Origin of the sequence: Bacteroides sp. 1001136B_160425_E2, assembly GCF_015559655.1 — a bacterium.
GTDB lineage: Bacteria > Bacteroidota > Bacteroidia > Bacteroidales > Bacteroidaceae > Bacteroides > Bacteroides luhongzhouii.
This window is the reverse complement of record NZ_JADMQH010000017.1, coordinates 57672-115342: the sequence shown is the minus strand read 5'-3', so window position 1 is coordinate 115342 and position 57671 is coordinate 57672. Positions and strand designations below refer to the sequence as shown.

The 57671-nt window shown below is 41.4% G+C and carries 52 protein-coding genes, 6 tRNA genes and 2 pseudogenes (2 of these 60 cut by a window edge); 41 read left to right on the top strand and 19 right to left on the bottom strand.

From position 1 onward, the window contains the following. Positions 1–1554 carry the 3' portion of a YfhO family protein gene (locus tag I2I04_RS17525; RefSeq protein ID WP_195655506.1) on the top strand. It extends 975 nt beyond the left edge of the window, so the window shows 1554 of its 2529 coding nt (coding positions 976–2529); the start codon falls outside the window, past its left edge; it ends in the stop codon at positions 1552–1554. Positions 1555–1701: 147 nt separating this feature from the next. Here I2I04_RS17525 and I2I04_RS17520 read toward each other — a convergent pair whose 3' ends face one another. Further along, positions 1702–2298 (bottom strand): hypothetical protein, encoded by a 597-nt coding sequence (locus tag I2I04_RS17520; RefSeq protein WP_143259224.1) that lies wholly within the window; start codon positions 2296–2298, stop codon positions 1702–1704. A gap of 607 nt (positions 2299–2905) precedes the next feature. Between I2I04_RS17520 and I2I04_RS17515 the strand changes: the two genes are divergently transcribed. The 4 genes from I2I04_RS17515 (at position 2906) to I2I04_RS17500 (ending at position 7970) form a co-directional block, all read left to right on the top strand. Further along, positions 2906–4237 (top strand): TolC family protein, encoded by a 1332-nt coding sequence (locus tag I2I04_RS17515; protein ID WP_143259223.1) that lies wholly within the window; start codon positions 2906–2908, stop codon positions 4235–4237. A gap of 22 nt (positions 4238–4259) precedes the next feature. Then, positions 4260–5351 (top strand): HlyD family secretion protein, encoded by a 1092-nt coding sequence (locus I2I04_RS17510; RefSeq protein WP_143259222.1) that lies wholly within the window; start codon positions 4260–4262, stop codon positions 5349–5351. A 67-nt stretch (positions 5352–5418) separates the two neighbouring features. Continuing rightward, positions 5419–7056 (top strand): MFS transporter, encoded by a 1638-nt coding sequence (locus I2I04_RS17505; protein ID WP_195655505.1) that lies wholly within the window; start codon positions 5419–5421, stop codon positions 7054–7056. 38 nt (positions 7057–7094) lie between these two features. Beyond that, positions 7095–7970, top strand: coding sequence for a helix-turn-helix domain-containing protein (locus I2I04_RS17500; protein WP_195470764.1), 876 nt, complete (start codon positions 7095–7097; stop codon positions 7968–7970). Positions 7971–7974: 4 nt separating this feature from the next. On the opposite strand, the gene upp is transcribed toward I2I04_RS17500, so the two are convergent. After that, complete coding sequence (upp, locus tag I2I04_RS17495; protein ID WP_004296418.1) at positions 7975–8628, bottom strand: uracil phosphoribosyltransferase; 654 nt, start codon at positions 8626–8628, stop codon at positions 7975–7977. Positions 8629–8909: 281 nt separating this feature from the next. On the opposite strand from upp, the gene pckA reads away from it, so the two are divergent. After that, positions 8910–10517, top strand: a complete 1608-nt coding sequence (gene pckA / locus I2I04_RS17490) for a phosphoenolpyruvate carboxykinase (ATP) (protein ID WP_143259220.1) — start codon at positions 8910–8912, stop codon at positions 10515–10517. 88 nt (positions 10518–10605) lie between these two features. After that, positions 10606–10842 (top strand): annotated as a pseudogene (locus I2I04_RS17485) (chromate transporter); the annotation flags it as partial. Positions 10843–10945: 103 nt separating this feature from the next. On the opposite strand, the gene typA reads toward I2I04_RS17485, so the two are convergent. After that, positions 10946–12745, bottom strand: coding sequence for a translational GTPase TypA (typA, locus tag I2I04_RS17480; protein ID WP_143259219.1), 1800 nt, complete (start codon positions 12743–12745; stop codon positions 10946–10948). 155 nt (positions 12746–12900) lie between these two features. Here typA and rpsO point away from each other — a divergent pair, with 155 nt between their 5' ends. The 3 genes from rpsO (at position 12901) to I2I04_RS17465 (ending at position 15618) form a co-directional block, all read left to right on the top strand. Beyond that, a complete protein-coding gene (gene rpsO / locus I2I04_RS17475; protein ID WP_004296393.1) occupies positions 12901–13170 on the top strand; it encodes a 30S ribosomal protein S15 in 270 nt (89 codons plus the stop codon). Positions 13171–13356: 186 nt separating this feature from the next. Then, positions 13357–13932 (top strand): helix-turn-helix domain-containing protein, encoded by a 576-nt coding sequence (locus I2I04_RS17470; RefSeq protein WP_143259218.1) that lies wholly within the window; start codon positions 13357–13359, stop codon positions 13930–13932. A 36-nt stretch (positions 13933–13968) separates the two neighbouring features. Beyond that, positions 13969–15618, top strand: a complete 1650-nt coding sequence (locus I2I04_RS17465; protein ID WP_143259217.1) for an AMP-binding protein — start codon at positions 13969–13971, stop codon at positions 15616–15618. 147 nt (positions 15619–15765) lie between these two features. On the opposite strand, the gene I2I04_RS17460 is transcribed toward I2I04_RS17465, so the two are convergent. Next, positions 15766–16848, bottom strand: coding sequence for a mannose-1-phosphate guanylyltransferase (locus I2I04_RS17460; protein ID WP_143259216.1), 1083 nt, complete (start codon positions 16846–16848; stop codon positions 15766–15768). 164 nt (positions 16849–17012) lie between these two features. Here I2I04_RS17460 and I2I04_RS17455 point away from each other — a divergent pair. Next, positions 17013–17096 (top strand) — tRNA-Leu (locus tag I2I04_RS17455). A 195-nt stretch (positions 17097–17291) separates the two neighbouring features. Here the strand turns inward: I2I04_RS17455 and I2I04_RS17450 are convergent. Next, positions 17292–17438 carry a hypothetical protein gene (locus I2I04_RS17450; RefSeq protein ID WP_195655504.1) on the bottom strand — a complete coding sequence of 49 codons (147 nt, stop codon included), beginning with the start codon at positions 17436–17438 and terminating at the stop codon, positions 17292–17294. Positions 17439–18103: 665 nt separating this feature from the next. On the opposite strand from I2I04_RS17450, the gene I2I04_RS17445 reads away from it, so the two are divergent. From I2I04_RS17445 to I2I04_RS17425, 5 genes are all read left to right on the top strand, one after another. Further along, entirely contained in the window at positions 18104–18448 is a 345-nt protein-coding gene (locus I2I04_RS17445; protein WP_143259214.1) for a hypothetical protein, read from the top strand. 901 nt (positions 18449–19349) lie between these two features. Next, positions 19350–20033 (top strand): energy transducer TonB, encoded by a 684-nt coding sequence (locus tag I2I04_RS17440; RefSeq protein ID WP_008023080.1) that lies wholly within the window; start codon positions 19350–19352, stop codon positions 20031–20033. A 104-nt stretch (positions 20034–20137) separates the two neighbouring features. Then, positions 20138–20761 carry a hypothetical protein gene (locus I2I04_RS17435; protein ID WP_195655524.1) on the top strand — a complete coding sequence of 208 codons (624 nt, stop codon included), beginning with the start codon at positions 20138–20140 and terminating at the stop codon, positions 20759–20761. A 45-nt stretch (positions 20762–20806) separates the two neighbouring features. Then, entirely contained in the window at positions 20807–21370 is a 564-nt protein-coding gene (locus I2I04_RS17430; protein ID WP_143259211.1) for a cob(I)yrinic acid a,c-diamide adenosyltransferase, read from the top strand. A 73-nt stretch (positions 21371–21443) separates the two neighbouring features. Then, a complete protein-coding gene (locus tag I2I04_RS17425) occupies positions 21444–21665 on the top strand; it encodes a DUF2795 domain-containing protein (RefSeq protein ID WP_002558131.1) in 222 nt (73 codons plus the stop codon). A gap of 89 nt (positions 21666–21754) precedes the next feature. Here the strand turns inward: I2I04_RS17425 and I2I04_RS17420 are convergent, their stop codons facing one another. From I2I04_RS17420 to I2I04_RS17410, 3 genes are read right to left on the bottom strand one after another with little or no spacing between them, the layout of a single operon-like run. Then, the gene (locus I2I04_RS17420) at positions 21755–22942 is read right to left on the bottom strand and encodes a porin (RefSeq protein WP_195655503.1); all 1188 of its coding nucleotides are present in this window, start codon (positions 22940–22942) and stop codon (positions 21755–21757) included. A gap of 15 nt (positions 22943–22957) precedes the next feature. Beyond that, positions 22958–24016, bottom strand: coding sequence for an L-asparaginase 2 (gene ansB, locus I2I04_RS17415; protein WP_195655502.1), 1059 nt, complete (start codon positions 24014–24016; stop codon positions 22958–22960). A gap of 35 nt (positions 24017–24051) precedes the next feature. Next, positions 24052–25362, bottom strand: a complete 1311-nt coding sequence (locus I2I04_RS17410; RefSeq protein WP_195655501.1) for an anaerobic C4-dicarboxylate transporter family protein — start codon at positions 25360–25362, stop codon at positions 24052–24054. Positions 25363–25539: 177 nt separating this feature from the next. Here I2I04_RS17410 and I2I04_RS17405 point away from each other — a divergent pair, with 177 nt between their 5' ends. Both I2I04_RS17405 and I2I04_RS17400 read left to right on the top strand, forming a co-directional pair. Then, positions 25540–26973, top strand: a complete 1434-nt coding sequence (locus tag I2I04_RS17405; protein ID WP_143259200.1) for an aspartate ammonia-lyase — start codon at positions 25540–25542, stop codon at positions 26971–26973. Positions 26974–27194: 221 nt separating this feature from the next. Then, positions 27195–28568 carry an FAD-dependent oxidoreductase gene (locus tag I2I04_RS17400; protein WP_195655500.1) on the top strand — a complete coding sequence of 458 codons (1374 nt, stop codon included), beginning with the start codon at positions 27195–27197 and terminating at the stop codon, positions 28566–28568. A gap of 414 nt (positions 28569–28982) precedes the next feature. On the opposite strand, the gene arsB is transcribed toward I2I04_RS17400, so the two are convergent. The 7 genes from arsB to I2I04_RS17365 all read right to left on the bottom strand — a co-directional run bounded on the left by arsB (position 28983) and on the right by I2I04_RS17365 (position 33878). Then, on the bottom strand, positions 28983–30023 hold the full coding sequence (gene arsB / locus I2I04_RS17395) for an ACR3 family arsenite efflux transporter (RefSeq protein WP_195655499.1): 1041 nt from the start codon (positions 30021–30023) through the stop codon (positions 28983–28985). A gap of 13 nt (positions 30024–30036) precedes the next feature. Next, on the bottom strand, positions 30037–31752 hold the full coding sequence (gene arsA, locus I2I04_RS17390; protein ID WP_195655498.1) for an arsenical pump-driving ATPase: 1716 nt from the start codon (positions 31750–31752) through the stop codon (positions 30037–30039). A 4-nt stretch (positions 31753–31756) separates the two neighbouring features. Next, complete coding sequence (arsD, locus tag I2I04_RS17385; RefSeq protein WP_195470687.1) at positions 31757–32089, bottom strand: arsenite efflux transporter metallochaperone ArsD; 333 nt, start codon at positions 32087–32089, stop codon at positions 31757–31759. A gap of 18 nt (positions 32090–32107) precedes the next feature. Further along, positions 32108–32815, bottom strand: a complete 708-nt coding sequence (locus I2I04_RS17380; RefSeq protein ID WP_195655497.1) for an aromatic aminobenezylarsenical efflux permease ArsG family transporter — start codon at positions 32813–32815, stop codon at positions 32108–32110. Positions 32816–32822: 7 nt separating this feature from the next. Continuing rightward, complete coding sequence (locus tag I2I04_RS17375; protein ID WP_118219110.1) at positions 32823–33251, bottom strand: nitrophenyl compound nitroreductase subunit ArsF family protein; 429 nt, start codon at positions 33249–33251, stop codon at positions 32823–32825. 18 nt (positions 33252–33269) lie between these two features. Further along, positions 33270–33503: a thioredoxin family protein gene (locus I2I04_RS17370; RefSeq protein ID WP_008023059.1), complete on the bottom strand. Its 234-nt coding sequence runs from the start codon at positions 33501–33503 to the stop codon at positions 33270–33272. Positions 33504–33569: 66 nt separating this feature from the next. Next, positions 33570–33878, bottom strand: a complete 309-nt coding sequence (locus I2I04_RS17365) for an ArsR/SmtB family transcription factor (RefSeq protein ID WP_008023058.1) — start codon at positions 33876–33878, stop codon at positions 33570–33572. Between the two features lie 1036 nt (positions 33879–34914). Here I2I04_RS17365 and I2I04_RS17360 point away from each other — a divergent pair. From I2I04_RS17360 to I2I04_RS17340, 5 genes are all read left to right on the top strand, one after another. Beyond that, on the top strand, positions 34915–35346 hold the full coding sequence (locus I2I04_RS17360; protein WP_195470683.1) for a hypothetical protein: 432 nt from the start codon (positions 34915–34917) through the stop codon (positions 35344–35346). Between the two features lie 259 nt (positions 35347–35605). After that, positions 35606–36187 (top strand): porin family protein, encoded by a 582-nt coding sequence (locus I2I04_RS17355; protein WP_195655496.1) that lies wholly within the window; start codon positions 35606–35608, stop codon positions 36185–36187. 194 nt (positions 36188–36381) lie between these two features. Beyond that, positions 36382–38838 carry a primosomal protein N' gene (gene priA / locus I2I04_RS17350; protein WP_195655495.1) on the top strand — a complete coding sequence of 819 codons (2457 nt, stop codon included), beginning with the start codon at positions 36382–36384 and terminating at the stop codon, positions 38836–38838. A gap of 51 nt (positions 38839–38889) precedes the next feature. Then, a complete protein-coding gene (locus I2I04_RS17345; protein ID WP_195655494.1) occupies positions 38890–40686 on the top strand; it encodes a DUF4091 domain-containing protein in 1797 nt (598 codons plus the stop codon). A 42-nt stretch (positions 40687–40728) separates the two neighbouring features. Continuing rightward, the gene (locus I2I04_RS17340) at positions 40729–41199 is read left to right on the top strand and encodes a low molecular weight protein-tyrosine-phosphatase (protein ID WP_143259194.1); all 471 of its coding nucleotides are present in this window, start codon (positions 40729–40731) and stop codon (positions 41197–41199) included. Here I2I04_RS17340 and I2I04_RS17335 read toward each other — a convergent pair. Next, the gene (locus I2I04_RS17335; protein WP_195655493.1) at positions 41174–43246 is read right to left on the bottom strand and encodes an HD family phosphohydrolase; all 2073 of its coding nucleotides are present in this window, start codon (positions 43244–43246) and stop codon (positions 41174–41176) included. The two genes, I2I04_RS17340 and I2I04_RS17335, sit on opposite strands and share 26 nt — an antisense overlap. A gap of 94 nt (positions 43247–43340) precedes the next feature. Between I2I04_RS17335 and gltX the strand changes: the two genes are divergently transcribed. Further along, positions 43341–44858 (top strand): glutamate--tRNA ligase, encoded by a 1518-nt coding sequence (gltX, locus tag I2I04_RS17330; protein ID WP_195655492.1) that lies wholly within the window; start codon positions 43341–43343, stop codon positions 44856–44858. Positions 44859–44871: 13 nt separating this feature from the next. After that, positions 44872–46095, top strand: coding sequence for a 3-deoxy-D-manno-octulosonic acid transferase (locus I2I04_RS17325; protein ID WP_195470680.1), 1224 nt, complete (start codon positions 44872–44874; stop codon positions 46093–46095). A gap of 78 nt (positions 46096–46173) precedes the next feature. Here the strand turns inward: I2I04_RS17325 and I2I04_RS17320 are convergent. The 3 genes and pseudogenes from I2I04_RS17320 to I2I04_RS17310 all read right to left on the bottom strand — a co-directional run. Further along, positions 46174–46856, bottom strand: a pseudogene (locus I2I04_RS17320) (peroxiredoxin family protein); the annotation flags it as partial. 117 nt (positions 46857–46973) lie between these two features. Beyond that, positions 46974–47489 carry a gamma carbonic anhydrase family protein gene (locus I2I04_RS17315; RefSeq protein WP_195470679.1) on the bottom strand — a complete coding sequence of 172 codons (516 nt, stop codon included), beginning with the start codon at positions 47487–47489 and terminating at the stop codon, positions 46974–46976. A gap of 102 nt (positions 47490–47591) precedes the next feature. After that, positions 47592–49373 carry an aminopeptidase P family protein gene (locus I2I04_RS17310; protein WP_195655491.1) on the bottom strand — a complete coding sequence of 594 codons (1782 nt, stop codon included), beginning with the start codon at positions 49371–49373 and terminating at the stop codon, positions 47592–47594. Positions 49374–49560: 187 nt separating this feature from the next. Here I2I04_RS17310 and rpsU point away from each other — a divergent pair, with 187 nt between their 5' ends. The 16 genes from rpsU to rpoB form a co-directional block, all read left to right on the top strand. Next, a complete protein-coding gene (gene rpsU, locus I2I04_RS17305; RefSeq protein ID WP_002558090.1) occupies positions 49561–49752 on the top strand; it encodes a 30S ribosomal protein S21 in 192 nt (63 codons plus the stop codon). Positions 49753–49825: 73 nt separating this feature from the next. Beyond that, complete coding sequence (xerC, locus tag I2I04_RS17300; RefSeq protein ID WP_143259187.1) at positions 49826–50707, top strand: tyrosine recombinase XerC; 882 nt, start codon at positions 49826–49828, stop codon at positions 50705–50707. 16 nt (positions 50708–50723) lie between these two features. After that, positions 50724–51023: a ribosome hibernation-promoting factor, HPF/YfiA family gene (gene hpf, locus I2I04_RS17295; protein WP_117936364.1), complete on the top strand. Its 300-nt coding sequence runs from the start codon at positions 50724–50726 to the stop codon at positions 51021–51023. A gap of 97 nt (positions 51024–51120) precedes the next feature. Continuing rightward, positions 51121–51194 (top strand) — tRNA-Thr (locus tag I2I04_RS17290). Between the two features lie 85 nt (positions 51195–51279). Beyond that, positions 51280–51362: transfer RNA gene (locus I2I04_RS17285), tRNA-Tyr, on the top strand. 28 nt (positions 51363–51390) lie between these two features. Then, positions 51391–51463, top strand: a tRNA-Gly gene (locus I2I04_RS17280). A 10-nt stretch (positions 51464–51473) separates the two neighbouring features. Then, positions 51474–51545 (top strand) — tRNA-Thr (locus I2I04_RS17275). 51 nt (positions 51546–51596) lie between these two features. Then, on the top strand, positions 51597–52781 hold the full coding sequence (gene tuf / locus I2I04_RS17270) for an elongation factor Tu (protein WP_004307553.1): 1185 nt from the start codon (positions 51597–51599) through the stop codon (positions 52779–52781). Between the two features lie 53 nt (positions 52782–52834). Then, positions 52835–52907 (top strand) — tRNA-Trp (locus I2I04_RS17265). A gap of 14 nt (positions 52908–52921) precedes the next feature. Next, positions 52922–53113 carry a preprotein translocase subunit SecE gene (gene secE / locus I2I04_RS17260; RefSeq protein WP_004296363.1) on the top strand — a complete coding sequence of 64 codons (192 nt, stop codon included), beginning with the start codon at positions 52922–52924 and terminating at the stop codon, positions 53111–53113. 17 nt (positions 53114–53130) lie between these two features. Continuing rightward, complete coding sequence (nusG, locus tag I2I04_RS17255) at positions 53131–53673, top strand: transcription termination/antitermination protein NusG (RefSeq protein WP_004296362.1); 543 nt, start codon at positions 53131–53133, stop codon at positions 53671–53673. A gap of 61 nt (positions 53674–53734) precedes the next feature. Then, on the top strand, positions 53735–54178 hold the full coding sequence (rplK, locus tag I2I04_RS17250) for a 50S ribosomal protein L11 (RefSeq protein WP_004296361.1): 444 nt from the start codon (positions 53735–53737) through the stop codon (positions 54176–54178). A gap of 15 nt (positions 54179–54193) precedes the next feature. Beyond that, positions 54194–54892 carry a 50S ribosomal protein L1 gene (gene rplA / locus I2I04_RS17245; RefSeq protein ID WP_004310894.1) on the top strand — a complete coding sequence of 233 codons (699 nt, stop codon included), beginning with the start codon at positions 54194–54196 and terminating at the stop codon, positions 54890–54892. A 15-nt stretch (positions 54893–54907) separates the two neighbouring features. Next, a complete protein-coding gene (gene rplJ / locus I2I04_RS17240; protein WP_004310893.1) occupies positions 54908–55426 on the top strand; it encodes a 50S ribosomal protein L10 in 519 nt (172 codons plus the stop codon). Between the two features lie 47 nt (positions 55427–55473). Further along, the gene (gene rplL, locus I2I04_RS17235; protein WP_004296358.1) at positions 55474–55848 is read left to right on the top strand and encodes a 50S ribosomal protein L7/L12; all 375 of its coding nucleotides are present in this window, start codon (positions 55474–55476) and stop codon (positions 55846–55848) included. A 104-nt stretch (positions 55849–55952) separates the two neighbouring features. Then, positions 55953–57671, top strand: the 5' end (the start) of a protein-coding gene (gene rpoB, locus I2I04_RS17230; protein WP_143259186.1) for a DNA-directed RNA polymerase subunit beta. The gene runs 2094 nt beyond the window's last position; only the first 1719 of its 3813 coding nucleotides appear in the window; the start codon lies at positions 55953–55955; its stop codon lies beyond the right edge, outside the window.

Sequence of the window (57671 nt, the reverse complement as noted above, 5' to 3'; positions counted from 1 at the left end):
CGACAATACTTCGGTGAACAGCCATGGACTGCTGGACCGGTATATGTCGGGGCATTTGTAATGTTCCTGTTCGTATTAGGTTGTTTCATTGTGAAAGGTCCTCTCAAATGGGCATTGCTGGGAGCTACTATCTTTTCGATTCTGCTTTCATGGGGAAAGAATTTCATGGGACTGACAGACTTCTTTATCGATTACGTTCCGATGTACAACAAGTTCCGCGCTGTTTCTTCCATTTTGGTGATTGCTGAATTTACCATTCCTTTGCTGGCGATTTTTGCCTTGAAAGAGATTTTGAACAAGCCGGATACGTTGAAATTGAAAGAGAATCGCGTAGGCGTGATTGCTACTCTGGTATTGACTGCCGGTGTTGCGTTGATTCTGGCGGTTGCTCCGGGAGTCTCCTCCTCCAGCTTTGTTACAGCACAAGAAATAGCTACTTTGGAGCAAGTGCTTCCTGCCGAATCCCGTGTCCAACATCTTGCGCCGATTGTAGCCAATCTGACCGAAATGCGTAAAGCTATGGTTGCTTCAGATGCATGGCGCAGTTTCTTTATTATCGTGATTGGTTGCCTGTTTTTATTCTTATATCAACAGCGGAAGTTGAAAGCTTCTTTCACATTGGCTGGTATTGCGCTTTTATGTCTGATAGATATGTGGAGCGTCAATAAACGCTATTTGAATGACGAACAGTTTGTGCCGAAATCCAAGCAGACGGAAGCGTTTGTTAAAACACAGGCGGATGAGATGATCCTTCAGGATACTACTTTAAATTATCGTGTGTTGAACTTTATAGGCTTTCCCGGTAATACGTTTAATGAAAACAATACAGCATACTGGCATAAAAGTGTCGGTGGCTATCATGCAGCGAAGCTCCGTCGCTATCAGGAAATGATAGATCATCATATCATGCCCGAAATGCAGGAGACCTATCAGGCGGTGGCTACTGCCGGCGGACAGATGGACAGTGTAGACGCTTCCAAATTCCGTGTACTGAATATGCTGAATACAAAATACTTCATTTTCCCTGCCGGAGAGCAGGGGCAGGCTGTTCCTGTGGTAAATCCTTATGCATATGGTAATGCGTGGTTTGTTGATAAGGTGCAGTATGTAAATAATGCAAATGAAGAAATTGATGCTTTGAATGATATTCTTCCAACGGAAACAGCCGTAGTGGATGTGAAGTTTAAAGAACAATTGAAAGGTGTGACAGAAGGATATAAAGATTCTCTATCTACCATCCGATTGACTAGTTACGAGCCGAATCGTCTGGTTTATAAAGCTTCCACTCCTAAAGATGGAGTTGTTGTTTTCTCCGAAATATATTATCCGGGATGGCAGGCGACTATTGACGGTCAGCCCGTTGATATTGCCCGTGCAGATTATATCTTACGTGCGATAAATGTACCGGCAGGGGAACATACCATCGAAATGTGGTTTGATCCGCAAAGCATACAGGTTACAGAAAGTATTGCTTATGCAGCGCTGGCTTTGTTGCTGATCGGGGTTATGGTCCTTGCATGGATGCAGCGGAACAAGATAGCGAAGAAGTCTTGAATGAAATAGCATATAAACCTATTGTATATATCATAAGGTTATTAAATAAGGGCGGCTCTCTTCATCACGAAGAGAGCCGTTACTTTGCATTCACTAAAAAATTATGAAAAACAAACGCTGTTCATAGAAACATATAAAGTGTGATATTTATAGACTTTTCTGTTCAAAATCCGGGTTTTCGTCGGAATGAATCTCTTTATGCATTCTTCTTTGAGAAGCTTTTTTTCGCGCGGCACTTTGTTCGGCCTGCCATTTCTCATACTGCTCTTTTGTCAGAATCTTTTTTATTTTCTTCTCTTTGGCTTCTGCGGCTTTCTTTAGTGAGTCGGCAGAATTGGTATCTCTGCGCATCATCGGACCGCCTCCCATTCTGCCTGGGAAACCACTTTCTCCCATCATGGGTGGTTGACCTCCGCCCATTGGCGGACGTCCTCCCCGCATGCCAGGCCCTTCTCCCATTGGCGGACGTTGGTCACCCGAATTTTGCATAGCCTTGAAGAATGCTTTCTGCTCTTTCAAGTTTAACTTATATATTTTTTTATATTGTTTATCTGTCAGTTGAAGTGACTTGTTCATTTGGTCTGTCATCTGGGTTGCTACCTTTTCCGGATTCAGAACTTCGCGTGGAAGACGCTTTTCTTGTTGCCGCCTTTCTTGCGTTTTATTGGCTTCTTGTGCATTGGCAAAACCTGCGCAACACAGTAAGCAGGCTATCAATCCTATCAGTTTCATGTCTTTTCTCATCTTTCTTATGCTTTTATTGGTTTTAATACTTCAAAACTAGGCAGATATTGGAATAGATAAAAATAAAATCGACTAAGGACGGAGATTTGTCTATCAACAGCCTGACTTTTCTTCGTCCTATGGCTTTATATTATTATGCCTTAGAATGAATAGAAGCTGTATGTAGGGAGACAAGTCGTTTCGTATAGGGAAACTAATCGTTTCAAGGCTTGAAACAAGTGTTTCCCCAGTGAGAAACCTTAGTTTCCTAGGTGTGAAACTATAGTTTCATCACTAGAGAAACTATAGTTTCGCACTGAGGAAACTAAAGTGCCAAGCCATAGAAACTAAAGTGCCAAGCCATAGAAACTAAAGTTTCCAAGTATGAAACTGAAATAGCCTCTTGTTGGCGCTTCTTTCTGCGATGAGCATATCACAGGTTTTAGGTGGTGATAGGTGATAGATGCAGATGATAGATTAAAAGAGGATTTACGTTTTTATCTATGGGAGTGGTTGTTTATTGTTTCTTCATTGAAAAAGGAAAATATGAATATAAACAAATAGTTTGTGGATAGTCTTATTATGCTGTAAGCTACTAAATTTGTAGCCAATAATAGAGCATTATGTTATGAAAAGACTACTATTCATTTTTTCCTTTTTTTTCTTATTCGTGTTAAACGGGAACACACAGGAGGTAGAGATTCTGACATTAGAGGATTGTCTCCGTATTGGTATTGACAATAACTTGTCGTTAGAAGGGAAACGTAAAGAAATACAGAAAAGTAAATATGGCGTATCTGAAAACCGTTCGAAGCTGTTGCCGCAAATTAATGCGATGGCCGGTTATAATAACAATTTTGATCCTCCGGTGTCAGTCACAGACGGTTCATCTTACGGAGTTCCCTATAATATAACGAAAACATTGCAACATTCTGCTAATGCAGGGCTGGAAATGCAGATGCCGCTTTTCAATCAGACTCTTTATACTTCTATGTCCATAGCTAAAGTGATGGAAGAAATCAGTCGTCTGTCTTATGGAAAAGCCAGGGAAGATGTTATTCTTCAAATCAGTAAGATGTATTATCTCGGACAGGTCACAGCTGAACAAATCATGCTGATAAAAGCAAATATCACTCGTTTGGAAGAATTGAGAGATATTACACAGGCTTTCTTTGATAACGGAATGTCTATGGAAGTCGATCTGAAAAGAGTCAATATCAATTTGGAAAATCTGAAGGTGCAATATGATAATGCACAAGCCATGATGAAACAGCAATTGAATATGCTGAAATACATTATGGATTATCCGGCTGAAAAGGAAATCGCACTGACACCGGTAAATGCCGATAGCATTACTACGGTAGCCCTGACCGGCTTGTCGGAAAACATCTATGAACTTCAACTCTCACAATCGCAAGTGCAACTGGCGGAACGACAAAAGAAGATCATTACTAATGGATATATCCCTTCTCTTAGTCTGACAGGCAGTTGGCGATATGCTGCATATACGGATAAGGGTTATCATTGGTTCCACTCCGGTCCGTCCAATCAATGGTTTCGTTCCTATGGGGTGGGGCTAACCTTGCGTATTCCGATTTTCGACGGACTGGATAAAACCTATAAAATAAAAAAGGCGATGATTGATATAGAGAACAGAAGACTGGCATGGGAAGATGCCCGGAAGAATTTGCAAACTCAATATCTGAATGCTGTGAACGACCTGATGAACAATCAGCGTAACTTTAAGAAACAGAAGGATAACTACTTGCTTGCCGAAGATGTGTACGCAGTCACTTCCGACCGTTACCGGGAAGGCATCGCTTCCATGACGGAAGTGCTGCAAGATGAAATGCAGATGAGTGAAGCTCAAAACAATTATATCAGCGCACATTATAACTATCGGGTGACTAACCTGATGCTGCTTAAACTGACCGGACAAATAGAATCATTAGTCAAATAATACGCAAATAACAATCATAAATATGGAAACAATGGAAAATAACATTCCTTCCGCTACTCATCAGGAGAAAGCAAAAAAAATGAAGAAACTTCGTCGCTGGCAGATTGCTATCAGCCTTCTCGGAGTGGCTATTATTGTTTGGGGAGTGATTGAAGTGATCTGCCTTTTTTTGAATTATAGCCAGACGGAGACTAGTAACGATGCACAAATAGAACAATATGTGTCTCCTATCAATCTACGTGCCTCGGGTTACATTGACAAAATCTACTTTACAGAACATCAGGAGGTACATAAAGGAGATACTTTGCTGATACTGGATGATCGTGAATATAAAATCCGCGTAATGGAAGCTGAAGCTGCCTTGAAAGATGCGCAAGCCGGTGCGACAGTCATCAATGCAACACTCAATACCACGCAGACAACAGCATCTGTTTATGATGCGTCTATTGCCGAAATTGAAGTACGGTTGGCGAAACTGGAAAAAGACCGGAAACGGTATGAGAACCTCGTGAAACGAAATGCGGCTACTCCTATCCAACTTGAACAGATCGTCACTGATTATGAAGCTACGCATAAGAAACTGGAGGCTACGAAAAGGCAGAAAAAAGCAGCTCTTTCCGGTGTAGATGAAGTGTCCTACCGTCGCATGAATACCGAAGCGGCCATTCAAAGAGCAACAGCTGCACTTGAAATGGCCCGGTTGAATCTTTCTTATACGGTTGTAATAGCTCCTTGTAACGGAAAGCTCGGCCGCCGCTCATTAGAGGAAGGACAGTTTATTTCGGCAGGGCAGACCGTCACCTATATTCTTCCTGATACCCAGAAATGGATCGTTGCCAATTATAAGGAGACACAAATCGAGAATCTGCATATCGGACAGGAAGTATTTGTCACAGTAGATGCCATTAGCGATAAAGAGTTTAAAGGCAAAGTCACCTCTATATCAGGAGCTACCGGGTCTAAATATTCATTAGTGCCGACGGATAATTCGGCAGGTAACTTTGTGAAGATTCAGCAACGTATTCCCGTACGAATCGATTTCACCGATTTGTCGAAAGAAGATAACGAACGATTAGCCGCAGGCATGATGGTAGTAGTGAAAGCCAAACTCTAATCCCTCCGACCTTTCTGTCTATATACACTGCCTTATAATTTTTAATTTGTAATTTTTAATTAATCCGATGCCCTCTTATCCTAAAAATTATCCTTTCTATAGCTGGATGCCCAAGCCGTTGGGTATTATCATTCTGTTATTCTTCTTTCTGCCGATTCTTACGGTAGGCGGGGTTTATTCGGTGAATAGCACCGAAATGATGAGCGGGCTTGGCATTATATCCGAGCATATCCAGTTTGCCAATTTTGTAACTTCTATTGGTATGGCAGCCTTTGCGCCTTTCCTATATCAGTTGGTGTGTGTACGGCGGGAGAAGATGATGTGTATTGTCGGGTTTGCGTTCATGTATATATTCAGTTATATCTGTGCAAAGACAGACAGCGTTTTTCTGTTGGCGCTTTGTAGTCTTCTGACGGGTTTCTTGCGTATGGTACTGATGATGGTCAATCTGTTCACACTCATTTGGTATGCGGGTGGAATGGAAGCTACCCGCAATATAACTCCGGGCTTGGAGCCGAAAGATACTGCCGGTTGGAATAAATTGGACATTGAAAGATGTGTGAGTCAGCCGGCTGTTTATCTGTTTTTTATGATTCTGGGACAGTCAGGCACAGCATTGACGGCTTGGCTGTCCTTTGAATATGAGTGGAAATATGTGTATTACTTTATGATGGGGATTCTTTTGATCTCTATTTTGCTCCTGTTTATTACCATGCCGAATTATAAGTTTCCCGGAAGGTTTCCTATTAATTTCCGTAAGTTCGGCAATGTCACTGCATTTTGCATCTCGCTGACTTGTCTCACGTATGTGCTGGTTTATGGAAAAGTACTCGACTGGTATGATGACGAATCTATCCGTTGGGCGACAGCTGTAAGTATTCTTTTTGCGGGAGCTTTTCTTTATATGGACGTAACGCGCCGGTCGCCTTATGTTTTGCTGGATGCGTTCAAACTGCGTACTATACGTATGGGAGCATTACTTTACTTATTATTGATGGTGATAAACTCCAGTGCTATGTTTGTCAATGTGTTTGCAGGAGTGGGGATGCATCTTGATAATCTGCAGAATGCTTCATTAGGTAATTGGTGTATGGTAGGTTATGCTGTTGGTGCCGTGATTGCTATGGTGTTGGGAGGTAAAGGATTACATTTTAAGTATCTGTTTGCGATGGGATTCTTCTTCCTGTCTTTATCAGCTGTTTTCATGTATTTCGAGGTGCAGACAGCAGGAGTTTACGAGCGTCTGAAATATGCAGTTATCATCCGTGCCACAGGCATGATGATTCTGTATGCGTTGACGGCAGCTTATGCCAATCAACGTATGCCTTTTAAATATCTTTCCACTTGGATCTGTATTATGCTTACCGTACGTATGGTTGTGGGACCGAGTATTGGCGGAGCAATTTATACAAATGTTTTGCAGGAACGGCAGCAACACTATATCACCCGTTATGCGCAAAATGTGGACCTGCTTAATCCGGATGCTTCCACTTCCTTCCTCGGTACGGTACAGGGTATGAAATATCAGGGAAAGAGTGAGACGGAAGCCCGTAACATGGCTGCTATATCTACTAAAGGGCGTATTCAGGTGCAGGCCACGCTCTCTGCACTCAAAGAGATGGCGGGATGGACAATTTATGGTGGATTAATTTGTATGATATTTGTGCTTGTTGTTCCTTATCCTAAACGAGAATTGCTAACTTAGTGTCGTTTTTGATAATGATCTGTTAATATATTAGTATGATGGATGGCGGACAAAATCGTTTATTGCAGTTTGATCGCAATTTGTTAAGTGGGAAAAATATATGTAGTTCCGAAGGGATATTTGTAAATTTTCCACCCTCACTGAAGAAACCTTTTCAAATGAAAGGACTGGGGCTGATTATTTGCCACCAAGGTAATTTCCAGTTTTCGCTTAATCAGAAAAAGCATTCCGCTGAAGCGGGCGAAAGTTTGTTTATTCCCGAAGATGGCGAGTTTCAGGTTTTGCAAGAGTCGGAAGACATGAAGGTGCAGATTTTGATCTATCAGATAGAACCTATCCGGGATATTATGGGGAATCTGGTTGTTTCCATGTATATGTATTCTCGCCTTACTCCCGAAGAACCTTCTTGTGTATGGGCTACTGGTGAGGAAGAAGAGATAGTAAAGTATATGTCTTTATTGGACAATGTGTTACAGTCGGAAGAAAATTCATTTAAACTTTATGAGCAGAAATTACTTCTACTTGCATTGACGTACAGGATTTGTTCCATTTATAATCGCAAACTCGTTAATGGCGGGCGGGAAGTGGGAGGACGCAAAAACGAAGTCTTTATTCATCTGATCCAGTTGATCGAAAAATATTATATGCAGGAACGCAGCGTTGAGTTTTATGCGGATAAATTGTGTTTGTCTCCTAAATATCTTTCTGCCGTTTCTAAAAGTATCTGCGGATATACCGTGCAGGAACTTGTATTCAAAGCTATCATTCGTAAGAGTATTTCGTTACTTAAAAATACGCAGAAGGATATTCAGGAGATTTCAAATGCCTTCGGCTTCCCCAATGCCTCTTATTTCGGTACGTTCTTTAAGAAGCAGGTTGGGGTTTCACCGCAGCAATATCGGAAGAATCTTTAAACATTTATTCTTTTTCACCGTAGGCAAGATCGCCTGCATCGCCCAGTCCCGGAACAATGTAAGAATGTTCGTTGAGTTCGGGGTCGATGGCTGCGCACCAGATTGTTGTCTTGTCTTCAGGAAATACATTCTTTATATGATCGATAGCCTTTTGGCTGGCGATAATCGAAGCAACATGAATTTCGGCAGGGTGTCCTTTCGTCAGCATTGCCTGGTAACTAAGTTCCATACTACCCCCAGTTGCCAACATAGGGTCGGTGATAATCAGCGTTTTGTCATCAATGCGGGGAGAAGCGATATATTCTATGTGTATATCGAATTTTAGCGTATCTTTATATTTGCGATAAGCGGAAACAAACGCATTCTCCGCCCCGTCGAAATAACTAAGGAAACCTTGATGGAAAGGCAAACCTGCACGCAGAATAGTGCTGATTACTAGATTATTGTCCGGCGTACTGACCGGAGCGATTCCCAGTGGTGTCTGGATGTTCTTTACCGAGTATTTAAACTCTTTACTCATTTCATAAGCCATGATTTCTCCGATCCGTTCGATGTTACGGCGGAAACGCAGGCGGTCGTTCTGAACTTCTACATTTCTAATTTCGGATATGTACTGGTTTAGAATCGAATTAGTTTGGCCAAAATCAATTACTTTCATATTATTTTTTAATCAGATTTTAATCTCATTTTCACAGTATTGTCAGCATACTGGCTTGCAAAGTAAACGATAATCTTTCAAATTGCAATATTCAGTTTGCAGATATTGTTAGGAATTTATAAAAGAGTTTCAATTAGGGAAAAATTTCTCTAATACCTTCTTCCTTTCCAAAGAAAGTATTACTTTTGTAGCCGGATTTACAAGGGGGTATTCTAGGCTCCCCTATGTTAAGGTGAAAAGAGATAGAAAACAAAATACCAATTTTAATTAATTCAAAGAAAATGGCAAATTTAGATTTAAGCAAGTACGGCATCACAGGTGTGACCGAGATTTTGCACAATCCGTCTTATGATGTTTTGTTCGCTGAAGAAACAAAACCGAGTCTGGAAGGCTTTGAAAAAGGTCAAGTAACTGAATTAGGCGCTGTGAACGTGATGACAGGTATCTATACCGGTCGTTCTCCTAAAGATAAATTCTTCGTTAAGAATGAAGCTTCTGCTGATTCTGTATGGTGGACTTCTGAAGATTACAAAAACGACAACAAACCATGTACTGAAGAAGCTTGGGCTGATTTGAAAGCTAAAGCTGTAAAACAACTTTCCGGCAAACGTTTGTTCGTTGTTGATACTTTCTGTGGTGCTAACGAAGCTACTCGTATGAAAGTACGTTTCATCATGGAAGTAGCTTGGCAGGCTCACTTCGTAACTAACATGTTCATCCGCCCGACTGCTGAAGAACTTGCTAACTACGGAGAACCTGATTTCGTATGTTTCAACGCTTCTAAAGCAAAAGTTGACAACTACAAAGAACTGGGCTTGAACTCTGAAACTGCTACAGTATTCAACCTGAAGACTAAAGAACAAGTAATCCTGAATACTTGGTACGGTGGTGAAATGAAGAAAGGTATGTTCTCTATCATGAACTACATGAACCCGCTTCGTGGTATCGCTTCTATGCACTGCTCTGCTAACACGGATATGGAAGGAACTAGCTCGGCTATCTTCTTTGGTCTGTCCGGTACAGGTAAGACTACTTTGTCTACTGACCCGAAACGTAAGTTGATCGGTGACGACGAACACGGATGGGATAACGAAGGTGTATTCAACTACGAAGGTGGTTGCTACGCTAAGGTTATCAACCTGGATAAAGAAAGCGAACCGGATATCTACAATGCTATCACACGTGACGCTTTGCTTGAAAACGTAACAGTTGACGCTAACGGCAAGATCGATTTCACAGATAAGAGCGTGACTGAAAACACTCGCGTTTCTTATCCTATCTACCACATCGAAAATATCGTTAAACCGGTGTCTAAAGGTCCTCACGCTAAACAAGTTATCTTCTTGTCAGCTGATGCATTCGGTGTATTGCCTCCAGTATCTATCCTGAACCCTGAACAAGCTCAGTACTATTTCTTGTCTGGATTTACTGCTAAATTGGCTGGTACAGAACGTGGTATCACTGAACCGACTCCGACATTCTCTGCTTGCTTCGGTGCTGCTTTCTTGTCATTGCACCCAACTAAATATGCAGAAGAACTGGTTAAGAAGATGGAAATGACTGGTGCTAAAGCATACTTGGTTAACACTGGTTGGAATGGTTCCGGCAAACGTATCTCTATCAAAGATACTCGTGGTATCATCGACGCTATTCTTGATGGTTCTATTGACAAAGCTCCTACTAAGGTTATTCCTTTCTTCGACTTTGTTGTTCCTACAGAACTTCCGGGTGTTGATCCGAAGATCCTTGACCCACGCGACACTTACGAATGTGCTTGCAAATGGGAAGAAAAAGCAAAAGATTTGGCTGGACGTTTCATCAAGAACTTCGCTAAATTTACTGGTAACGAAGCTGGTAAAGCTTTGGTTGCAGCTGGTCCGAAACTCTAATTGGAGAATCAGATATAATATGGAAGGCGGTTCGATTTCGAACCGCCTTTTTTATTGCTATATTGTGTCTTTCTATGAAAAGGAATACTGTCTGTTTAGTTTTTTCCTATATTTGTCAAAACGAGACTATTTACTTTTAAAGGCGGCTACGTCCGGACTGCTTCCTATGTCGGTTGCTCTGATTGCTTCGGCTGCATTGCTTATGATGAATAGAGAATATTTTATGGACTATAAAAGTATTGGTATTTTTGCGGCAACCTTTTGGGTTACATGGAAATGGAATCTTCATCCTATCCTGTTGATTTGTCTGGCGGGTGTGGTAGGGTGCTGTTGTATTAGTAATGCGTGCCATATTTGCAGAAAAAATAGAATCCCGGTAAAACACAGCGTTTCACCGGGATTTCTACTATAATATAATGAAAGAATGGTTAGTTCTTGTTGGCACGTTTACGTTCGATTTCGTCCAAAATCACTTTACGCATACGCATTGCCTTTGGAGTAACTTCTACATATTCATCTTCCTTAATATATTCCAGCGCTTCTTCAAGTGAGAACTGGATAGGCGGAATCAGGCGTACCTTGTCATCCGAACCGGAAGCACGCATATTCGTCAATTTTTTCGATTTGGTTACGTTGATAACCAGGTCGTTGTCATGAGAGTGCTCGCCTACTACTTGTCCTGCATAAACTTCGTCCTGCGGGAAAATAAAGAACTTACCGCGATCCTGCAATTTGTCGATGGCATAAGCAAAAGCTGTTCCGCTTTCCATAGCAATCATAGAACCATTGGTACGGCGTTCTATTTCTCCTTTGTGTGGCTGATATTCTTTGAAACGGTGCGCCATAATGGCTTCGCCGGCAGAAGCTGTCAGTACGTTGGTACGCAAACCGATGATACCGCGTGAAGGCATATTGAATTCAAGATTGATGCGTTCGCCTGTATTTTCCATCTTTACCATTTCACCTTTACGGCGGGTAACCATATCAATAATCTTGCTGGAATATTCTTCCGGTACGTTGATGGTCAACTCTTCAATCGGTTCGCATTTCACACCGTCGATTTCTCTGAAGATAACCTGCGGCTGACCTACCTGCAATTCATATCCCTCGCGGCGCATTGTTTCAATTAACACAGAAAGGTGGAGTACGCCACGGCCGGAAACAATCCATTTACCGTCTTCTTCACTCTTTCTTACGCGGAGAGCCAGGTTCTTGTCGAGTTCCTTCATCAAACGATCGTGGATATGACGTGAAGTCACAAACTTACCATCCTTACCGAAGAAAGGAGAATCGTTGATAGCAAACAACATACTCATGGTCGGTTCGTCAATTGCGATTGGTGGCAATGCTTCCGGATTGTCGAAATCACACACTGTATCTCCAATCTCGAATCCGTCGATACCTACCAGTGCGCAGATGTCACCGGAAGAAACCTCATTTGTTTTCACGCGGCCTAAACCTTCGAAAACATGGAGTTCCTTAATTTTGCTCTTGAACATATCACCGTTACGTTTCGCAAGCGTTATATTCATACCTTCTTTTAATGTACCACGATGTACGCGACCTACGGCGATACGGCCGGTATATGAAGAATAATCCAAAGAAGTAATCAACATCTGGGGAGTACCTTCCAATTGTTGCGGTGCCGGAATGTTTTCGACGATACAATCCAGTAACGGAGTGATGCTGTCAGTTTGTTGCTGCCAGTCGGTACTCATCCAGTTGTTCTTGGCGGAACCGTAAATCACGGGGAAGTCCAGCTGATCTTCCGTTGCGTTCAAGCTGAACATCAAGTCGAAAACCATCTCGTAAACTTCTTCCGGGCGGCAATTAGGTTTATCTACCTTATTAACTACCACAATGGGCTTCAGACCAATTTCGAGCGCCTTTTGCAGTACGAAACGAGTCTGGGGCATCGGACCTTCGAAGGCATCTACCAACAGAATACAGCCATCGGCCATATTCAATACACGTTCTACCTCACCACCGAAGTCGCTGTGTCCCGGAGTATCAATAATATTAATTTTTGTACCGTTGTAATTGATGGATACGTTTTTGGAAAGAATCGTTATACCACGTTCGCGTTCCAAATCGTTGTTATCCAAGATAAGTTCACCACTATTTTGGTTGCTGCGGAATAAATTTCCGGCCAATAGCATCTTGTCAACCAGCGTTGTTTTCCCATGGTCAACATGGGCAATGATTGCAATGTTTCGAATATTTTGCATATAATACCTATTATTTGGCTGCAAAGGTACGAAAATAGGATTAGAAATATGCGTAATGATAGCAATTTTTTCTTGTAAATCGTTGTGTGATATAAAGATAATGCCTATCTTTGCACGCTCAAAAGAATAATTTATCAATTAAAATTCTAAGAATTATGTATTTAGACGCTGCTAAAAAGCAAGAAATCTTCGGAAAGTACGGAAAGTCTAACACTGACACCGGCTCAGCTGAGGCCCAAGTGGCATTGTTTTCCTACCGTATTTCTCACCTGACTGAGCACATGAAGCTCAACAGAAAAGATTATAGTACTGAAAGAGCGTTAACAATGTTGGTAGGTAAGCGTCGTCGTTTACTCGACTACCTGAAAGCAAGAGATATCGAAAGATATCGTGCTATTGTTAAAGAGCTCGGTTTGCGTAAGTAATCTACTTGTCGCGAAAAGATTTAAAGCCGTTCCTCATTATCGAGGAGCGGCTTTTTTTTAGTTTCTTCTTTTTCTTCCTGACAATCGTATTTTCTTCGGTTATAATTGTATTCATCTAAAGATTTTGCTATTTTTGCAGCTTAATTATTATAATTTATCACCTTTGATAACTAAAATGCTTTCAAAATGGATACAAGTAAGATTGTTGGCGAGAAAATTAAAGCCCTCCGCGAAGATAAATCAATAACCATAGAAGAGTTGGCGCAACGTTCAGGTTTGGCTATCGAACAGGTTGAACGTATTGAGAATAACATTGATATACCTTCTCTCGCACCGCTGATTAAGATTGCGCGTGTGTTGGGAGTACGTCTGGGTACTTTCCTTGATGATCAGGATGAAGTGGGACCGGTAGTATGCCGCAAGAAAGAAGCCAAGGATGCGATCAGTTTTTCCAATAATGCGATTCACTCTCGCAAACATATGGAATATCATTCGTTGTCCAAGTCGAAGGCGGACCGTCACATGGAACCGTTTATTATTGATGTGATGCCGACGGAAGATACTGACTTCGTGCTTTCTTCTCATGAAGGAGAGGAGTTTATCATGGTTATGGAAGGTGTCATGGAAATCAGCTATGGCAAGAACACCTATCTGCTGGAAGAAGGTGATAGTATTTATTATGATTCCATTGTTCCTCATCATGTACATGCTTATGAGGGACAGGCTGCAAAAATACTGGCAGTAATTTACACACCGATTTGATTGAAATAGTAGGAAACAAGATTTAAGTATAATTACATGCAATTATTTGATCGTACTTTGGGACAGTGGCTGGAGCACTGGGCTGAAGAGACTCCCGATAAGGAATATATTGTATATTCCGACCGTAATCTCCGTTTTACCTGGAGCCAGTTTAACCAGCGTGTAGATGATATGGCGAAAGGTCTGATCGCCATTGGTGTGGAACGAGGTACCCATGTGGGTATCTGGGCTGCTAATGTTCCTGATTGGTTGACATTATTGTATGCTTGCGCGAAAATTGGTGCAGTATATGTTACAGTAAATACGAATTATAAGCAATCGGAATTAGAGTATCTTTGTCAGAACTCGGATATGCATACGCTTTGTATAGTGAATGGAGAAAAGGATAGCGACTTTGTACAAATGACTTATACGATGCTTCCTGAATTGAAAACCTGTGAGCGCGGACATTTGAAGAGTGAACGTTTTCCATATATGCGCAATGTAGTGTATGTAGGTCAGGAAAAGCATCGTGGTATGTATAATACGGCGGAGATTCTGTTGTTGGGAAATAATGTGGAAGATGACCGTTTGAGCGAACTCAAAAGCAAGGTTGATTGTCATGATGTGGTAAATATGCAATATACGTCGGGCACTACCGGTTTTCCGAAAGGGGTGATGCTGACACATTATAATATTGCTAATAATGGATTCCTGACCGGTGAACACATGAAGTTCACGGCAGATGACAAGCTTTGTTGTTGTGTTCCGCTGTTCCATTGCTTTGGGGTAGTATTGGCTACCATGAACTGTTTGACTCATGGTTGCACACAAGTGATGGTGGAGCGTTTCGACCCGTTGGTTGTGCTGGCTTCTATTCATAAAGAACGTTGTACGGCTCTTTATGGTGTGCCGACTATGTTTATTGCCGAGTTGCATCATCCGATGTTCGATCTCTTTGATATGTCTTGTCTTCGTACAGGTATTATGGCGGGTTCGCTGTGTCCTATCGAACTGATGAAGCAGGTAGAAGAGAAGATGTATATGAAGGTGACCAGTGTATATGGATTGACAGAGGCAGCTCCGGGTATGACAGCTTCTCGTATTGATGATCCGTTTGATGTACGTTGTAATACGGTAGGACGTGATTTTGAATTTACGGAGGTGAAGGTGATTGATCCTGAAACAGGTGAAGAATGTCCGGTTGGTGTACAAGGTGAAATGTGTAACCGTGGTTATAATACCATGAAAGGATATTATAAGAATCCGGAAGCAACGGCGGAAGTACTTGATGAAAACAACTTTTTGCATTCCGGCGACTTGGGTATCAAGGATGAAGATGGAAATTACCGGATTACCGGACGTATCAAGGATATGATTATTCGTGGTGGTGAGAATATTTATCCGCGCGAAATAGAAGAGTTTCTTTATAAGCTTGATGGAGTAAAAGATGTTCAGGTGGCAGGTATTCCTTCTAAAAAGTATGGTGAGGCAGTCGGAGCATTTATTATTTTGCAGGAAGGAGTACAAATGCAGGAAGCCGATGTACGTGATTTCTGCAGAAATAAAATATCTCGTTATAAGATTCCGAAATATATCTTCTTTGTGAATGAATTCCCGATGACAGGTAGTGGAAAGATTCAGAAGTTTAAATTGAAAGATCTGGGACTGCAACTTTGCAAAGAGCAGGGAATAGAGATTATTTAGAAACTCATGATTATTTAAAGACACACAAAGTTTTTCGATTATAAACAGTGAACGGTGAACTCTCTGCAATTAATTATGCAGTTTGTTCACCGTTCGCTATTTGTATGATCTTATCCGGTTTTTGCTCCGGCGTCAGGTTGCGTATTATTAAATGAAATCATCACCCAGTTGCATTTGGGCATCGTTTACATATTTACGGATGGCATGTTCTTCATCTTTGCGGCAAATCAAAAGAACGTTCTCCGATTCAGCTATCAGAAATCCTTCCAGTCCATCGATAACGGCCAGTTTGCCTTTCGGAAGTACTACCATATTGTCTTTACTATTATATATAAGTGAATGGCACTTCAGAGTAACATTGCCTTCCGGGTCTCTTTCCGATAAATCATAAAGTGATCCCCAGGTTCCAAGATCGGACCAGCCAAAATCTCCTAACGATACATACACATTATCCGCTTTCTCCATAATGCCGAAGTCGATGGATACATTAGGACATGCTGGGAAGTTCTCTTCGATAAATGCTTTCTCCTTATCGGTGGCATAAATATCTTTTCCCGGTGCCAGTTTGGAAGCTAATTCAGGTAGTAAATCTTCACTTGCTTTGATAATTGTATTTACATTCCACATAAACAGGCCGGAATTCCAGTAAAATTCTCCACTCTCTACGAATACTTTAGCTAATTCCAGTTCCGGTTTTTCAGTGAATGTTTTTACTTTATAGAAGCTTCCTCCTGCGGGTTCGTCTATTTGTATATATCCGTACCCTGTTTCCGGGCGATTGGGTTTAATTCCTAATGTCAGTAACTTTTCTGAGCGTGAAACAAAATCAAGTCCTTTCTCAATAGCGGCAAGAAACTCATCTTCTTTTAAAATTAAATGGTCTGAAGGAGCGACTACGATATTGGCGTTCGGGTTCAGTGCTCGGATGTGGTAAGAGGCCCATGCTATACATGGAGCGGTATTTCGTCTTGCGGGCTCCAGCAGAATCTGTTCTTCGTTGACTTCGGGCAATTGTTCCTTCACTAAGTCCGCATACATTGCATTGGTAACGATAAGAATATTTTCTGTTGGGATAACCTTTTGGAACCGGTCAAAAGTCTGTTGCAAAAGTGAACGACCCGTTCCGAAGAAATCTAGAAATTGTTTGGGCAATGTTTTGCGGCTAAACGGCCAGAAGCGGCTTCCAATGCCGCCACCCATAATCACGCAATAATTATCCTGGTTTGTCATGATAGTGACTCTATTTTAAAGTTTCTGCTAATGTACGGTTTATTCTCTGAATAGAGAAGTGTTTAAGATATGTTTTATTATTTTTTTCTCCTTTTTTTTGCCAAACTATTGTAGAATCAAAATAATGTCGTATCTTTGCACCGCAATTGAGAAATCAAGTATGCGCCCAGATGGCGGAATCGGTAGACGCGCTGGTCTCAAACACCAGTGGATTCACTTCCATCCCGGTTCGACCCCGGGTCTGGGTACAAGGAAACCTTCATAGATAGCTGATTAAAAGCTTTTATGAAGGTTTTATTTGTTTTGGGCTGAAACATTACTGAAACTTTCATGGATCAACGTAAAAAAAAGGGCTCGATGCTGTCAACTAATATGAAATGGATGAAGTTGGGGAGAAGTTCACATGCTGTGGAAACTCCCTTGTTACATGATATTTTCTTTATTTAGGCACGTTTACTATTGAAATCTCCTTTAATAGTCAGATGTAAATGCTGCACACCTTGCATTTGAAAATATTGTTGCATTAGTTCAGGAAGAGAATTTACTTTGTTTTCATATTCCACTTTAATCTGTTGTGCTTGAGCTACCATACTTATTATGATGAGCAGCATTGCGATTATTGCCTTCTTATTTATATAAATTTCATTTTCTTTGTGCATTATATCTTACAAGGATAGAGAAAGTGTGCTCCGTAATCAAATGTGCCACGCTTTTTTCTATATCTTTAAACCTTTGATTCTGTGACAGATTCCTCAAAACTGTTAATTGTAAGATTTTCGTTTAGGTAGTATTATAGATGAAAGGAGAACATAACGAAATTTCTTCTGATTATCTGCTATAAAATAGTGACACTATCCGACATAAATAGTGATGATATATAATAATGATTCCGTCATTATTCTTATATGCTATCGCTGTTTTCTTGAATAACTTCTTATTAATGCGAATCAGCAGTTGAATCTGAGTCATTAGTAATTCTAATACATCCCTCACACTTTGCCCACATCTTTCTATGAAAGATAACGGGGAATCTAAAAAAATCAACCGTCTTTTTCTGATTTCCCACCACGTTTCCGAAATCTATCCTGAACAACCTATATTGGGTTCAAAACCGTGAGAAAAGGATGAATTCAACTACTGTTCACATTATTTATTAATAATGTGAAAAAGTCATATTTCATTTCAAGTTAGAATTAACTTTCACTTATTTGTGAGGTCTAACATTCATAACTAACTTAATATGAGAATTAAAATTATGAGAAAGCAAATTTTAAGTTTAGCAGTTGCGTTGTTGATTGGCTCAACTGTATGTATGGCTCAAAATCGTCAGAAAGGAAAAGCTGATAGAGAGAAACGTATAGAGCAGATGGTTACCGATCTTGGATTGAATGAAAAGCAGGCTAAAGATTTTAAAGCAGCAATGGAAGAAATGAGACCTGCAAAAAATAAATCGAATGAAAAACCTTCGAAAGAAGAAATGCAGAAGAAAAAGAAGGAAGTAAATGCTAAAATAAAAAGCATTCTGACTGATGAGCAATATAAGAAGTATCAGGATATGCGTAAGAAGGATAACGCTGATAAAAAGAAAAGAGCAAAATAAGTACTGTTAGTTTAAGCTAAACCTTTCATGCAGAGAACTATAAAAGATAATCTGTGATGAAGCTATATTTATTTTCTGTTCTTTCATAAATTGTTCATTTAATCTACATTACCGTTTTCGTTCTACTAAAGTTGAATATAGGTTTCATTTAAATGAGTCTATTTTTCAACTTAAGTGGAACGAAAATTTATTAGGCAATGGATAATGTGAAATTGTAAATAGAAGTTGCTTAAAACAAGATTCATAGAAAATGTCTATGAAATACAGGAGAAATTGATGCAGAACTTTTGGGGATGAGTGTAGCTGCAGGCATGGAACGTAGTAAAGTAGTGGCTTAAGCTAAAAGCGGCTTGATTTCATGGGAGACTGCGTTTGACTTATTGAAATGGATTGGGTGATGCTTATGATAAGGTTATAGAGTATTTTTCCGGTTTACATATCATCTCCCGAATAAAAGAGGGATTAAAAATTTTCTGGACTTATATTTCAGAGAATGTAGCTAAAATCTTCAGACCGGTGGTGAGTAAAGAGAATCCTGTTATTATAGGTGCATAAATGTAATTCTGACAAAATTGATCCGGCTGTGCTTCGTACAGGAAGAATAGATAAGTTGATCTATGTTCCTTTACCAGATGTTTTCCTAAGTTCAACATTTGAAGATATGAAAGAATATCGTAAGGCAATCCGTCCGAACCATGTGGACTCCGAACGAATTATTCATAAATTTTATTCAAAAGAAGAGAAAAGAATAAAATAAACAAGAGACGTCGTAACAACCTATCCATAAAAAGATTATATTTATTGCAGCAAGAGAGCACTTTAAGTAATGCTTAAGAGGAAAAACGAAAAGTAGTATATATACTATATATTTTCTATTATTAATTACTTAAACACATTTTTTATGGAAGCCAAGAAATCAAAAAAGGCTGCAATTGAGAATCAACGGGGTTCTTGGTTGTTGATGGGTTTGGTTGTTGCGCTAGCCTTCATGTTCGTTTCGTTCGAATGGACACAACATGATGTCAGAGTTGCGGCACTATCACCAGATGATGAATCCATCTTTGTAACAGAGCTAGTTCCGATCACATTCCCTGAAGAGAAACTGGAACCGCCTCCTCCTCCCGAAACTAAGGTAACAGAATTGTTCGAAATAGTGGAAAACAATATGGAGGTGACGGATAACGTTTCTACAGTGTCAGAGGATATGAATGCAGTTCATGACGTTATTTGGATACCACCAGTGGTAGAAACAGAAACGGTAGTTGAAGACATTATTCACGTAAGTGTTGAAGTCATGCCGGAGTTTCCTGGAGGTACAGCTGCTTTAATGAAATATTTAGGTAGCAATATCAAATATCCGACGATTTCGCAAGAAACAGGCTCACAAGGAAAAGTCATTGTTCAGTTTGTAGTAGATAGAGACGGAACGATTTCTAATCCTGAAGTGGTACGAGGGGTTGATCCTTATTTGGATAAAGAAGCTATCCGCGTGATAAGTTCTATGCCGAAATGGACTCCCGGAGTGCAAAATGGTAAGAAAGTTCGAGTGAAATATACTGTACCTGTGTCATTCAGACTGCAGTAGTAACTTGGAATAAATGAATAAGGGTTGGTTCCTGCAAAGAACCAACCCTTTTTCAATAAAAAAATATATCTTTGCGAAGAGAATAAAAAATGAACGATTATTTTATGAATCTTCTACTCTGTATAAAAAGACCTTTTATCTGGCTTTCCCGCTTCCGTCATCGTTGCGGATATGGTGTCCATTCCCCATTTGCTTTCAGTCTGATTACCGATGTGATTTATGAAAAGATGCCATATTATGCTTATTCTTCCTTGAAAGAGGAACAAAAAAAGATGATGAGAGAGCGTGGGTGGACCAAAGGTTCTCAAAAGGTAAACCGTTTTTTGTTCCGGTTGGTAAATAGAGTGCAGCCTGATACGATTATTGAGGTTGGGCGTCCTACCGCGACAGCCCTGTATCTGCAGTCCGCTAAACCATCAGCTTCCTATCTCTTTGCTTCCGACTTGTCGGAACTGTTTCTGGATGCGGATACTTCAGTCGATTTTCTGTATCTGAACGATTACCGTAATCCGGACTTACTGGAAGAGGTCTTTCGGATTTGCGTATGCCGTACTACCCTTAAAAGTGTATTTGTTATTCATGGAATCTGCTATTCCAAAGAGATGAAAGCGCTTTGGAAAAAGTGGCAGGCTGACGAAAGGGTTGGCATAACCTTCGACCTGTATGACGTCGGTTTACTATTTTTTGATAAAACGAAGATAAAACAGCAGTATATCATCAACTTCTAAGAACCTTTGTACGTTTACCTTATAATAATAGTAAAAAAGAAAATTATGAAAAAGAGCCTTGTATATACAAAGACCGGAGACAAAGGAACTACCAGTCTTGTCGGCGGAAGTCGTGTTCCAAAGACTCATATCCGTCTGGAAGCTTACGGAACGGTGGATGAATTAAATTCTCACCTGGGATGGCTGCACACATATCTGCAAGAGGAGTCCGACCGAAATTTTATCTTGGGTATTCAGCATAAGTTATTCGCCATCGGTTCACACCTGGCCACTGACCTGGAGAAAACACAACTGAAACCGGCCAGTATCATTACCTCCGAACACGTGGAAAGTATCGAGAGGGAGATTGATAAGCTGGACGAGCAATTGCCCGAACTTTGTGCTTTCATCATTCCCGGCGGAAGTCGTGGAGCAGCCGTTTGCCATGTTTGTCGTACTATTTGCCGGAGAGCTGAAAGACGCATTCTGGCTTTGTCCGAAACTTGTACAATATCTCCCGAAGTATTAGCATTTGTCAACAGATTATCAGATTATTTGTTTGTATTATCCCGAAAAATTAATTTTGATGAACAAAATAATGAAATATTTTGGGATAATAGTTGGAAATGATAGATTTTATTATACTTTTGCCGAAAAATAGAAAACGAGACAAATTTAGTATTCATTTAAAATACTCAAGATTATGTATTGGACATTGGAACTAGCATCAAAACTTGAAGATGCTCCCTGGCCGGCAACCAAGGATGAATTGATTGATTATGCCATGCGTTCGGGTGCTCCTCTTGAAGTTATTGAGAACCTCCAAGAGATGGAAGATGAGGGCGAAATCTATGAGAGTATCGAAGATATTTGGCCGGATTATCCTAGTAAGGAGGATTTCTTCTTTAATGAGGAAGAGTATTGATTTAAAAAGACCGAACATATAAGAATACCCGATAACCTTTGCAAGAAGGCTATCGGGTATTTTTGTGATATAATGATGATGTTGTTTTTTTAGAATACAGGCATCTGCCAGATGAATCCTACGGAAATCCGGTTGGTACTGTAATTCTCCTGCCCCAGCACTTTGGCGCGGGAGGTGAAATCATACGAACGTCCTACATACGTCACAAAGAAATGCAGGTTGGTTTCCATCGGATAATATTCGATACCGGTCAGATATCCCCAGGAAGTACGGTAATTCCCTTTCTCTATTCCTTCGGATGCCTTGCTCACGGAAGCCGTCTCATACATACCCTTTACAAAAACATTCCATTTCGGCAGAAAGCGATAATTGCATTTGGCTACCACGGAAAGGTAATTTGCGTCGAAGGCATTGTGTCCGCCCGGACGGCCTACGATACTGGTAATAATACCTTTGCGGTCAATATCCTCTTTTGAATACATGAAATCGACGAAAGCATTCCATTTACCGAGATTCAACTCGTTACCTAAAGCATAATAATACATATTGTGACTTTTGGCCTCGTTCATGACAGAAGCCGACCAACGGGTCTTGAATACGTTATTGAAATTACCATTCCAGTTCAAAGTATAAACCAGCGGCATTTTGCCGGATTTCAGATCGGGAAGATCTCCTTCGGCATCTTCCGTGATTCCGTAAGTGCTGTCGAACGAACTGTTGCGGCTGTTCAGTATTTGCAGGTTAAGTTGCTGTTCGGGAGTAATGTTATAACCTACATTCAGTCCGGTCATAAAGTTACTCATATAGTCGATCATATCGCTGTACTGATAGATGTCGATCGGGTTGAGGTCGAACTCGATACCACCGTATGCGGCACATTGCTTTCCTGCGAAGAGGCTGAACTGGTCATTCAGTTTGATGCCGATTCCGGCATAGTCGATGGAAGTCGGCAGATTATCAATCATGCCGTTTGCGTCGTTCGAGCGGTTGAGGCGCTGGCGATAGCGGTAAGAAAGCCAGTTGTTGATATTTCCTTTGGCTTCGATACGGAGCTGGTGCATATTGAAGTCACCCTCCTGAAAACCATTTTGGAAATGAGCGTCAAAGCTTCCTTGCATATTCAGATAAAGATTGAACTTATCTGTCTTCTTTTTCACGTCCGTCAGTTCTTCAAACAGGGGAGTGTTCGGGTTGAATTTATCCTTCTTTTCCGTTTTTTGAGCATATACTCCCTGTATGCTGCCCGCCAGGAGCAACATAAATATCCATTTTTTCATAAGCAAGTCAGGCTTTTAGTATTCGTTAAAATATTGCTGAATTTGTTTCCAGTCAGTCGTTTTGGTTAGTGCAAGCATTAACAAAACACGTGATTTCTGCGGATTCAGTTCCTGTGAAGCCACAAATTGATACTTAGCGTCGTCTACCTCTGCATCCAGAGTGGTAGGACCTGTCGGGACACGGGAAGAACGAACTACAAGAATTCCTTTTTGGCGAGCGTCTGTCAGTACCGGGAAGATATTCTGATGGATATTTCCATTTCCTACTCCTGCGTGGATAATACCTTTATAGCCGTTGTTGAGCATGGGAGCTACCATATCTGCTTCAATGTTAGAATAGCTGTATACGATACCTACTTTAGGAAGTGCGTTCAGATGAGTAACGTCGAAAACGGATTGGGTGGTATGTTTTTTAAGGGTTACCTGGTTATAGAATACTTTTCCGTTCAACACATAACCCAGTGCGCCGGAGTTGGGAGCTTGGAAAGTTTGCACGTCGACCGTGTTCATTTTAACTGTACTCTGTGCTCCCAGGATCAGTCCGTTCATGGCAACCAGTACACCTTTGTCTTTGGATTCTTTTGCGGCGGCGGTAACTACGGCGTTGTAGAGATTCAACGGGCCGTCGGCACTTAGAGCAGTAGACGGACGCATGGCACCTACCAGTACCACCGGTTTATCACTTTTAACGGTCAGGTTCAAGAAGTAGGCAGTTTCTTCCATTGTATCGGTTCCGTGAGTAATCACGATGCCGTCAATGTCCGGGCGTTTCAATAGTTCATTTATTTTTTTGGCAAGTGTCAGCCAAACTTGGTCGTTCATGTCCTGCGAACCGATTTTGACAATCTGTTCTCCGGTCACGTTGGCGATGTCCTTAATTTCGGGTACAGCATCGAGCAGTGCGCCGATAGCAACTTGTCCTGCTGTGTAGCTGGTTCCGGTAGCTGAACTTCCTGTGCCTGCAATCGTTCCTCCGGTGGCAAGGATATGAATGTTCGGTTTTGCGGCAAATGCCATTGTTACAGAAAATAGTAGTGTGACTACTACCAGTCCAAAGCTTTTGAATTGTTTCATAACTGAATGATGTTTAGGTTAATAATATATGTATATTAAAATATTTGTATAAAGAGCAATCCCAGGGCAATGGCAACAATCGTCGATATCAGGCCGGGCATCATGAACGAATGATTCAACACGTATCTACCGATTTTTGTTGTCCCGGTACGGTCGAAATTAATGGCGGCCACTACGGTAGGATAATTCGGAATAAAGAAATATCCGTTCACTGCCGGGAACAAGGCTATCAGCATATAAGGAGAAATTCCCAACGCAATACCCAGAGGTACGAGTGCCCGAACGGTGGCAGCTTGGCTGTACAGCAGAATAGACATCACAAACAGCGCGACACCAAACAGCCACGGCATTTGTTGTACGATCCCTTCAATAGAAAGAGTCAGCTGTCCCATATTTCCCTGGAGGAAGGTATCTCCCATCCAGGCAATGCCGAAGATGGCAATCACCGCTTGCATACCTGCCGGAAATACGGAGCCTTGCGTTGCTTTGATTCCGTCGGTCTTGGTCACTAGCAGGATGATGGCGGCAGCCGATAACATTACGATTTCAATGATAGAAGACATTCCTAATGTAACGATTTCTCCGTCGATCAGGAAACTGGGGCGCATTCCTTCAAAAGAGCCGAAGAGTACGATAAACGCAGTTGCCAATATAAAGATAAGGACGGAAATCATAGCGGAACGTTTGTTCTTCACATCTTTAATCTCCACCTTTTTATTGTTGAATAGTCCTTCTTTGAGGCGTTTCTGATATTCGGGGTCTTCCACCAATTCTTTACCGACTTTCATAGAGAATAAAGCCCCAACCAAGACTCCGACAATGGTAGCGGGAATCGTAATCTTGAGAATGTCGAACAGGGTAATATCGAATCCGGCTAAGAGCCCGAGAAGTGCTACGGTGGCGGCAGAAATCGGGCTGGCTGTAATGGCTTGTTGGGACGCAATGACGGCAATACCCAACGGACGTTCCGGACGGATTTTTGTTTCGGTGGCAACTTCCGCGATGACCGGCAACACAGAATAGGCAACGTGTCCCGTTCCGGCTACAAAAGTAAACAGGTAAGTCACCAGCGGGCTAAGCAAGGTGACGTGTGAAGGATTTTTACGAAGCAAATGTTCTGCCAGTTTCACCATATAGTCCAGTCCGCCGGCTGCTTGCATACAGGAGGCGGCCGAAATCACTGCGGCAATCATTAACATAACGTCGATAGGAGGTGCGGTGGGTTGTAAACCAAAAACGAACGTAAGTATAGCCAACCCAACTCCTCCCATCACGCCGAGACCGATACCTCCTAGGCGTGCGCCAATAATAATAGCTGTCAGAACAAATGCTAATTGTAATATCATAGAATGCTGTTTTAAGTTCCAAACAAAGATAAGTGATTTCTTTCTTTGTATTTTCTTTTTCTTGTATTAACAACAAAAAAGTTATTGAATAGTTTTTGCATATTTATTAAAACAATAACTAAACTCATTGGTTATTATAAGAACTAACGAAACTGTTATTATTATAAAACAACCGATATGGAACAAAATTTATCAAAAAAAACTCGTACGGAGAGTGACCTGATAGGTAGTCGTGAAGTGCCGGAAAGTGCACTGTACGGAGTACAGACACTCCGCGGTATCGAAAACTTTCGCATCAGCAAGTTTCATTTAAATGAGTACCCATTGTTTATTCAGGCATTGGCTATCACAAAGATGGGAGCCACCGTCGCCAATCGCGAACTGGACTTATTAACCGAAGAACAAACGGATGCTATCTTGAGAGCTTGTAAAGAAATACTTGAGGGAAAGCATCATGAACAGTTCCCCGTAGATATGATTCAGGGGGGAGCCGGTACTACCACGAACATGAATGCCAATGAAGTGATTGCCAACCGGGCCTTGGAACTGATGGGACATCAGCGTGGAGAGTATCAATACTGTTCGCCTAACGATCATGTCAACCGTTCGCAATCTACCAACGATGCTTATCCCACCGCTATCCACATTGGGCTGTATTACACTCATTTGAAACTGGTTAAGCATTTGGAAGTTTTGATCGAGGCTTTCCGGAAGAAAGGAAGTGAGTTTGCGCATGTCATCAAAATGGGACGTACCCAATTGGAAGATGCCGTACCGATGACTCTCGGACAGACCTTCAACGGGTTTGCGAGCATTCTTGAACATGAAGTGAAGAATCTTGATTTTGCCGCACAGGACTTTCTGACAGTCAATATGGGAGCGACGGCCATCGGAACCGGAATCACCGCCGAACCGGAATATGCGGAGAAGTGCATTGCCGCTTTGCGCAAGATTACGGGACTGGATATAAAGCTTGCCGATGATTTGGTAGGAGCCACTTCGGACACTTCCTGCATGGTAGGTTATTCGGGAGCGATGAGGCGTATAGCTGTCAAAATGAATAAGATATGTAATGACTTGCGGTTGCTGGCCTCCGGTCCGCGTTGCGGATTGGGAGAAATCAATCTGCCGGCTATGCAACCGGGATCTTCCATCATGCCGGGAAAAGTGAACCCGGTGATTCCTGAAGTAATGAATCAGGTAGCTTATAAGGTCATAGGAAATGATCTTTGTGTGGCTATGAGTGGCGAAGCCGCTCAAATGGAGCTGAATGCGATGGAGCCGGTGATGGCGCAATGCTGTTTCGAGTCTGCCGACTTGTTGATGAATGGCTTCGATACCTTGCGTACGTTATGCATCGACGGCATAACAGCCAATGAAGAAAAATGCCGGAAAGATGTGCACAACAGCATTGGAGTGGTGACAGCCCTGAATCCGGTGATTGGTTATAAAAATTCTACCAAGATAGCTAAAGAAGCATTGGAAACAGGAAAGGGAGTTTATGAACTCGTTTTGGAGCATAATATCCTTTCCAAGAAAGATTTGGATACCATTCTGGAACCTGAAAACATGATTAAACCAGTCAAACTGGATATTCACCCCAACCGTTGATAGATAGTAAGTGGAAATCGATTCAATAGGGAAATCGCCGGGCAGATCACTGATCTGTTCCGGCGATTTTGAGTATTTGTTATTTTATTCTTATATGGGAATAATTGCTAATTTATCCGGTAAAATGGTTATTGTTCATTACTTCAAAAGTTGTGAACTTTGCAATATCATTCGTAGTGAGCATAATAAGTGAACTTAGAACCAATTTAAAGTATATAAATATGAATGCATTTGATGTTATTATTATCGGTTTTGGCAAGGGCGGGAAGACCCTTGCGGCAGAGTTTGCAAAGCGTGGGCGAAAAGTTGCCATTGTTGAACGTTCTGATAAAATGTATGGAGGAACGTGTATTAATATCGGTTGTATTCCGACCAAGACATTGGTTCATCAGGCTAAAATTGCTTCCGGTATGAAAGATGCTACATTTGAAGAAAGGAGTGAGTTCTATCGCAATGCCATTTCTGTGAAAGAAGCTGTGGCAAGTGCATTGAGAAATAAGAATTACCATAATCTGGCAGATAATCCCAATGTAACAGTCTATACAGGTGTAGGCTCTTTTGTCTCTTCCGATGTGGTTTCTGTCCGTACATCTACTGAAGAAATAATGCTGACATCGAAGCAAATTATTATCAATACGGGAGCAGAGACAGTTATTCCACCTATTGAGGGAGTTGCGGGTAATCCATTGGTTTATACAAGTACCTCAATCATGGAATTGACCGAGCTTCCCCGTCGGCTGGTCATTATCGGTGGCGGTTACATCGGTTTGGAATTTGCGTCTATGTATGCTTCATTCGGTTCACAAGTGACAGTACTCGAGAGTTATCCTGAACTGATTGTGCGTGAAGACCGGGATATTGCTGCAAGTGTAAAAGAAACATTGGAGAAAAAAGGCATTATTTTTCGAATGAATGCAAAAGTACAATCTGTGAAGCATATCGAAGATAGTGCACTCGTTGTTTTTTCTGATTCACAAACAGGTGAGGTGTTGGAACTTAAAGCTGATGCTGTCTTGTTGGCTACAGGACGCCGGCCGAACACGAAAGATTTGAATTTGGAAGTTGCCGGAGTAGAGACGGATGCACGCGGAGCGATTATTGTGGATGAATACCTGCAAACAACCCATCCGAATATACGTGCTGTTGGTGATGTGAAAGGTGGTTTGCAGTTCACTTATATTTCATTGGATGATTACCGGATTATCCGGGAGGATTTGTTTGGAGATAAAGAACGGACAACCAGTGATCGCAATCCGGTTAGCTACTCTGTTTTTATTGATCCTCCATTAGCACGTATCGGATTGAACGAAGAGGAGGCTCGTAAGCAGAATTTGGATATTATTATCAAGAAATTGCCTGTTATGGCGATACCAAGAGCGAAGACATTGGGAGAAACGGACGGCCTGTTGAAAGCTGTTATTGATAAGAATACAGGAAAAATATTGGGCTGTATGCTGTTTGCACCTGATTCCAGCGAAGTTATTAATACAGTTGCTGTTGCAATGAAAACAGGGCAGGATTATACTTTCCTGCGTGACTTCATTTTTACTCATCCTAGTATGAGCGAAGCGTTAAATGATTTATTCTCATTGTAGTAAGAATGAATATATCTAGTTGTATTTTCTTCCATAAAGTTTAAAAAAGATCAAAGGACCTGCCATCTGCAACAAAACGCTTGTAATGTATTAGTAAATAAGTGGTTGGAGAGTTGCAGAACCTGTTGCAGATGTGTTGCAGATAAGTATCTGCAACACATAATATAACTAAAGAAAAGCCCTTGATTTCTTTATGCAAAGTTATATGAAGTTCTAGTTATCCTTACGGGAGAGTTATAGTAACTCTATATAGAAACTTCAGTTTCCTACTTTGGGAACTGTAGTTTCCCGCCTTGGGAACTATAGTTTCTTGCCTTGGAAACTCTCGTTTCCTATACTGGAAACAGAAGTTTCTCGGCCTGAAACATGTAGAAGAACTGTTCTTGATGTTTTTCTTTGCTAGTCAGTTTGTTTCTAGTTCTTTGCTTCAAACTTGCGGCGCATCTTTAACGCATATCTTACCAATAGTATCAATACAGGTACTTCTACCAGTGGTCCGATTACCGCGGCGAAAGCCTCTCCCGAACTGATACCGAAAACAGCAATTGCAACGGCAATAGCCAATTCAAAATTATTCCCGGTAGCCGTAAATGATACGGAAGCGGCTTTTGGGTAATCCGTTCCCATTTTTCGGGTAATAAAAAAGGAAACAAAAAACATGATTCCAAAATACAACACCAACGGGACTGCTATTATCATCACATCATACGGCAATTTTATGATATATTCTCCCTTGTAAGAGAACATTATCACGATTGTAAACAGCAAGGCCAACAATGTAACCGGGCTGATTTTAGGGATAAATTGCTGGTAATACCAATCCATACCTTTATTCTTAACCAAGACTAAACGTGTCAGAAATCCAAGAACAAACGGTATTCCTAAATAAATGCCTACACTTTTCGCAATCGCGGACATCGTGATTTGTTGAACGGCGTCGGTTGTTTCCATTCCCACCCATTCAGGGAACACAGATAAGAAGAAATAAGCATATACAGAAAAGAAAAGGACTTGAAAGATGCTGTTAAAAGCGACCAGTCCGGCCGTATATTCGTTGCTTCCTCCTGCAAGTTCGCTCCAAACCAGCACCATGGCGATACATCGTGCAAGACCTATCATAATCAATCCATACATATATTCGGGGTAATTATGCAGGAAGACGATTGAGAGAACGAACATCAGTATCGGCCCTACCAACCAATTCAACAAAAGTGATACGGTCAGGATTTTCTTATCTTTGAATACCTTGCCTAATTCTTCATATTTCACCTTTGCCAAAGGGGGATACATCATTAGTATAAGTCCTATTGCCAAGGGGATATTCGTCGTTCCGATTTCAAAATGACTCCAAAAGTTCACGATGCCGGGATATAGGTAGCCCAATCCTACACCGATAAACATTGCTGAGAAAATCCATACCGTCAAATAACGGTCTAAAAAAGCAAGTTGTTTCATAATCACTCTCTTTTTATTTTGCTCTCCATACGATTAACGCAGTATTATTGTCAGATAATTTCTTTACTCTGTCGATCCATGGCAACTCACTTTGTGCTTTGGCCTTTAAAAATGGGTTTTGGGTATCAACCAGAGATAAACAGGAGTTTATCACCCACCACTTGTTCTCGATGCCTGCCCGTTGCAAATCTTGCAATAAACGTTCCGCCTCAAAAACAGGGGTTGCTTCCGGAAGTGTTACGATGACAACCTCCGTTTCTTTGGGATTGCGCAGACGTGGCAATAGGTTTGCCACTGCTCCCTTGATTTCTCCTTGCGTCCGCTCTACCTCCTTGTGATAACTTTGCGTTGCATCCAACAATAACAAAGTATGTCCGGTTGGTGCTGTGTCTATTACCACAATTTCCGTATCAGCCTTTTCCACTATATCGGCAAATGCCTTAAATACAGCTATTTCCTGGGTACAAGGGGAACGCAAATCTTCCTCGATATATTCCATATCTTCGGCCGTCATTTTGTTTTCTCTGGCTTTTGCCCTTACCTCGTTTTTATAAGCCTCCAGTACTTCGGCTTCGTCTATTTTACTAACGTCGATCCCAGCTTTTATTACAAGTTCATAATTCAAATGATTGGCTGGGTCTGTTGTTGTCAAATGCACTTTTGCGCCAAGCTCTTTTAGCTTTAGGGCGATATTGGTTGCAACAGTTGTTTTTCCTACGCCTCCTTTTCCCATTGTAAAAATAACCCGTTTGCCGGAAGAAAAAAGGTCGTTCACCAAATCGTCCAGATTCTTTTCACCCTGCAAAGGCTTGTAATCACCTCCCGAAATAATGTTATCGCCCGATAACATTTTCCGGATATTTTCTATAGTTGATAAATTGTAGGAACGTAATGGAACACTATATGCCGGATAATTTATCAACTCTTCCGGAATGTTCTGTAAAGCTGAAGTTTGTTTTTCGCTTAATAGCTTGGAAACCTTGTCGTTATCATCGGTTTGTTGTAACACCCCGTTTATGACAAGTACCTGGTTTTTTATGCCAAGCAAATTCAACTCGTGGGAAGAACGTGCAGCCTCCTTTAATGGTGCAAGATCCGGGCGGGCAACTAGTATCAGGCTGGTTGCTTTTCCGTCGGATAAGGTATTTACAGCCTGTTTATAAATGTCTTTTTTTTCTTCCAGTCCCGATAGCTGGCCTAAGCAAGATGCGCCATGTGTACTTTCACTGATAAACGTACTCCAAGCGGACGGTAATTGTAACATTCTTAGGGTGTGTCCCGTTGGCGCTGTATCAAAAATGATATAATCGTATTCTTTTTCTTTGGTTTTGTCAGTGATAAAATCCGAAAACTCATTGAACGCTGCAATCTCCACTGTGCAAGATCCGGACAGTTGTTCTTCCATATTCCGGATCACACTTTCCGGCAATTTCCCACGATAAGGAGAGATTACGCTTTCCCGGTATTCTGCGGCTGCTTTTTCCGGATCAAGATTTACGACCGTCAGGCCGGGTACTTCGGAGATATTCGTACCATGCCCGTTCAGTTCCTGTCCAAACACATCTTGCAAATTAGAGGCTGGATCTGTACTTATCAATAATATCTTTTTGCCAAGATCAGCAAGACCTACGGCCGTAGCGCATGCGATAGACGTTTTTCCTACACCGCCTTTGCCAGTAAAAAACAAATACTTTGTTAACTGTATATCGGATAAATTAAAATTCTTCATAATCTCATTCGTTGATAATTGGAATAATGTCTAACTTAATGCCTGTCCACTCGCTCAGCTGCTTATTGGTCGGGTACCCTTTTGTTACCACGATTTCCCCTTCTACTATGGTGATTGGCAAACCTTCTGCACCTTCTTTCATCAAATAATCATTAACCGTTTTATTGCTGACATAAAGCTGCGGCTCGTCTCGTAAATTATGACGTTCGACAACGATCCCCTGTCTTTTGAGGGTTTCCAGCACGGCCGCAATCCTCATAAGGTCAGGATTGATATTCGGACCACACAATCCGGTAGGACAACACATCGCCGGATCAAAAATCTCGATTCTTTTCATATTCTGTTTTTATTTAATTTATAAGTAATTGATATATGCGTAATAAATGCCGACTGCGATAAATAAAACAGCTACCACTCTGTTAAACCATTTCTGAAATATCTGTATGCGGTTGTAGAATTTGCCTATCCCGGCAACACTATACGCCAAAATCCAAGCTACCAGAATGACGGGCAGGCCGGTAGCCACCGCATAGACAATAGGCAAGAGGTAGCCTCCCGGTTCTGCTGCCGACATCGGTATAAGCATCCCAAAGTAAAACAGTCCGCTGGTAGGGCAAAATACCAGAGCAAAAAGCACTCCAAGTAGAAGGCTGCCTAAATTGCCTTTCAATTTTTCCGCCTTTCTTGTTCCCGGAAATCCGAACTTAGGTAAATTCAAACGATTTCCGAAAAGCATGAATACTCCTACAAATATCAAGACCGGGGCGATTAGTATTTCACCATATTTACTTATACCTTTTTGTAGGGAAAACATGCTTGATCCCTCTTTCAATATAGAAATCAGGATGATCCCTAAAACCGTATAAGCCACAACACGCCCCAAGGTATAAAGCAATCCTCCTAAAAAAATCTTGTTCCGGTTGCCTATATCCTTACTGATAAAGCCTATCGCAGTTATATTGGTAGCTAAAGGGCAAGGACTTATGGCTGTAAGCAAACCGAGCAGGAAAGCGGTTATTACCGGGATATTACTATTATCCAGAAGATTTTGAAGAAAATCCATATAATAGTTATTTTAGCAGTTCATTTATTTTGTTCTTTATACCTTCTTTGAATATGTCCGGTGATCCCTTTGCGTTGGCAAAAGAAAATTCAGTCATGTTATTAACAGTTTCTTTTCCTCCCTTCCAGCCGTTTATATACAAAGACGACCATGTCACCTCATATTTATCCGTGATCGCTTCATTTTGCGGATCTGAAATATCTATAACCTTATACACAACTGCCCCTTTATCGATTTGATTTTTGAAAGTGGCTTCCAACACTTCATTCGTCAGTTGCTCAATCGCACGGCAGGTAACACACCGTTGTTTTCCATGAAAGTAGATTACTTCTACACGATCTCCCTGTGCGGAAACCTCTTGTTTGTTTTCTGTTTTTGGTTTCCCGCTACAAGAAAACAGGAGTAAGCTGATAGCAATCAAAAATAAATGTTTCATAGGTACAGTTTTTCTAAGTTATTGTTTCAATAGTTCTTTTACTTCGGCTAAGGATAATTTTCTTCCGGCGGAAACGATCTTTTCGTCAATCACTAATGCCGGCAAACTAAGGATATTATACTCCATGATTTTTAAAATATCTTCCTCTTTAACTAACGTAGCATCTAAATTTAGATCTCTTACCGCCTGTTCTACTGTTACGTACAGCGCCTTACAATTTGCGCAGCCTGTACCCAAAACTTTAATTTCCATATTTCCTATTTTATATATTAAACGTAATTCGCAAAACAACGAACAATGGGTCTAAAAAAAGGGCTGCTATTCACAGCAAGCACCTTTTTTAGAAGCGCAATCGCAAAAGAATTGGGCGAACAACTGTCTGGCTATTTCCCAGTTTTCACGGTTTATGCAATATTTCACTTTGGGCGTTTCTATTTCACCCTGTATCAGTCCAGCGTCTTTTAGTTCTTTTAGATGCTGGGAAACGGTTGCTTTAGCGATTGGCAACTCATCGTGGATATCCCCAAAATAACAGCTTTCTTGCCTTGCAAGAAAATTAAGTATTGCTATTCTGGTGGGATGCCCCAACGCTTTAGCAAAACGGGCAATCTGTTCCTGCTGTTCCATACATTAGTTCCTCTTTTATTTAATGTTCGCAAATATACGAACGTTGCTATAAAAAAGCAAATCTAATGTTCGTGTTTTAACGAACATTCACGGCTTTAATTTAGAAAGATGATGATAGCTTGGTTATAAGTTTATCTATAATGTTCTTATTGTTAGTGCTAATTAGGTGTTATTATACTGTTTCCCATGCATTAATACCTGAGTTTCTAACTATTAATACCTAATTTTCTAACTATTAATATATGATTTTTAGGGAGTTAATACTTGATGCTATAGCTGTTAATACTTTTGGTGGTGGTAGGTAATATGTTGTATATCAGTATATAATAAATCAGCCTTGATGTGGGACAAAAGGTGAGGGTAAAAGTTACCCTCACACCTACTATCACACTTACCCTCACACCTGTAACTCCGATGAATAAGGTTTTTCCAAACGATGGGTGAGAGTGTGAGAGTAAAATCGATTGTTATTTTTATTAGTGAGAGAAATTTCAGTAATCAGGAATAAGAAACAGGATTATATTTTATCAAATTCATTTTAATACATAACTTCCTATATTTATTTCCATATTTCTACTACGTTTCAAGAAAAACATATATCTTTGTCATACGCTTTCAGCCCATCAGCGTGATGAAATAGGCAGAAAGCGGTTTTTATTTCCTAATATGGAGTAAAAGCGTATTATCTCTCATGACTGAAATTAGCACTTGATGTAGAGAGAGATGATACGGCAGATACTCCACGTGAACGGATATATTCAACATATCGGTTAATGATGTGTTATATATAAACGATTGACGTGGGTGTCTGTTGTTATCATTGTCTTCTACAAGGGTTTGCTAGCCTCAGTCATAGATAATGGTACAGCAGCATCTGCGTCTTTCTTGTATTCGGTCGGTTATCAATTACCCCACAATTTAACCTAGCCAATTCCGATCCGGCGGACTGCAAAAAGAGTGGATGCTCGTTGTGCTAATATACATGAATAAAACATTATTCATCCCTTATTGTATCACACATAAAAGAACAAACGCTATGGCACAATGGATTAGTATAGAAGAAGCGGCTGCAAAGTACGGATTCGAGACAGAATATATCTGGGTCTTGATAGAGATAAGAGAAATCACCGTGGACTACCAAAGGGCCGACATCGACATCATCGACGATGAAAGTATTCAGGATTTTATCAACCGGAATAAAAAGGGGAGTACATTGATGTATATCGAAAAGTTGGAACGATATTGCATGGATAAATCTCAAATCTGTTCAATATACGCATCACTTTTGGGCAAACAAGATAAGGAAATCACCATATATAAAAGAGCTAAACTCTTGTATGACACATTGCAGGACAAATGGTTGAAGCAATGTGATCGGGTGAGGCACTTAGAAAAAGAACTTACATTGGAACAGACCACTTGCCGTACATGTTGGCTGAAAAGGTTATGTATGATAATTAGGAAGTAAATTTGATTAACTATCATTTTCCCAATATCTATAATGATAAATAGGATGAAAATTGAACTAATAAGAATTTCTTATTAGTCTGTGGATGGTGGATAAAACAGATGCTCTATTATAAGTTCAATCTCCAAAAGAACAAATATAAAAGTACGGACGCCGGATTAAGTGAACAACAGCGACTTTGAGCGAACAAAAAACAGATAAATTGTGTTTATTTATTCTAATTATATATCTTTGTCCCGAATTATAAACACGTAAATTTATGAAAAAGATTTTTGGTGCTTTAATGATTGCCGTATGTATCGGTATGGCAATGCCTGCCCAGGCGCAAATACACTTTGGTGTAAAAGGAGGTTTGAACTTGTCGAAGGCGAGTTTCTCTAATGTGAGCGAAAACTTTAAGAAGGATAATTTCACAGGTTTCTTTATTGGTCCGATGGCTGAGTTTAATATTCCAATCGTAGGGTTGGGAGTAGATGCTGCCTTGCTTTTTGCTCAAAGAGGTATAAAGGTTTCTGAAGGAAACGAGGATTTGACTATCAAGCAAAACGGTATTGATATTCCTGTAAACCTGAAATATACAATCGGTTTGGGAAGTATGGCCGGTATTTATCTTGCTGCAGGTCCTGATTTTTATTTCGATTTTGAAAAGAAGTCGGGTATCGATAAGAAGAAAGCGCAAGTAGGTATTAATGTCGGTGCCGGTTTGAAATTGCTGAACCATCTGCAGGTAGGTGCTAACTACAATATCCCATTGGGTGACACTGCTGATATTGAAGGTGAAGGAACAGACGCTTCTTATAAGACTAAGACTTGGCAAGTATCTGTTGCCTATATTTTTTAAATAGTCTGTCACTTTACATCGTATATAAAAAAGAGTTTCCGGTTAACGGGGACTCTTTTTTTGTTCGGAGGCTACCTTCTTGCAGTCTCGAAACTGTTTCTGACCAATCTTGCCTTAAGAAGCGTTTTTCTTTTGAGTGTTCTCTCTTTCTTCTTTTTCATTCCCCATTTTTTTATTGTATTTTTGTACCTGCAATGAAAAAATATGTAGATGTCATATTACCGCTTCCGCTTCCGAAGAGTTTTACTTACTCTTTGCCGGACGAATGTGCGGAAGATGTGAAGATAGGCTGCCGTGTGGTAGTTCCTTTTGGGCGGAAGAAATTTTATACTGCTATCGTCCTTAACGTTCATTATTGTGCTCCAACAGGGTACGAAGTGAAAGATATATCTGCATTACTGGATGCTTCTCCCATTTTACTACCTGCTCAATTCAAATTTTGGGAATGGATAGCCGATTACTATCTCTGTACGCAAGGAGATGTTTATAAAGCGGCACTTCCTTCCGGTCTGAAGCTGGAGAGTGAAACGATTGTTGAATATAATCCTGACTTTGAAGCGGATGCTCCATTGCCGGAACGCGAACAACGTATTTTGGATTTACTTGCCATAGACTCGCAGCAGTCCGTCACTAAACTGGAGAAAGACAGTGGCATAAAAAACATTCTTACTGCCATCAAGTCCCTGCTCGATAAAGAAGCTATTTTTGTAAAGGAAGAATTGAAACGTACTTATAAGCCAAAGACAGAGGCACGAGTGCGGCTTGCAGGTACGGCAGATGAAAAGCAACTCCATATCTTGTTTGATATTCTGTCTCGTGCTCCAAAGCAACTGGCATTGCTCATGAAATATGTAGAGTATTCAGGCATTTTAGGAGCCGGAACTCCGAAAGAAGTCTCCAAGAAAGAATTGTTGCAACGGGCTAATGTAGCTCCTTCGGTACTGAACGGGCTGGTGGATAAGAAGATTTTTGAAATATACTACCACGAAATCGGCCGATTGAATAAACAGGAGAAAGAAGTGGTCGAGCTGAACGGCTTGAACGAGTTTCAGCAACGGGCACATGATGAGATAGTTCAGTCTTTCCAGGAGAAAAACGTTTGTCTGCTTCATGGGGTAACATCCAGTGGGAAGACGGAAGTGTATATTCATCTGATCGAAGAAACGATTCGTCAGGGAAAGCAAGTCTTATATTTGTTGCCGGAGATTGCTTTGACTACTCAAATTACGGAGCGTCTGCAACGTGTCTTCGGTGCTCGTCTGGGTATCTACCATTCTAAATTCCCCGATGCCGAGCGGGTTGAAATATGGCGGAAACAACTGGGAGAGAACGGGTACGATATTATCTTGGGTGTTCGCTCTTCTGTGTTTCTTCCTTTCCGAAACCTGGGATTGGTGATTGTGGACGAAGAGCACGAAAATACATATAAGCAACAAGATCCCGCCCCCCGTTATCATGCCCGTAACGCTGCGATTGTGCTGGCTGCCATGTATGGAGCTAAAACCCTGTTGGGAACGGCTACTCCTTCTATCGAGTCGTGGCAGAATGCAGGAGAGGGAAAATATGGCTTTGTGCAACTGAAAGAACGATATAAAGAAATTCAAATGCCGGAGATTATTCCGGTGGATATAAAGGAATTGCATCGCAAAAAGAGGATGGTCGGACAATTCTCACCGCTCTTGATACAATACATGAAAGAGGCCTTGGAACAGAAAGAGCAAGTGATTCTCTTTCAGAACCGTCGCGGGTTTGCTCCGATGGTGGAGTGTCGTACCTGCGGTTGGGTGCCCAAGTGTAAGAATTGCGATGTAAGCCTTACCTATCATAAAGGAATTAATCAGCTGACCTGTCACTATTGCGGTTATACTTACCAACTGCCGAAATCCTGTCCTGCCTGCGAAGGTACGGAACTGGTGAACCGTGGTTTTGGTACGGAAAAGATTGAAGATGACATTAAAATCCTCTTTCCCGAAGCGGCAGTGGCACGAATGGACTTGGATACCACCCGCACCCGCTCGGCTTATGAAAAGATTATTGCGGATTTCGAACAGGGAAAGACGGATATATTGATTGGCACGCAGATGGTTTCGAAAGGATTGGATTTCGATCATGTCAGTATTGTAGGTATACTGAATGCCGATACGATGCTGAATTATCCGGATTTCCGTTCCTATGAACGTGCTTTCCAGTTGATGGCGCAGGTAGCGGGACGTGCCGGTCGTAAGAACAAACGGGGTAGGGTAGTGCTGCAAACCAAAAGCATCGAGCATCCTATCATCCATCAGGTCATTGCGAATGATTATGAAGATATGGTAGGCGGTCAATTGGCGGAACGGCAGATGTTCCATTATCCTCCTTATTACCGGTTGGTATATGTTTATCTGAAAAATCATAATGAAACGTTGCTGGATCAGATGGCGGTAGTGATGGCGGATAAGTTGCGAGCGGTATTTGGCAATCGGGTGTTGGGGCCGGATAAACCTCCTGTTGCCCGTATTCAAACGTTGTTTATCAAAAAGATTGTCGTAAAGATTGAACAGAACGCTCCGATGGGACGTGCCCGGGAATTGCTGTTGCGCATCCAACGGGAGATGCTGGAAGATGAACGCTATAAATCTTTGATTGTCTATTATGATGTAGACCCTATGTGATTCAATAATTTTCCCCCTAATAATAACCTTTAATCATTTAATTAACTAACCATGAAACGACTTACTATTTTTTCCCTGACTTGTCTCTTTAGCGTGGGCGCTGTTTTTGCCCAGCAAGGAGTCACTCAATGTGGCGTTCCGACAGGACAACCGAAGTTCCCTCTACTGACTTATCAGGAATTGTTCGATCCTGTTGCGCCTTCTGATAAAGAATGGGCGGGAGTGACAACAGCACAAGTATCTTGGGGCACAACAGACGTCCGATACGCAAAACATAGGCTTCCCCTGTTGAGGAACCAGCAAACGGTTGTTTTGAAAGGCTGGCGTGGTGAACGTGTGAACGCGCAAGCGGTTGTATGGACAGGCGTAGAACTGAAAGACCTGAATTTTAGTTTTGGTGATTTCAAAGACAAGAAAGGAAACATTCTTCCTCAGGATGCATTTACCGGTGGTTTTGTGCGTTATGTGATGACGGACGAATTGAACAAGGACGGCAGAGGTGCCTGCGGATATCGGAAAGCGATAGATTATGATTCATTATTGGTGGCCGACCCTATTGATACCAACCTGAAAGCGATGCCTTTGCCTGCTCGCACAGTTCAGCCTGTCTGGGTGCAGTGCTGGATTCCTCAATCGGCTGTTCCCGGAACGTATAAAGGGGAGTTGTTTATCAACGACGGCTCTCGTCTGTTGCAACGCCTGAATCTGGAAATTACCGTTTCTTCCCGTGAACTTCCTCCACCTTCGGAGTGGGCTTACCACCTGGATTTGTGGCAAAGTCCTTATGCAGTGGCACGTTACTATCAGGTTCCTTTATGGAGTCAGGAGCATTTAGACGCCATGCGTCCTTTGATGAAAATGCTGGCAGACGCCGGACAAAAGATTATCACGGCTACTTTGACGCACAAACCTTGGAACGGTCAGACGGAAGATTATTTTGATACAATGGTTACTTGGATGAAACGGGCGGACGGCACATGGTCTTTTGACTATACCATTTTCGACCGTTGGGTAGAATTTATGATGAGTGTGGGGATTGACAAACAGATTAACTGTTATTCGATGGTTCCTTGGGAGTTGTCATTCCAATATTACGACCAGGCAACCAACTCTCTGAAATTTGTGAAAACAGCACCGGGTGAAGAGGTCTACGAGGAAATGTGGGTAGCAATGCTTTCATCTTTCTCCAAGCATCTGAAAGAAAAAGGATGGTTCGATATCTGTACTATAGCAATGGATGAGCGTCCGATGGAAGTGATGCAGAAGACTTTGAAGGTGATTCGTAAAGCAGATCCGGATTTTAAAGTTTCCTTGGCCGGAAATTATCATGCGGAGATTGAGCCCGATCTATATGATTACTGTATTGTAATCGGACAGAACTTCCCGGAAGAAGTACGTCTCCGTCGCGTGGCAGAAAACAAACGTACCAACTATTACACCTGCTGTACGGAAGCTCACCCCAATACATTTACTTTCTCTGATCCTGCAGAAGCTGTCTGGATGAGTTATTATTCTTCTAAGAAACATCTGGATGGTTATTTGCGTTGGGCATACAACAGCTGGCCATTGGAACCGCTGCTCGATTCCCGTTTCCGTAGTTGGGCAGGTGGAGATACTTATCTTGTATATCCGGGAGCTCGTAGTTGTATCCGTTTCGAACGTTTGATTGAAGGAATACAGGCGCATGAGAAAATAAATATCCTCCGTCAGGAATTTGAGAAAAAGGGAAATAAAGCCGGATTAAAGAAAATAGAGAAAATGCTTGCTCCATTCAACTTGGGTAGTATGCCGGAAACTCCGGCAGCAGTGACCGTGAATCGGGCAAATCAGATACTGAATGCCTTTTAAATTATCATTTGACTTATTCTTGAATCTGTTAAAAGTGAAATTATGAAAAAGATATTGTTTGTCTGCCTTGGAAATATCTGCCGTAGTTCTACGGCTGAAGGCGTGATGCTTCATTTGATAAAAGAAGCGGGACTGGAAAACGAATTTGTGATAGATTCCGCCGGAATCTTGTCTTATCATCAGGGTGAACTGCCGGATAGCCGGATGCGTGCTCACGCGGCCCGTCGCGGATATCAACTGGTGCATCGTTCGCGTCCCGTCCGTACAGAAGATTTCTACCATTTTGATTTGATAATCGGTATGGATGATCGGAACATAGACGATCTGAAAGACAAAGCGCCTTCTCCCGAAGAATGGAAGAAGATTCATCGCATGACGGAGTACTGCACTCGTATTCCCGCGGATCATGTCCCCGACCCCTATTATGGAGGGGCCGAAGGATTTGAATATGTATTGGATGTTTTGGAAGACGCTTGCGCCGGTCTGCTTACTTCTTTAACTCCGGATAGCTGATCCGGGTATGATAAGCAATCTTTAGTTTTTCCTTGAATACAGCTTTCACTGTTGCTATATCCTTGAAAGTGATAGGACATTCCTTAAAGTAACCTTCAGTAACCTGTGAGTCGATAATCTTGTCGACCAGGTTGCTGATTGTTTCTTCCGTATATTCCGGAAGACTGCGTGAGGCAGCTTCCACGGCATCTGCCATCATCAGGATAGCCTGCTCTTTGGTAAACGGATTCGGACCGGGATAAGTGAATAATTCTTCATTCGGCTCTTCGTCCGGATGCTCGTTTTTCCAGGAAATATAGAAATATTTAGTTTTTCCCCGTCCGTGGTGGGTACTAATAAAATTTTTGACCGCTTTAGGCAGATTGTGTTTATCCGCCAGCTTCAATCCATCCGTCACATGACTGATAACGACCTGTGCACTTTGTTCGTAATTCAGATTCTTATGCGGATTAACCCCTCCCGACTGATTTTCCGTAAAGAAAGCCGGATTTTCCATCTTCCCGATATCGTGATACAAAGCTCCCGTACGTACTAACTGACTTTTTGCTCCAATCCGGATGGCGGCTTCGGCTGCCAGATTAGCCACCTGCATGGAATGTTGGAAGGTTCCGGGAACCGTTTCAGACATCTGCCGCAAAAGATCGTTATTGATATTAGAAAGTTCCACCAAAGTTACATTGGAAGTAAATCCGAAAGTCTTTTCCAATAAGAATAATAAAGGATAAGTGAATAATAACAGGATTCCGTTAATGATGAAGTAAGTGTACATGCGTATGTTCAACTTAGAAAAGTCGGTGGAAAGACCATTCTCCGTCATCAGTTCGAAAGCGAAATAAATGGCTGCATAAGTCAGTATCACTAATAAGGCCGTTCGGAAAAGTTGGGATCTCTGCGATAGTTCCCTTAGGCTGAATATCGCCACTAATCCGGCCGCTAACTGCGTTAGAATAAACTCATGAGGGAAGCGCAAGGAGATGGAGCATATCAATATAGTGATGACATGCGTCAGGAAAGCGGTTCTTGAGTCAAGAAAGACACGAATGATAATCGGTAGCATCGCATAGGGGATGATGTACACATTAAATATATTATGTGTCACCATGAAAGCCGTTATGACGCTGTAGAACACAATCAGGGTGAATAGTAGCGACAGACTGCCTTTCCGCTGATAATAGTCTTTTCGGAATAAATCGAGATAGAGCATGAAACAAAGCATCAACATGCCCACAAACAGAATCTGACCACCGAGAATCAAACGGTTTTGTCCCATAGACTTGTTGCGTTTGATGGATTCTTTGCGCAATGATTCGAGGATGTTATAGGTCTGCGGACTAATGATTTCTCCACGGTCAATAATCTTCTGCCCGCTGACTACCAGTCCGTTTGCCCAGGAATAATTATTTAATATCTCCTCTTTGGCGGTCTGGGTGCGTTCTTCGTCAAAAGTGAGGTTGGGAGTAATGTATTCGTTCAGCGCGCATTGTCTTAATACTTCCCGGTTGAAATGGGTCGAGTCAGCTGTCAACAGGTGTTCATACGCTTTCTTTACCGTGTAAATGTTTCCGGTGGCCTGCGGGTTGGCTAGTTTGTCGTCAATCACCATGACGGATGAAGTGCTGTCTTTTTGAAGTTGCTGTATATTCTCTGTCGATACGATACCAGCCTGATAGATTTCTTTTAAGGTACGCTCGATGTACCGCAAATAATCGATGGAAGGAAGAATACCTTTCAGATTAGTGTGGTAATTCTCTTTCAACTTGGCGATTGCGTCTTTCTCAATTTCTTTATTCAATTGATAGTATGGCTGGAAGAAAGCCATCAGACTGTCCTGTTCTCTTTTGACTACCGCGTCGTCTTTATAAATAGGAAAGTCGAAAGTAGCTATTAGCTGCCCGTATTTCCAAGGCTTATTGATATCAAACTGGTAATTGAATTTTCCGTCACGTGGCAGGAAATAGACAATTAGCGTCACAGTGCTCACAAATAGCAGTGATTTATATAGTAAATCTCTCCATGAAAAACTTTTTTTCTTCTTCAAATGTTCCATATCCACTGAAATTTTTGCGAAAAGTACAAAAAAAAACAATAGTGTGGAAAAAAAGGTTTAATTTTGCCACGATTTACCTATACTAACCCAAATTATGGCAGAAAGAAAAGTAAGAGTTCGTTTTGCTCCAAGTCCTACGGGAGCATTGCACATCGGTGGTGTGCGTACAGCTTTGTATAATTATCTATTTGCACGTCAACACGGCGGAGACTTGATATTTCGTATTGAAGATACTGACTCTAACCGGTTTGTTCCGGGAGCGGAAGAGTATATACTCGAATCTTTTAAGTGGTTGGGTATCCACTTTGATGAAGGAGTGAGTTTCGGTGGTGAGTGTGGTCCGTACCGTCAGTCGGAGCGCCGCGAAATCTACAAGAAATATGTGCGGATTTTGCTGGAAAATGGAAAAGCATACATCGCTTTTGATACTCCGGAGGAACTGGACGCTAAGCGTGCCGAAATTGCTAACTTCCAATATGACGCATCTACTCGCGGAATGATGCGCAACTCATTAACCATGCCGAAGGAAGAAGTGGAGGCACTGATTGCTGAAGGCAAACAATACGTCGTTCGTTTCAAAATTGAACCGAATGAAGACGTACATGTGAATGACATGATTCGTGGCGAAGTAATTATCAACTCATCTATTCTGGATGATAAAGTGCTTTATAAATCGGCTGATGAACTGCCTACTTACCATCTGGCAAATATCGTGGACGACCATTTGATGGAAGTTTCCCACGTGATTCGTGGTGAAGAATGGTTGCCTTCCGCTCCTTTGCATGTGTTATTGTACCGTGCTTTCGGGTGGGAAGATACAATGCCGGAATTTGCTCACCTGCCTTTATTGCTGAAACCGGAAGGCAATGGAAAATTAAGCAAACGTGACGGTGACCGTCTCGGATTCCCTGTATTCCCATTGGAATGGCACGATCCGAAATCGGGAGAAATCTCTTCAGGTTATCGTGAATCGGGTTATTTGCCGGAAGCGGTGATTAATTTCCTGGCTTTATTGGGATGGAATCCGGGCAATGACCAGGAAGTGATGTCAATGGACGAATTGATTAAATTGTTTGATCTTCACCGTTGTAGCAAGTCGGGTGCCAAGTTCGACTTTAAAAAAGGAATATGGTTCAACCATCAATATATACAGCAGAAACCTAACGAAGAAATTGCGGAACTGTTTTTGCCTTTCCTGAAAGAACATGGGGTGGAAGCTCCTTTTGAAAAGGTAGTAACTGTGGTTGGCATGATGAAAGATCGTGTAAGTTTCATTAAAGAACTGTGGGACGTATGTAGCTTCTTCTTCGTTGCTCCTACCGAATATGATGAAAAGACGGTGAAGAAACGTTGGAAAGAAGACTCTGCAAAATGTATGACCGAATTGGCAGAGGTGATTGCCGGCATTGAAGACTTTAGTATTGAAGGACAGGAAAAAGTCGTTATGGACTGGATTGAAAAGATGGGTTACCATACGGGTAATATCATGAATGCTTTCCGTCTGACATTGGTCGGTGAAGGAAAAGGACCACACATGTTCGACATTTCCTGGGTATTGGGTAAAGAAGAGACAGTGGCTCGTATGAAGCGGGCTGTAGAGATTTTGAAGTAATCGGCACAGTACTATGCTTTACGACCTGGCAATAGTCATTTATGACTTTATCGTCCATTTGGCTGCTCCGTTTAGCCGTAAGCCCCGAAAGATGATGAAAGGGCATTGGGTGGTGTATGAACTCCTGCGGCAGCAAGTGGAGAAAGGGGAACAGTATATTTGGTTTCACGCTGCTTCACTGGGGGAGTTTGAACAAGGACGTCCTCTGATAGAAATGATTCGTGCGAAGTATCCTAACTATAAGATATTGCTGACATTTTTCTCTCCTTCCGGTTACGAAGTGCGTAAGCATTACCGGGGGGCGGATATTGTCTGCTATCTGCCGTTTGATAAACCGCGGAATGTGAAGAAGTTCCTGGATATTGCAAATCCTTGCATGGCGTTCTTTATCAAATATGAGTTTTGGAAGAATTATCTGGATGAACTTCACAAACGTCGTATTCCGGTATATAGTGTATCGTCTATCTTCCGCCGCGAGCAAATATTCTTTAAATGGTACGGTGGAACTTATCGCAATGTATTGAAAGATTTCGATCATCTGTTTGTTCAGAATGAGGCATCCAAACGTTATTTGTCGAAAATCGGTATCAGCCGTGTGACCGTAGTGGGAGATACCCGCTTTGATCGCGTATTGCAAATCCGTGAAGAAGCGAAAGAGCTCCCGTTGGTGGAGAAATTTAAAGGAAACAATTCCTTCACTTTTGTTGCCGGAAGTTCATGGGGGCCTGACGAAGATTTATTCCTCGAATATTTCAATAATCATCCGGAAATGAAACTGATTATTGCTCCGCATGTGATTGATGAGAATCACTTGGTAGAGATCATCGGTAAATTGAAACGTCCGTATGTACGCTATACCCGTGCTGATGAAAGAAATGTGTTGAAAGCGGATTGCCTCATAATAGACTGCTTCGGGCTGTTATCTTCTATTTACCGTTATGGTGAAATAGCTTATATCGGTGGTGGTTTCGGAGTAGGTATTCATAACACATTGGAAGCGGCTGTATATGGTATTCCGGTGATTTTCGGACCGAAGTATCAGAAATTTATGGAAGCAGTTCAACTGCTGGAAGCAAAAGGCGCTTATTCCATCAAAGATTATGATGAACTGAAAACTTTGCTGGATCGTTTCCTGACGGATGAATTGTTCTTGCGTGAAACAGGAACAAATGCCGGTTATTATGTGACTAGTAATGCCGGAGCCACAGAAAAGATTATGCACATGATTAATTTCTAAATAATATAAAGAATCACCTTTACCACAACTTCTGTGGTAAAGGTGATTCTTTATTTATAAAGGGTTTAGGCACGCTTCTCATTGTTTTTGTATATTTTTAGTCAGCCACTTTGTTTGTATCATATAAATCCATGACTGACCTCTGATTACTTTTCGTATGATTCGTTCTTGGTCTACTATGAAAAAGTAAGGTGCGGCACCACCGGTCTGATATTGTTTGATAACCTCATTTGTTGCATTCAGAATGGTATAATTCAATTCCTTTCGGTTTGAATAATTCCGGATAGCAGATACTTTACGGCTCCAGAATTCTATTGCAATCAGCTCAAACTCTTCACTGTTGAATGATTCTTTTAGCTGTTTCAAGAAGGGGACAGCTGCCTGACAGGCGCCACAACCAATACCTGTAAAGTTGATTAGTATGATTTTGCTTTTGTAGTCGGCTAATGATACCGGCTGTGCTTCTATATTTTCTAATATCCAGCCGGGAGCTTTTTCACCTATGAGACTGGATGTTGTTGGTTCTGCTTTTTCTTTGTGACGGAAATATCATGCGACATCTCTCTTCGTTTTTTATAAGGCAAGTCATTCGATTTGTTGATCCATAACTCATAAATGGAAGTTGTACTGCCGATATCGAATGGAGGAAGTGGTATGTGATAAGCTTTTCCAAAGAACTCAACTTGTTGATTCTCATCAATTATTAATTTAAAATAATAATTATCACTCTCGTCTTTCAGCTCTGTTGTTGTAAATGGTTTGTTTTATTAATGTGGCTATTGGAGTGTCAAATGGGGATCTGAAAAAAATGTTCCCCCTTTTTCTTAAAAACATAAGAGTAAGGAGGAACGAAGTTTTGTTCTCGGTTTCATTTAAAGTTATTCCTTATACCATCGTGAGTACATCAGGTAATTGTGAGCAATTTTTTGATTCAGTTCTTTGGCTTGTTCAGGATCTACCTTTTTTATGAATTTCGCGGGTACTCCTCCCCAAATGCTTCCCGGCTCAATGATGGTATTGCTTAATACCAGGGAACCGGCGGCAACGATTGCTCCTTCACCCACTACGACGTGGTCCAATACAGTTGACCCCATACCCACCAGTGCATAATCTTTGATAGTTGCTCCATGAATGGTGACATTATGCCCTACGGATACGTGATCGCCAATTTCAATAGTCGATTTCTGATATAATGTATGCAAGACACTTCCATCCTGAATGTTGACGCCATTGCCGATTCGTATGGAGTTGACGTCGCCTCTTAATACTGTGCTAAACCAAATGCTACAATCATTTCCTATTTTTACATCTCCTATAATAGTTGCATTATCTGCGAGGAAGCAGTTCTCTCCGATTTCGGGAGTAAAACCCCGTACTGATTTAATTAAAGCCATATGATATTTGTTTCTAATAAAGTTTTTTATTTAATGCAGTTTTGTGTCGTACGACACCCGGGGCTCAGTATGCTTGACACCCGGGTGTCAGACAAGTTTCGTTTAAATGCGAGCAGTCGCCTCTTGTAACCAAACTTTTTCTTCTTCATTAAGATCCGGTGACAACTTCTCGTAGACAGCCTGATGGTAATTGTTTAACCATTCAATTTCTTCATTTGTCAGCATCTCCTTGATGATCCCTTTTTTGCAGATAGGGCATAAAGTGATAGTCTCAAACTTAAGATATTCTCCGAACATTCCCTCTCCATCTTTGCAAACTAATGTCAGGTTCTCCGTACGTATCCCGTGACTGCCTGCTTTATAAACGCCAGGCTCATTGGAGGTAACCATACCGGGCTGCAAAATGACAGGATTCTCATTCATGCGAATGCTTTGTGGACCTTCGTGTACACTCAGGAAATGTCCGACGCCATGTCCTGTGCCATGAAGAAAATTCATTCTGTGGTTCCAGATAGGCATACGCGCTAATACATCGAGCTGGGCTCCACGGGTTCCGGCAGGGAATTTAGCCATAGCCAACGCGATGTGTCCTTTTAATATAAGGGTATAATCCGTTTTTTCTTCTTCTGTAAGTTCACCTAAGGCAATGGTCCGGGTGATGTCAGTGGTTCCGTCCAGATATTGGGCTCCTGAATCTAAGAGTAAAAATCCTCTGGACTGAAGAGTTGCGTCGCTTTCCGGGGTAGCCGAATAATGTACGATTGCCCCGTGCTCTTTATATCCTGCGATCGTGTCGAAACTTTCTCCCATGTAGAGAGGCTGTGCAGCTCTAAACTCATGCAGCTTTTTATCTATACTTAATTCTGTCTCTTTTCCGGTAGGTACGGATTCTTCCAGCCATTTGAGGAATTTAACAAGTGCTACTCCATCCCGTTGCATGGCAGAATGGATGCCGGCAATTTCCTGCTCATTGCGAATCGCTTTCAATAATGCGACAGGCGACTCGCCACGAAGAATAGAACATTGCGGGTTAATGGATGAATAAATAGAATAATTCGTTTTTCGTGGGTCAATCAGAATGTTTTTTCCCGGGAAAGAATTCAGGAATATCTCTACCTCATCATACTTCTGTACTCCAATCTGTCGCTCCTTTAGATAAGTCTCTACCTCTGCCGTCACTTTCTCCGGTGAGATAAAATAAGTCACTTCATCCTGTGTGATTAATAGGTAACTTACTATAACCGGATTGCAATGTACATCGTTTCCTCGTAAATTGAGAGTCCATGCGATCTCGTCGAGCGCGGATATGAATAAAGCATAGACACCTTTCTTTTTTAACTCCGCACGGATGGCGGATATTTTCTCTTCACAGCTTTTTCCTGCATATTTGATATCATGAATAAAGGCAGGAGAATCAGGCATGGCAGGACGGTCTTTCCAAATGCTTCTCAATGGATCTCCAAATATGTCGACCTGTAACTGATGTACTGCCAGTTCTTCTTTCATCTGTTCGACCTGTTGCACAGAGAACATTTTCCCATCAATACTTACAGATTCTCCGGGTTTTAAGTGTTGGCAGAGAAATTCTGTAATACTGGGAGTTTCCGGCAACATCTCTTTATATAATGTAATGCCGCTGCCCTCCAATTCCTCCGTAGCTTGTAAAAAGTAACGTGAATCGGTCCATAATCCTGCTTTGTCCATCAGGATAACCGCTGTTCCGGCAGAACCTGTAAAACCGGAAATCCACTCGCGTGACATCCAGTGGGGAGCCACATATTCGCTAAGATGAGGGTCGGTGCTGGGAATAATGAACGCTTTGATAGAATTGGAATGAAAGGTCATGCGCAGTGCATGCACTCGCTCTTTTATGCTCTGTTTCATACTTTATTATATTATTATAGACATGTAAGTGTTTCAAAGGTACTAACTTTCTGCATTTAATGACTTGTTTATGAATAGTTTTTGAGAAATATTTGCCGAAAGTTTTGTGAATAAAGAAAGTATGTGTAATTTTGCGGCGCAATTTGACTGCGGAATTTTTTAATCATAACATATTAATAGTAACAAAATGATTGTAGTACCTGTAAAAGAAGGCGAAAACATTGAAAAAGCGCTGAAGAAGTTTAAAAGAAAATTTGAAAAGACTGGCATTGTAAAAGAGTTGAGAAGCAGACAACAGTTTGACAAACCGTCTGTAACTAAAAGACTTAAGAAAGAACGTGCAGTTTATGTACAACAACTTCAGCAAGTAGAAGATTAATAATTCGTAAATTCCTTTGAATTATTGAATTCTTTTCATACATTCGTTGCACGATTTTAGATGTAGCGATATTATGTTGATAGAATCTTTTCTTGATTATCTCCAGTATGAGCGGAACTATTCTGAAAAAACCGTTCTTGCGTACGGTGAAGATATAAAGCAACTGCAGGAGTTTGCTCAGGAAGAGTATGGAAAATTTAATCCGTTAGAGGTCGAGGCGGAACTGATTCGTGAATGGATTGTTTCATTGATGGATAAGGGATATACCTCAACTTCTGTAAATCGTAAGCTAAGTTCACTCCGAACGTTTTACAAGTATCTCTTGAGGCAGGGAGAAACGACTATAGATCCTTTACGTAAAATAAAAGGGCCTAAAAACAAAAAGCCGTTACCTGTGTTCTTAAAAGAGAACGAAATGAATCGGTTGTTGGATGAAACGGACTTTGGTGAAGGATTTAAAGGCTGTCGGGATCGGTTGATTATTGAAGTGTTTTATGCTACCGGCATAAGGCTTTCGGAACTGATAGGCTTGGACGATAAGGATGTAGATTTTTCGGGCTCTCTTCTAAAAGTGACCGGGAAAAGAAACAAGCAACGGCTGATTCCGTTTGGTGACGAACTGCGGGAGTTGATGCTTGAGTATATTAATGTAAGAAACGAAATGATTCCGGAAAGGTCGGATGCTTTCTTTATTAGAGAGAACGGTGAACGGCTTTACAAGAATCTAGTCTATAATTTAGTGAAACGGAACCTGTCAAAGGTGGCGACGTTGAAGAAAAAGAGTCCTCACGTGTTGAGGCATACTTTTGCTACCACAATGCTGAACAATGAAGCAGAATTGGGGGCGGTAAAAGAACTTTTGGGTCACGAGAGCATAACAACTACCGAGATCTACACACATGCCACATTTGAAGAACTTAAAAAAGTGTATAAACAAGCTCATCCAAGAGCTTAAAAAAAAGGAGGTAAGTATGGATATTAGAATTCAATCAATTCACTTTGATGCGTCGGAGCAATTGCAGGCATTTATTCAGAAGAAAGTGTCCAAGTTGGAAAAATATTACGAAGATATAAAGAAAGTAGAGGTGTCATTAAAGGTAGTTAAACCAGAAGTTGCTGAAAACAAGGAAGCGGGCATTAAAATATTGATCCCAAATGGAGAGTTTTATGCAAGCAAAGTATGCGATACATTTGAAGAAGCAATTGATTTGGATGTGGAAGCGCTCGGGAAACAGCTGGTTAAATACAAGGAAAAGCAACGTAGCAAATAAAAAAATCCCAAATATTTTGCGGGAAAGAAATAAATAACTAAATTTGCAGCCGTTTCGCTCGCGTTAGAACGTGACGGTTGCATTTTTTAGTAAGTTTGCCTCTTTAGCTCAGTTGGCCAGAGCACGTGATTTGTAATCTCGGGGTCGTTGGTTCGAATCCGACAAGAGGCTCAAAAAGAAACCGAAGAACAAAGATAGAACATCTGTCTTTATCATATTGTTTGAAAATAGTTCTTCTATTTCTTGATTTAGAAAAGGGCAAATACCAGAGTGGCCAAATGGGGCAGACTGTAAATCTGCTGGCTTACGCCTTCGGTGGTTCGAATCCATCTTTGCCCACAATCAGAGTGACAACTTTGGCAAGAATGCGGAAGTAGCTCAGTTGATAGAGCATTAGCCTTCCAAGCTGAGGGTCGCGGGTTTGAGCCCCGTCTTCCGCTCTCTTTTCTTGCTGTTATAGCTCAGTGGTAGAGCACTTCCTTGGTAAGGAAGAGGTCCCGGGTTCAAATCCCGGTAACAGCTCATAAAGGATGTAAATGCTGATTATTAATCAAATAAATAACAAGTAAAGCTATGGCTAAAGAGAAATTTGAACGTACCAAACCGCACGTAAACATTGGTACAATCGGTCACGTAGACCACGGTAAGACAACGTTGACAGCTGCTATCACTACTGTGTTGGCAAAGAAAGGTCTTTCAGAATTGCGTTCTTTCGATTCTATCGACAACGCTCCTGAAGAAAAAGAAAGAGGTATTACTATCAATACTTCTCACGTTGAATATCAAACAGCTAACCGTCACTATGCACACGTAGACTGCCCGGGTCACGCCGACTACGTAAAGAACATGGTAACTGGTGCTGCTCAGATGGACGGTGCTATCATCGTTTGTGCTGCAACTGATGGTCCGATGCCTCAAACTCGCGAACACATCCTGTTGGCTCGTCAGGTAAACGTACCTCGTCTGGTTGTATTCTTGAACAAGTGCGATATGGTAGACGACGAAGAAATGTTGGAACTCGTTGAAATGGAAATGAGAGAACTTCTTTCATTCTATGATTTCGATGGTGACAATACTCCTATCATCCGTGGTTCTGCTCTTGGCGCATTGAACGGTGTTGAAAAATGGGAAGATAAAGTTATGGAACTGATGGATGCAGTTGATAACTGGATTCCACTGCCTCCGCGCGATGTTGATAAACCATTCTTGATGCCGGTTGAAGACGTGTTCTCTATCACAGGTCGTGGTACTGTAGCAACAGGTCGTATCGAAACTGGTGTTATCCACGTTGGTGATGAAATCGAAATCCTTGGTTTAGGTGAAGATAAGAAATCAGTTGTAACTGGTGTTGAAATGTTCCGCAAACTGTTGGATCAAGGTGAAGCTGGTGATAACGTAGGTCTTTTGCTCCGTGGTATTGACAAGAACGAAATCAAACGTGGTATGGTTCTTTGTAAACCGGGTCAGATTAAACCGCACTCTAAATTCAAAGCTGAGGTTTATATCTTGAAGAAAGAAGAAGGTGGTCGTCACACTCCGTTCCACAACAAATACCGTCCTCAGTTCTACTTGCGTACTATGGACTGTACAGGTGAAATCACTTTGCCGGAAGGAACAGAAATGGTAATGCCGGGTGATAACGTAACTATTACAGTTGAGTTGATCTACCCAGTAGCATTGAACCCGGGTCTTCGTTTCGCTATCCGCGAAGGTGGACGTACGGTAGGTGCTGGTCAGATTACTGAAATTATCGACTAATACACAATAATTAATCAGTTCCCGGTTTTCCATCGGGAACTGATTATGTACACACGGGAGTAGCTCAGTTGGTAGAGCACCGGTCTCCAAAACCGGGTGTCGGGAGTTCGAGCCTCTCCTCCCGTGCTAATATTATTGAAATGAAAAAGGTAATAGCTTATATTAAAGAATCTTACGACGAACTTGTACATAAAGTATCGTGGCCTACGTATTCTGAACTTGCTAACAGTGCAGTAGTTGTTTTATATGCTTCCCTGCTTATTGCATTGGTAGTATGGGGTATGGATGTCTGTTTCCAGAACTTCATGGAAAAAATCGTTTATCCACATTAAAAAATTAGGAATTGAAAATGGCTGAGATTGAAAAGAAATGGTACGTTCTGCGTGCTATTAGTGGAAAAGAAGCTAAGGTAAAGGAATATCTTGAAGCTGATCTTAAGAACAGTGACCTTGGTGAATATGTATCTCAGGTATTGATTCCTACTGAAAAAGTTTACCAGGTTCGCAATGGTAAAAAAATTGTGAAGGAAAGAAGTTATCTTCCTGGCTACGTTTTAGTGGAGGCTGCTTTGGTTGGTGAGGTCGCTCATCACCTGCGCAATACTCCGAATGTGATAGGCTTTTTAGGTGGTTCCGAAAAACCGGTGCCTCTCAGACAATCAGAAGTGAATCGTATACTTGGTACAGTGGACGAACTGCAGGAAACGGGTGAAGAGCTCAATATTCCGTATGTAGTGGGAGAAACTGTAAAAGTTACTTTTGGACCTTTCAGCGGATTCAGTGGCATCATTGAAGAAGTGAATAGTGAAAAAAAGAAACTAAAGGTCATGGTAAAGATATTCGGGCGCAAAACGCCGCTTGAATTGGGCTTTATGCAAGTGGAAAAGGAATAACGCGGAATTGTTACGCTGTTGTTGTTCTTCGTTTAATGTTTATATATAAATCAATAAAAAAATGGCTAAAGAAGTTGCTGGACTAATCAAGTTACAGATTAAAGGAGGCGCTGCAAATCCATCACCTCCCGTTGGACCTGCTTTGGGTTCTAAGGGTATCAATATCATGGAATTTTGCAAGCAATTCAATGCCAGAACCCAAGACAAAGCAGGTAAGATTTTACCTGTTATCATTACTTACTACGCAGATAAGTCTTTCGATTTTGTAATCAAGACTCCTCCCGTTGCTATTCAATTACTTGAAGTAGCTAAGGTAAAGAGTGGTTCTGCTGAGCCTAACCGTAAGAAAGTTGCCGAGCTTACTTGGGAACAGGTTCGTACGATTGCTCAGGACAAAATGGTTGACTTAAACTGTTTTACTGTGGAAGCTGCCATGAGAATGGTTGCAGGTACAGCTAGAAGTATGGGTATCGCTGTAAAAGGGGAGTTCCCGGTTAATAATTAATAAACTTCAATTGTAATGGGTAAACTGACAAAAAATCAAAAGTTAGCTGCAGAAAAGATTGAAGCAGGGAAAGCATACTCACTGAAAGAAGCTGCATCTTTGGTAAAAGAAATCACTTTTACTAAGTTTGATGCTTCACTGGATATTGATGTACGTTTAGGTGTTGATCCACGTAAAGCTAACCAGATGGTGAGAGGTGTTGTTTCACTTCCTCATGGTACTGGTAAAGAAGTACGTGTATTGGTACTTTGTACACCGGATGCTGAAGCTGCTGCAAAAGAAGCTGGTGCTGACTACGTTGGTCTTGACGAATATATTGAAAAGATCAAAGGTGGATGGACTGATATTGATGTAATCATCACTATGCCATCTATCATGGGTAAAATTGGTGCGCTCGGTCGTGTACTCGGTCCTCGTGGATTGATGCCGAACCCTAAGAGTGGTACTGTAACTATGGATGTTGCTAAGGCTGTAAAAGAAGTAAAACAAGGTAAAATTGACTTTAAAGTTGATAAGAGCGGTATCGTTCACACTTCTATCGGTAAGGTATCATTCAGTCCTGATCAGATTCGCGATAACGCGAAAGAGTTCATCTCTACTCTGAACAAACTGAAACCGACCGCAGCAAAGGGTACATATATTAAGAGTATTTATCTTTCTAGTACAATGAGTGCGGGTATTAAAATCGACCCGAAATCAGTGGATGAAATCTAATAAAACAGAGAAATAATGAGAAAGGAAGATAAAAGTACGATTATAGAGCAAATTGCTGCTACAGTAAAGGAATATGGTCACTTCTACTTGGTAGACGTTACAGCTATGAACGCTGCTGCTACCAGTGCATTGAGAAGAGATTGTTTTAAATCTGACATCAAATTGATGTTGGTTAAAAACACGCTGCTTCACAAAGCACTTGAAAGCTTGGAAGAAGACTTCTCACCTCTTTACGGTTCTTTGAAAGGTACTACTGCTGTTATGTTTAGCAATACTGCAAACGTTCCTGCTAAGTTAATCAAAGACAAAGCGAAAGACGGTATTCCCGGACTGAAAGCTGCATATGCAGAAGAAAGCTTCTACATTGGTGCTGATCAATTGGATGCTCTCGTTTCAATCAAGAGTAAGAATGAAGTTATCGCCGATATCGTTGCCCTGTTGCAATCTCCGGCCAAGAATGTTATTTCTGCTCTTCAATCAGGTGGTAACACCCTTCACGGAGTTCTCAAGACTCTTGGTGAACGTCCCGAATAATTTTCAAAAATCAACAAAGTATTTAAACAATTAAAATCATACAAAAAATGGCAGATTTGAAAGCTTTTGCAGAACAATTAGTTAACTTGACAGTAAAAGAAGTTAATGAACTTGCAACTATCCTTAAAGAAGAATACGGTATTGAACCTGCTGCTGCAGCTGTAGCTGTTGCTGCTGGTCCTGCAGCTGGTGCTGCTGCCGCAGAAGAAAAAACTTCTTTCGACGTAGTATTGAAGAGCGCTGGTGCAGCTAAACTTCAAGTAGTTAAGGCCGTTAAGGAAGCTTGTGGTCTTGGTTTGAAAGAAGCTAAAGACTTGGTAGACGGTGCTCCTAGCACAGTAAAAGAAGGTTTGGCTAAAGACGAAGCAGAATCATTGAAGAAAACATTGGAAGAAGCTGGAGCTGAAGTTGAACTTAAATAACATTGGCCTGGTAATCAGGTAATTCGGTTAGGAATCCTTCACAAGAGGATTCTTAACCTTTTTGTGTATATATTTCAAATTAAGTTCTCCAAATTCATTGACAGATGTCTTCAAATACTGTAAATCAAAGAGTTAATTTTGCTTCGACTAAGAATCCGCTAGAATACCCGGATTTCCTGGAAGTACAATTGAAGTCATTCCAAGACTTTCTACAATTAGATACCCCACCTGAAAAGCGCAAGAATGAGGGATTGTATAAAGTATTTGCTGAAAACTTCCCTATTGCCGATACAAGAAACAATTTTGTTCTTGAGTTTCTGGACTATTATATTGATCCGCCGCGCTATACCATTGATGATTGTATAGAGCGTGGGCTTACTTATAGTGTTCCCTTAAAAGCGAAACTTAAGCTTTACTGTACGGACCCCGATCATGAGGATTTTGATACAGTGATTCAGGACGTATTCCTCGGCCCGATTCCTTATATGACTGATAAGGCTACTTTCGTCATTAACGGTGCCGAACGCGTAGTTGTGTCACAGCTTCACCGTTCTCCGGGTGTGTTCTTCGGTCAGAGTGTACATGCCAATGGTACGAAACTTTATTCGGCTCGTATTATTCCGTTTAAGGGTTCGTGGATTGAGTTTGCTACTGACATCAATAATGTGATGTACGCATACATCGACCGTAAGAAGAAATTGCCGGTAACTACATTGTTGCGTGCAATTGGCTTCGAGAATGACAAAGATATTCTTGAGATTTTCAACCTTGCAGAAGATGTGAAGGTTAACAAGACAAATCTGAAGAAGGTGTTAGGTCGTAAACTGGCTGCACGTGTCTTGAAAACATGGATTGAAGATTTCGTTGATGAAGATACCGGTGAAGTGGTTTCTATTGAGCGTAACGAAGTTATTATCGACCGTGAAACCGTACTGGAAGAGGTACATATTGATGAAATTTTGGAGTCGGGAGTTCAGAACATCCTTTTACATAAGGATGAACCGAATCAGTCCGATTTCTCTATCATATATAATACTTTGCAGAAGGACCCGAGTAACTCGGAAAAAGAAGCTGTGTTGTATATCTACCGTCAATTGCGTAATGCCGATCCGGCTGATGACGCAAGTGCAAGGGAGGTTATCAACAACTTGTTCTTCTCAGAAAAACGATATGACCTTGGTGATGTAGGTCGTTACAGAATCAACAAAAAGTTGAATCTGACGACTGATATGGACGTGCGTGTCCTCACGAAGGAAGATATTATTGAAATCATCAAATATCTGATTGAGTTGATAAACTCAAAAGCAGATGTGGATGATATTGACCACTTGAGTAACCGTCGTGTACGTACTGTCGGTGAACAGCTTTCTAATCAGTTTGCTGTTGGTCTGGCTCGTATGTCTCGTACGATTCGTGAACGTATGAATGTTCGTGACAATGAAGTGTTTACTCCGATTGATTTGATTAATGCGAAGACGATTTCTTCAGTAATCAACTCATTCTTTGGAACAAACGCATTGTCTCAGTTCATGGACCAGACAAACCCGCTGGCTGAAATTACGCACAAACGTCGTATGTCTGCCCTTGGTCCTGGTGGTCTTTCCCGTGAACGTGCCGGATTTGAGGTTCGTGACGTTCACTACACACACTATGGTCGTCTTTGTCCGATTGAGACTCCTGAAGGTCCGAATATCGGTTTGATTTCTTCATTGTGTGTATTTGCTAAAATTAATGAGCTAGGATTCATTGAAACTCCCTACCGCAAGGTGGAAAATGGAAAAGTGGATCTTTCTGATAACGGTCTGATTTATCTGACTGCTGAA

Excerpts from the sequence above, each read along its gene's own strand:
- upp (WP_004296418.1), bottom strand. The coding sequence starts at position 8,628 with ATGAAAGTAATTGATTTTGGCCAAACTAATTCGATTCTAAACCAGTAC.
- rplK (WP_004296361.1), top strand. The coding sequence starts at position 53,735 with ATGGCTAAAGAAGTTGCTGGACTAATCAAGTTACAGATTAAAGGAGGC.
- I2I04_RS17520 (WP_143259224.1), bottom strand. The coding sequence starts at position 2,298 with ATGAGAAAAGACATGAAACTGATAGGATTGATAGCCTGCTTACTGTGT.
- I2I04_RS17345 (WP_195655494.1), top strand. The coding sequence starts at position 38,890 with ATGAAACGACTTACTATTTTTTCCCTGACTTGTCTCTTTAGCGTGGGC.
- I2I04_RS17505 (WP_195655505.1), top strand. The coding sequence starts at position 5,419 with ATGCCCTCTTATCCTAAAAATTATCCTTTCTATAGCTGGATGCCCAAG.
- secE (WP_004296363.1), top strand. The coding sequence starts at position 52,922 with ATGAAAAAGGTAATAGCTTATATTAAAGAATCTTACGACGAACTTGTA.
- I2I04_RS17500 (WP_195470764.1), top strand. The coding sequence starts at position 7,095 with ATGGATGGCGGACAAAATCGTTTATTGCAGTTTGATCGCAATTTGTTA.
- arsD (WP_195470687.1), bottom strand. The coding sequence starts at position 32,089 with ATGAAAAGAATCGAGATTTTTGATCCGGCGATGTGTTGTCCTACCGGA.
- I2I04_RS17410 (WP_195655501.1), bottom strand. The coding sequence starts at position 25,362 with ATGATATTACAATTAGCATTTGTTCTGACAGCTATTATTATTGGCGCA.
- rpsO (WP_004296393.1), top strand. The coding sequence starts at position 12,901 with ATGTATTTAGACGCTGCTAAAAAGCAAGAAATCTTCGGAAAGTACGGA.
- arsB (WP_195655499.1), bottom strand. The coding sequence starts at position 30,023 with ATGAAACAACTTGCTTTTTTAGACCGTTATTTGACGGTATGGATTTTC.
- gltX (WP_195655492.1), top strand. The coding sequence starts at position 43,341 with ATGGCAGAAAGAAAAGTAAGAGTTCGTTTTGCTCCAAGTCCTACGGGA.
- typA (WP_143259219.1), bottom strand. The coding sequence starts at position 12,745 with ATGCAAAATATTCGAAACATTGCAATCATTGCCCATGTTGACCATGGG.
- I2I04_RS17460 (WP_143259216.1), bottom strand. The coding sequence starts at position 16,848 with ATGACAAACCAGGATAATTATTGCGTGATTATGGGTGGCGGCATTGGA.
- ansB (WP_195655502.1), bottom strand. The coding sequence starts at position 24,016 with ATGAAACAATTCAAAAGCTTTGGACTGGTAGTAGTCACACTACTATTT.
- I2I04_RS17355 (WP_195655496.1), top strand. The coding sequence starts at position 35,606 with ATGAAAAAGATTTTTGGTGCTTTAATGATTGCCGTATGTATCGGTATG.
- I2I04_RS17405 (WP_143259200.1), top strand. The coding sequence starts at position 25,540 with ATGGAACAAAATTTATCAAAAAAAACTCGTACGGAGAGTGACCTGATA.
- I2I04_RS17380 (WP_195655497.1), bottom strand. The coding sequence starts at position 32,815 with ATGGATTTTCTTCAAAATCTTCTGGATAATAGTAATATCCCGGTAATA.
- I2I04_RS17510 (WP_143259222.1), top strand. The coding sequence starts at position 4,260 with ATGGAAACAATGGAAAATAACATTCCTTCCGCTACTCATCAGGAGAAA.
- I2I04_RS17450 (WP_195655504.1), bottom strand. The coding sequence starts at position 17,438 with ATGGTAGCTCAAGCACAACAGATTAAAGTGGAATATGAAAACAAAGTA.
- rpsU (WP_002558090.1), top strand. The coding sequence starts at position 49,561 with ATGATTGTAGTACCTGTAAAAGAAGGCGAAAACATTGAAAAAGCGCTG.
- I2I04_RS17360 (WP_195470683.1), top strand. The coding sequence starts at position 34,915 with ATGGCACAATGGATTAGTATAGAAGAAGCGGCTGCAAAGTACGGATTC.
- I2I04_RS17465 (WP_143259217.1), top strand. The coding sequence starts at position 13,969 with ATGCAATTATTTGATCGTACTTTGGGACAGTGGCTGGAGCACTGGGCT.
- I2I04_RS17340 (WP_143259194.1), top strand. The coding sequence starts at position 40,729 with ATGAAAAAGATATTGTTTGTCTGCCTTGGAAATATCTGCCGTAGTTCT.
- rplL (WP_004296358.1), top strand. The coding sequence starts at position 55,474 with ATGGCAGATTTGAAAGCTTTTGCAGAACAATTAGTTAACTTGACAGTA.
- priA (WP_195655495.1), top strand. The coding sequence starts at position 36,382 with ATGAAAAAATATGTAGATGTCATATTACCGCTTCCGCTTCCGAAGAGT.
- hpf (WP_117936364.1), top strand. The coding sequence starts at position 50,724 with ATGGATATTAGAATTCAATCAATTCACTTTGATGCGTCGGAGCAATTG.
- I2I04_RS17370 (WP_008023059.1), bottom strand. The coding sequence starts at position 33,503 with ATGGAAATTAAAGTTTTGGGTACAGGCTGCGCAAATTGTAAGGCGCTG.
- nusG (WP_004296362.1), top strand. The coding sequence starts at position 53,131 with ATGGCTGAGATTGAAAAGAAATGGTACGTTCTGCGTGCTATTAGTGGA.
- tuf (WP_004307553.1), top strand. The coding sequence starts at position 51,597 with ATGGCTAAAGAGAAATTTGAACGTACCAAACCGCACGTAAACATTGGT.
- I2I04_RS17400 (WP_195655500.1), top strand. The coding sequence starts at position 27,195 with ATGAATGCATTTGATGTTATTATTATCGGTTTTGGCAAGGGCGGGAAG.
- rplA (WP_004310894.1), top strand. The coding sequence starts at position 54,194 with ATGGGTAAACTGACAAAAAATCAAAAGTTAGCTGCAGAAAAGATTGAA.
- I2I04_RS17365 (WP_008023058.1), bottom strand. The coding sequence starts at position 33,878 with ATGGAACAGCAGGAACAGATTGCCCGTTTTGCTAAAGCGTTGGGGCAT.
- I2I04_RS17435 (WP_195655524.1), top strand. The coding sequence starts at position 20,138 with ATGAATCTTCTACTCTGTATAAAAAGACCTTTTATCTGGCTTTCCCGC.
- I2I04_RS17335 (WP_195655493.1), bottom strand. The coding sequence starts at position 43,246 with ATGGAACATTTGAAGAAGAAAAAAAGTTTTTCATGGAGAGATTTACTA.
- pckA (WP_143259220.1), top strand. The coding sequence starts at position 8,910 with ATGGCAAATTTAGATTTAAGCAAGTACGGCATCACAGGTGTGACCGAG.
- rplJ (WP_004310893.1), top strand. The coding sequence starts at position 54,908 with ATGAGAAAGGAAGATAAAAGTACGATTATAGAGCAAATTGCTGCTACA.
- I2I04_RS17315 (WP_195470679.1), bottom strand. The coding sequence starts at position 47,489 with ATGGCTTTAATTAAATCAGTACGGGGTTTTACTCCCGAAATCGGAGAG.
- I2I04_RS17325 (WP_195470680.1), top strand. The coding sequence starts at position 44,872 with ATGCTTTACGACCTGGCAATAGTCATTTATGACTTTATCGTCCATTTG.
- I2I04_RS17440 (WP_008023080.1), top strand. The coding sequence starts at position 19,350 with ATGGAAGCCAAGAAATCAAAAAAGGCTGCAATTGAGAATCAACGGGGT.
- xerC (WP_143259187.1), top strand. The coding sequence starts at position 49,826 with ATGTTGATAGAATCTTTTCTTGATTATCTCCAGTATGAGCGGAACTAT.
- I2I04_RS17310 (WP_195655491.1), bottom strand. The coding sequence starts at position 49,373 with ATGAAACAGAGCATAAAAGAGCGAGTGCATGCACTGCGCATGACCTTT.
- I2I04_RS17420 (WP_195655503.1), bottom strand. The coding sequence starts at position 22,942 with ATGAAAAAATGGATATTTATGTTGCTCCTGGCGGGCAGCATACAGGGA.
- I2I04_RS17430 (WP_143259211.1), top strand. The coding sequence starts at position 20,807 with ATGAAAAAGAGCCTTGTATATACAAAGACCGGAGACAAAGGAACTACC.
- I2I04_RS17515 (WP_143259223.1), top strand. The coding sequence starts at position 2,906 with ATGAAAAGACTACTATTCATTTTTTCCTTTTTTTTCTTATTCGTGTTA.
- I2I04_RS17375 (WP_118219110.1), bottom strand. The coding sequence starts at position 33,251 with ATGAAACATTTATTTTTGATTGCTATCAGCTTACTCCTGTTTTCTTGT.
- I2I04_RS17445 (WP_143259214.1), top strand. The coding sequence starts at position 18,104 with ATGAGAAAGCAAATTTTAAGTTTAGCAGTTGCGTTGTTGATTGGCTCA.
- I2I04_RS17470 (WP_143259218.1), top strand. The coding sequence starts at position 13,357 with ATGGATACAAGTAAGATTGTTGGCGAGAAAATTAAAGCCCTCCGCGAA.
- arsA (WP_195655498.1), bottom strand. The coding sequence starts at position 31,752 with ATGAAGAATTTTAATTTATCCGATATACAGTTAACAAAGTATTTGTTT.
- I2I04_RS17425 (WP_002558131.1), top strand. The coding sequence starts at position 21,444 with ATGTATTGGACATTGGAACTAGCATCAAAACTTGAAGATGCTCCCTGG.